A 57,671-nucleotide genomic window follows, 5' to 3' on the forward strand; every position below is an offset into this window, starting at 1 on the left:
CAACGAGAGGCCTGATACATGACCGCATCCGATCACACACTCAAACCGTTCAGAAATCTCTTGCACCAACGGGGGCATCCATACATGCACAAATCGGGCTGAGGTTGGACTTCCCTTTCCCGGATGGACTTAGCCTATAGCCACGGTACGAGGTATGCCAAGAGCTGTGAAGTCGCTTAGGATCGCGGCACGGATTTGGATCTCCGCAACTTGGTAATCGAAGTCGCGCGCCGACAGGCGTTGACCAAGCAATTTAACACAATGCATTTTCGTCTCAACGCGGCTTCGACGGTGATATCCAGTTAACTGTCGCCACAACGCTCGATCCAAATACTTTGAGGATCGCACCGCTTCGTTTCGCGCCCTGGCTCCGGGTGTGTCAGGCTTCCATAACTTCGTATTTTTGCGCGGTGGGATGACAGCATTTGCATTGCGGGCAGCAATCGCATCGTGGCAATTTTGGGTATCGTAAGCCCCGTCCATTGCTCGGCAGGGTAACACGCAGTAATGTCCCGAGAGGGGCCTGTGACGCTACCTATTTCTTGATCTGGCGGAATCTGGTTGAGCAGATCAGGTAATATGGGTGCGTCACCGATGCTGCTACTCGTGACCTCGATTGAGGTATTTCCAGTGTTTGCTCGTCTATACCAATGTGTATTGTGCGCCAGATGCGGCGCTTAGGACCGCCATGCTTGTGGGCGTTCCACTTCCCTTCGCCCTCAGCTTTAATGTCAGTACTATCAATGAGCAGATGTAACGGCCCCGGTGAGCCCCGATAGGGAATGGCGACCGGCAACGTCTTCTGCCGCCGACACAAGGTGCTAAAGTCTGGCACTGACCAGACAAGCCCGATCCGTTCCAGCAGATTTTCGACAAAGCCAGTCGTCTGCCTTAAAGCAAACCAAACAGCATTTTTATGGTCAGACAGGCTTGGATCGCCCCATAGCTATAGGATTGCTGACCTCCACGATGGCCTGACGGCTTCGCCTCCCACGCCATCACTGCGTCACCGGATCGACAGCGAACCACGCTGCTTCAGGGCTCGATTATAGTGTGGCCAGTTTTCGGTCTTGTAATTCGTAGGGGGCCAGCTGCTCATGGAGGCCAGCTATCACGCTGGATTCATGTGGTGAATCCTCGCGGCACGTTTTGTGCAAAAAAGTCGCATCGCGCCTGATCTACGATACAGAGACATCTTTGGTTTGAAGTGAGTTTCTATATGGGAACTACAAGCGAGTTTCTGGCAAGGATGCAGCGCCGTGCAGACGGGAAGCGGAATTGGCCATCGGAGTTGAAGGCCCAGATTGGGGCCGAGACGTTGATTGATGGCGAGACGGTCAATACGGTTGCCAAGCGTTATGAACTGATCCCCAGTACGGTGTCTGATTGGCGGCGGATGGCGCGACAGGGAAAGCTGATTTTACCAAATCTGGAGGGCATAAACTTTGTGCCAGTTGAGATTGAGACGCCCGCGCCTGTAGTCCAGCCTCTCACCGTCACATCCTCCAGCACGATTGATTTGATCATAGGCGATGTAACGGTCCGCCTTGGTGCAGCGACATCAGCGGCGCGGATTGCCGAGATCGCACGGGCTATGGCACCGTAATCATGCCATCCCACAAGGTGCGGGTTTTTGTGGCTAGTGATCCTGTGGGCTTCCGCAAAGGCCATGATGGGCAGGCCGCTCTGGTGCAGAGCCAGCTTCGCCAAAAGCCCCTTGATGGGTCGGTCTAAGTGTTCCGCCAAGCGCGCGGATCGGCTGAAGTTGATCTATTGGGACGGTGATAGCGTATAAGCGGCTTGAAGATAACAGCTTCAAATGGCCCGCGATCAAGAACGGGCTCATGCGCTTGGAACCAGCCCAGTTTGAGGCGTTGTTCGCAGGTCGGGATTGGCGGCGCGTGCAGCCTTTGGAAGGTGGCAGCGCCCTCTGCGGCGGCGTGACTCACGTGGCTGTTTATGCGGGTCATTATACCCTTGTTTTGCTATGGAAACGGGCAGGAGTTCCTCTGATGAATTGCCCAATGATATAACTGAGCTGAAGGCAATCATCCGTGCGCAAACTGAGGGAGGTTTCGGGGGGCAGGTCATCGGCACTGAAAATTCCTCTTGCGCAAGGGGCAGGTATACATGGAAAATGAACCGCCACGGAAACCCTCTCTTGTATGTACCTTTTTTCCTTTCTATCGTATTACCTCGATAATTCTATTGCATGAAAGGAAGCTAGCTTTGAAGATTCTCCTGCTGGGATCGACCGGAATGGCAGGGCAAGCCTTTGAAACTCACTTAGTGGCAATGGGTCATGAAGTGGTTGGTGCTGCGCGAAGTCAGGCAAACATAAACCTTGATATTTCAGTTAATGAGGCGCTGCTACTTGTTTTGGAGACCGGGAATTTCGACGCTGTTGTGAACGCAGCGGCAATAGTCGATATAGAGAGGTGCGAATTGGACCCTCTGTTGAGCTGGAAAACCAATGCTGCCCCTCTCGCGATTTTGGCGACATGGACGCGCGAATATAAAATTCCACTTTTGCACATATCAACGGATCATTACTATCCGTACGGTGATAATTTTCCGCATGGCGAGGATGCGCCTGTTTACTTTCTAAACACCTACGCGAAACACAAATATGCGGCCGAGGCTTTTGCGCTAGCATCCCCATACTCTCTTGTATTGCGAACAAGTATACTGAGCAGCCGCAAGAATGGCGGGAAGACATTGGTAGAGTGGGCGCTCGACTCTCTGTCGACTGGCAAACGTATTTCAGTATTCAGTGATGCTTGGACATCAAGTATGGATGTAGATTCTTTTGCAAGACTGGGTTGGGAGATGTTCAATGAAAAGCAGGCGAAGGGCTTGTATAACTTGGCGTGCCGGGAGGTTTATTCAAAGGAAGCTCTCATTCGGGGCCTCGCAGAGAAAATAGGCTACACTCAGGATAATTTGTTTCCTGCAAGTATCAAAGATGTTTTTCTCAATCGCCCAAACTGTTTGGGCTTGGATCCATCGAGAGCCGAAAAGATTCTTGGAAAGAAATGCCCTGATCTAAATACTGTTTTGGATAATTTGCTGTACAGTATGAAATTTTCAGAGGGTAAAAATATACTTCATTGAATACATGGTGTACGAAGAACGAGGCTACTAGCTGAAGTGGAAAACTAAAATGAAACATTTACCAAACGCGCAGTTCAAAATTGGTGAGAAGCTCGTTGGAAAAAATTGCCCTACCTACTTTGTCGCCGACATTGGCGCGAACCATGATGGTGATCTGGGTCGGGCAAAGGAGCTGATTCACAGCTGTGCCGAGGCCGGTGCGGACGCGGCAAAATTCCAGCACTTCCAAGCGAAATCGATCGTGAGTGATCAAGGCTTCAAAAAACTTGATCCGACTTTCATGTCGCATCAAAGCAAATGGAAAAAGTCCATTTTTGAAGTTTACCAAAGTGCGTCCATAGACATGGGTTGGACGACCGCTTTGAGGGAGGCATGCGACGACGCAGGTATAGAGTTTATGACCACACCTTATGCGCCAAATCTAGTGGACCACATCGATCCATTTGTTTCCGCATACAAGATTGGTTCGGGTGACATAACTTGGATTGATCAGATCGAGTATATTGCCAGCAAGGGTAAGCCCATTTTGCTAGCCTGTGGAGCGTCAACTCTTGATGAAACTGTGCGGGCGATGGCCTCTGTCCTGAAATACTCTGGCGATGTTTCACTGTTGCAGTGCAATACGAACTATACGGCAAGTCTTGAGAATTTTGACTATATCAACCTTAACGTTCTTAAAACTTTTTCCGCGATGTATCCCGATGCTATAACAGGCCTTTCCGATCATACACCTGGGCACGCCACGGCATTAGGCGCGGTAGCGCTGGGCGGACGCATTATCGAAAAACACTTCACGGATGACAACAACCGCGACGGACCGGATCACAAGTTCGCTATGAACCCGGAGAGTTGGCGGTCCATGGTCGACAGAACGCGTGAGCTTGAGCGCGCCTTGGGAACGGGCATTAAAAAGGTGGAAGACAACGAACGCGATACGGTAGTGATTCAGAGGCGTGCGCTCCGCGCGTCGTCCAAATTTTCGGCAGGGCATGTTTTGAGGCCCGAGGACATCGAAATCCTGCGACCCTGCCCTCTGGATGCCATCCCTCCCCATCTCAAATCAATGGTCGTGGGCAAGACGGTCCGGGAGCCTATGGAGCAGGGAGATCACTTTACGTCCTCGAACCTAACGTAATGCGCGGCGGAACGCTAATTCTTATACCGGCGCTCAATGAATCTGCCAAAATTGAGCAGGTGATTAGGGCGGCTGCGTCGTTCGGTGATGTCCTTGTTGTTGATGATGGCTCAACGGACGGCACCGCTGTAATTGCCAAAGCCACAAGCGCTGCCTGTATCAGTCATTCTAAACCCATGGGCTACGATGCGGCTCTTGGTGCTGGCTTTACTTGGGCAATGGAAAATGGCTACAAAATTCTTGTAACTCTTGACGCCGATGGTCAGCTTCCCGCTCACCGTTTGCAAGACTTTATTGAGGCAATTGATAAGGGCGCTGATATCGTCGTGGGAAGTCGGCCGTCTTTTCCCAGACTATCTGAGTATCTGTTTGCAGCCACATGCCAAATGCTATCGGATGTACGAGATCCATTTTGCGGTATGAAGGCATATCGTCTTAGCTACTATGGGTCGGATATTGCATTCGACACCTATAGCTCTATTGGAACAGATTTACTTTTACGCACAATTATTTCAGGTGGAAGTGTCCAGAATATCGAGATTTCTATCCTCCCTCGAGAGGGGCAGTCGCGAATTGGATCTAGGATCGGTGCTGAGAAGAAAATCCTTAGGGCGACCCTAATTGGTACATTTAGACTTCTCATAAGTGCGATAACGAAAAAAAAAGATCCTACTTAAACCCAGTTTGCGAGAAGAATAACGATGAAAATTGCGATTATACCAGCACGCGGGGGCAGCAAACGCATCCCCCGAAAAAACGTTCGGAAATTTCACGGGAAGCCAATGATTGGCTGGGCAATTGAGGCTGCACATCGGAGTGGCTGTTTCGACCACGTTATTGTATCAACGGACGATGCTGAGATTGCGGAAATCGCCCGCGACTTTGATGCACTCTGTCCCTTCGTGCGCCCCCAAAACCTTGCTGATGACTTTACTCCTTTGGTTCCAGTCGTACGCCACGCCCTGACTGAGACTATGGCAGGGTTGGGCGCAGTCGACCATGTTTGCTGCATACTTCCGACAGCACCGTTAATGAGATCGACCGATCTGAGGGATTGCTATGACGTTCTGCAAGCGGGGCGAAATACCTATGTACTGCCGGTTACCAGTTTCCCGTATCCCATCCAAAGAGCGGTCAAAAAACTTCACGATGGTCGCATTACAATGTTTGAGCCTGACCACTACCTAACACGTTCTCAAGATCTCGAAGAAGCGTTCCACGATGCAGGCCAATTCTATTGGGCCAGCACGGAGACCTGGATGTTAAAAGACCAGCTTTTCGACAAAGATGCTTTTGGGTTCGAAATCCCCCGCAGCTACGTGCAGGACATTGACACAATGGAAGACTGGCATTATGCTGAGATGCAATTTTTGCTATTAAATCAACTTAAAGCGGCAACCCTGGGCCACGACCAAGAAGGATGTTGAGCCTCCCCCTTTGAAGGGTACTGTCGCAAAGTTTTTGCGGTTGGTTGGGCTAGCTCGCGCATGGTAGGCGCTGGCTTTTGAGCTTGATAGAGAATCCACAACGGTGACGATTAACTTCAAAAGAGACCATTCCTTGAAAAGCGTGATCTTGTAAGCTGTATTCTTCTACGTGCGCTACGGCGTCTCTTATCGGGCTCTCGAATAAATCATGGCTGAACGCGGAGCTGAAATCGATCATGCCATGTTGAATCGCTGGGTTGTGAAATACTCGCCGCTGATCGCTGGAATTGCGCAGGCGAGAAAGCGGTCGACTTCCGTATCTTGGCGGATGCATGAAACTTACATCAAAGTTCGTGGAACGTGGATCTACCCGCATCCCGCGGTTAATCGTAACTGGCAAACCCTTCATTTCATGCTGCAAGAGCATCGTGATACCGCTGCGGCTTGCAGATTCTTCAAGCGTGCCGCTGGCACCAAAGGTGTCCCGGATCGTATTACCATCCATCAGAGCGGTGCCAATTTGGTTGGCCTGCACAGTTTACATTTCATCCTCAATTTCACCGGAGTTGGTCAGATTATCGGAATCTTTCAATTCAAATATCTCGACAACATCGACGAGCAAGACCGCCGTTTCACTATGCGGATCACCCGACCAATGCTCGGCTTAAAAGCGTTCCATTCGGCTGCGGCAACGCTAGACGGGATTGGAAAGGCGCACGTGATCCGTGGAGGTCAGCTTGCTCAAAAAGGCATCCCGCCATTCAAGCGGTTTGCTGATCTCGCAGCATAGATGCGTCCAGCAAAGGCCGTTCTTCAAGCCACTGGAAACTTTCCGACAGAACTACTGCTGGTATAATTAAAGGTTTTGTTGCTGAAACAGTAGCCACAAGACAAGTAAAGCTTAAACTATCGTCACATACTACCAAAAGGATTATTAACTTGAAATATCGCGCTGAAATAGACGGATTGCGAGCACTTGCAGTTGTCCCAGTAATATTTTTCCACGCTGGATTTGATCTATTTAGCGGCGGGTTTGTAGGCGTTGACGTGTTTTTTGTGATAAGTGGCTACTTGATAACCACAATCCTTATTGAAGATATAGAAGGAAATAGATTTAGCATTGTTAACTTTTACGAACGCCGTGCACGAAGAATATTGCCGGCCCTTTTTCTAGTATTGTTTGTTACATCAGCCACCTCCTACTTTACGCTGTTCCCTGCAGATTTTAAGGAGTACTCTAAAAGCCTACTTTCTGTGGTATTTTTTGTATCTAACGTATTTTTTTGGCGTGAATCAGATTATTTTGCAACAGAAGCAGAATTGACGCCATTGTTACACACGTGGAGCTTAGCTGTTGAAGAGCAGTACTATGTGCTATTTCCTATCTTCCTAATTTTCGCATGGCGCTTTGGTAAGAGCAGAGTGTTTTGGATGATTGTAGCTATGGCTACAGTTAGTTTTCTTATAAGTGAGTGGGGCTGGCGTTATGCAGCAACGGCTAATTTCTATCTGGCACCTACACGTGCATGGGAGTTGTTTGCTGGATCAATTTCAGCATTCATTGTCCAAGAACAAGGTGTAAAAAAGAATAATATATTTTCGCTGCTTGGCCTAGGAGCTATTATATTTTCAATTTTTGCTTACGATGAGAGCACTCCATTTCCTAGTGTTTATGCTTTGGTTCCAGTTCTGGGAGTAGTACTACTAATTTTGTACGCTGATAAGGAAACATTGGCTGCAAGAGTTCTGAGTACTCAAGGGTTTGTTGGAATAGGTTTGATAAGTTACTCAGCGTACTTGTGGCATCAACCCTTGCTTGCATTGTATCGGCATAAATTTGGAATAGAGTTAGAAGTTATTCCATCTCTGTTTTTGGTAATTGTCGTTTTAATTCTTTCTGCGTTTACGTGGAAATTCGTGGAAAACCCGTTCAGAAGTAGCTCTAGTTTAGATCGCAGGGCGATATTCGTTAGTAGTATTTTTTTTATTACTATTTTGTGCGGTTTGGGGATTGCAATCCTCACTACGGACGGCGCGAGTTATAGATATGAGCTTCCACCAAAGCCATCGCCTTGGGCTGACATTAAATGCCATGGTGCTAAACGTGTGGCGCAATATAAAAACCCAATCGAATATTGCCTTGGTAGCTCAACCTCATCATCAAGCGGTGACATCTATCTGGTGGGAGATAGTCACGCCGCTCAGATAACTTTTGCCCTTAAAAAGGTGGCCGCTGAGAGAAGCGTATCGTTTAACTTTATTAATACTCAAAGTGAAGATGATTTCCCTTATTCCTTTTTAAAGCGGCCAGTATCAAACGATCTAATTCTTGACCACCTTCTCAATGTTATGAGTGAAGGAGATTACTTACTTGTTTCTTTTCATCGCGGGCATTTAAATCCAAAGAGAAACTCACACTTCTCAATAGATACCCTAAAAGAAAACGTGTACAAAAGCAATATGTTCACAAAGAACATGATTAAATACTCAAAGCTATTTGAGGAAAAGAATATAAAGATTGTTTTGGTAAAAGATGGCCCCCTTCTCAATGAGTCAGATGCTTCTTTAGAGGAGTGCATGTATAATTTTATTAATAAAAACAAAACACCATGCAAAATATCATTCGAGCGCGACAATAACACTCGATATCTTCAGTCACAATCATTTGAGTACATTTCTAACGAATTCAATTTCATCACTTCGGTTGATTATCTTCCAGAATTGTATACTGACGGGTACTTTTCGCCAATCAGTAAGAATGGCGAATATTTAATGTTTGATAGAAACCACCTTACTGAGAAAGCGTCGCTCAGTTTAGTTCAATTTTTTCAGGACAATCTTAAATAATAATTATTAATCAATGAGCTGGCCTGGTAATCCCCCCTAAAATTAGTGGTGTTCAAAAGTAGAATTTTCTCGGCAAGATATCTGAGGAGATTTACGATGAAGAACGGACGATTTAGCGATGCGCAGATCATGGCTGTGTTGAAGCAGGCGGAGGGCGGTGTGCCGGTCTCTGAGCTGTGCCGGGAGCATGGGATGAGCAGTGCCAGCTTCTACAAATGGCGGGCCAAATTTGGCGGTATGGACGCGTCGCTCATCGCAGAGATGAAGGACATTGCCGAGCAGAACCGCCGCCTCAAGAAGATGTATGCGGAGATGATGACCTGAGCCCCTAAAACTCCTCCAAATTTGTGTAGAGTCCGCCCAACAAAAGGACGGACAAATGAAGGCGAGATTTACGGACGAACAGATCATAGCGATGATCAAGGAACAGGAATCTGGCGAGAAGACTGCCGATGTATGTCGGCGGCATGGGATCAGTTCAGCGACGTTCTACAAATACAAATCGAAGTACGGCGGCATGGAGCCGTCTGACGCGAAGCGGCTGCGAGCGTTGGAAGACGAGAACGGTAAGCTGAAGAAGCTACTGGCCGAACAGATGTTGGACAACGCCATGCTGCGAGACATCAATTCAAAAAAGTGGTGACGCCCGTAGCGAAGCGGAAAGCTGTGGTTCACTTGATGGAAGTTCATCAGGTCAGTCAGCGACGGGCGTGCGATGTGCTGCAAGTTGATCGGTCATCGGTGCGGTATCTGTCGCGTCGTGGTGATGATGCTGAACTGCGAGATGCTATCAAACGGGTTTCGCGAGAACGGCGACGGTTTGGTTGTCGTCGTGTCCACGTGATGATTGCGCGGGAGGGTTTTGTCGTGAACCACAAAAAGGTCAGGCGCATTTACGTCGAAGAGAAGCTTCAGGTACGCCGTAGAGGTGGCCGAAAGCGTGCTTTGGGCACAAGGAAGCCAATGGTGCTGCCGGATGGCCCGAACCAACGCTGGAGCTTGGACTTCGTGTCAGACGCGCTGACAGACGGGCGCAGGTTTCGCATCTTGGCAGTCGTCGATGACTTCAGTCGTGAGAACTTGGTTCTGGTTGCTGATACATCGCTGTCCGGACACCGGGTTGCTCGTGAACTGGACAAGGTGATCGCAGAACGAGGCATGCCGAAGACAATAGTTTCAGACAACGGAACTGAGTTCACCAGTATGGCGATCCTCAAATGGGTTCAAGACACGGGTATCGATTGGCATTACATCGCGCCTGGAAAGCCCCAGCAGAATGGCTTTATCGAAAGCTTCAACGGCAAGCTACGAGACGAATGTCTCAACGAAACGTTGTTTGGAACACTGGGTGACGCCCGCGAAACGCTTGAAGAATGGCAGGAGGATTACAACTGGCGCAGACCACATTCAGCATTGGGCGACCTGACACCGATGGAATTTTTGCAGAGAAAGACAATGGACAAGATGGCGGCTTAACGCCAAAGATTTAACTCCAAGGACTCCGCCCAAAGCTGGAGGGAACTTGGGGCTCAGGTCAATGAGCATGCAGAATGAGTTGCTCAAGGAAGCCCTCGGAAAAAAGTCTTGAGGCCGTCTCATCGACGAGAGATGGCCATGAAGGTGGTGGCAGTACATGGGGTCAGTGTCGCGCTGGCGTGCCGCACGTTCCAGATCAGTGAGACCTGCTATCGCTACAGTCCAACGCTGAGCACCGAGAACGAGGAGATCGCCGATTGGTTGGAACGTCTGACGGCAAACAAGCGCACCTGGGGCTTTGGCCTGTGCTTTCTGTATCTGCGCAACGTGCAGGGCTATTGTTGGAACCATAAACGCGTGTACCGGATTTACTGCGAACTGGAGCTGAATCTACGGATCAAACCCAAGAAACGGCTGAAGCGAGACAAGCCAGAACCGCTGGCTGTGCCTGACAAGCCAAATGAGACGTGGTCGATGGATTTTATGGCCGATCAGCTCTCTGACGGCCGGTCGATCCGGACACTGAACGTCTTGGATGACTTCAATCGCGAGGGCCTTTGCATCGAAGTCGACTTTTCACTGCCCGCTGAACGCGTGGTGCGTAGCCTGAACCAGATCATCGAATGGCGTGGAAAGCCCAAGGCTATTCGTATCGATAATGGCCCCGAATATGTCAGTGGGAAGCTCATGGAATGGGCTGAAAAGCAAGGCGTTAGGCTGGAATACATCCAACCCGGAAAGCCCCAACAGAACGCCTATATCGAACGCTACAACCGCACGGTTCGGAGAGTGTCCGATCTTCTGTGTATGAGTAATTTGGCCCATGCTTCCAAACTGAAGGAGCATGACAACGATGACGATTTCCAAGGAAGTTTTAGACGAGCTGCTGAACGGCGTTAAGAACGCGGATGATTTGTTGGGGGATCAGGGCTTGATGAAAGAGCTCAAGGTCCGCCTAATGGAACGAATGCTCGGCGCAGAATTGACCGAACATCTCGGCTATGAGCCGGACACTCAGCCGACAAATCAGCAGAGTAACCGTCGCAATGGCACGTCGCGCAAGACGTTGAAGGGCAATGATGGGGCGCTGCCGATTGATGTCCCGCGCGACCGTGAGGGCAGCTTTGAACCGGAACTGATAAAGAAGGGCCAGACCCGGATCGACGGCATGGACGACAAGATCATTGGCCTCTATGCAGCCGGATTATCGACCCGCGATATCCGCGCCCACCTCGAAGAGGTCTATGGTCTGAAGGTTTCGGCCGACCTTATCAGCCGTGTCACGGATGCGGTTTTGGAAGAAGTGTCGGATTGGCAGAACCGCGCTCTGGAACCGATGTATCCGATTGTTTTCCTTGATGCCCTACGCGTTAAAATCCGCGACGCGGAAAGCCGTCAGGTCAAGAACAAGGCTGTCTACGTGGCCCTGGGCGTCACTCCTGAGGGCGAACGTGAGGTTCTGGGGCTATGGGTTGCCAATAATGAAGGTGCAAAATTCTGGCTCTCGGTGATGAACAATTTGCGCAACCGGGGCGTCGAAGACATCCTCATCGCCGTCGTGGACGGCCTCAAGGGCTTCCCTGATGCGATCAACGCGGCATTCCCGGACACCACAGTGCAAACCTGCATCGTGCACCTTGTGCGCCATTCCCTGAACTTTTGCGGTTGGAAAGACCGCAAAAATGTCGCCAAAGATCTGAGGCGGATCTATCAGGCCACCGATGACGTCGAGGCCGAGAAGGCACTGGCTGATTTCGAGGCTGAATGGGGCACGAAATACCCCTCAATCGCCCCAAGCTGGCGGCGCGCATGGCAGGAGGTCATACCGTTCTTCGCCTTCCCGCCAGCGGTGCGCAAAATCATCTACACTACCAACGCCATCGAAAGCCTGAACCGCGTCATCCGGAAAACCACCAAAACACGCGGTAGCTTTCCGACAGATGACGCCGCGACAAAGCTAATCTACCTGGCGATCCGCAGCTTCGAGAAGACTGGCAGGGCCGTCAGAGAATGGGTTGCTGCACGGAACCAGTTCGCTATCCTATACCCAGAACGGTTCAACATATGACCCGTTTCAACTGCATGGGCTGAGCCTCATACACAGAGTTTCGGATACTCCCCACGGTTCGCGGCGAATGGCTCAGCCAGTTCATCTTTGACACCATCGAGGAGGCACAGGATCAGGCCACGGTATGGCTCTGGACTTACAACAATGAACGACCCAACATGGGCATCGGCGGCATAACACCCGCAATGAAACTGAAAACAGCCGCCTGAATTCTACGGCTGGACCCCATTAAAAATGGGGGGATTACCCACCCTTCTTGGGCTGTTTTTGTGGAACTTTAAGCCCCTCCCGTCGCCAAGTCCGTTCTACGCGCTTATGATTTACGTGCCAGCCGCTGTTATTCAGCATGCCCGTGATCATACGATAGCCGTATCGTCCGAACTCTTTCGTCAGCGCGATAATATCCTCGGTCAATCGCTCTTCATCAGGCAAGCCACATGGCACCTTGCGCTGCGTCGAACGATGTTGGCCGAGTATGCGGCAGACCCTGCGCTCAGATACGCTGAGAGTTTGCCGCACATGATCAATACACAAACGGCGACGGGAAGGGCTTAGAAGTTTCCCCGTGCGGCCTCGGTGAGGATCATCTTGTCCAAGGACAGATCTGCCACGACCCGCTTGAGACGTTGGTTTTCAGTCTCAAGCTCTTTCAGCCGTTTGAGTTGATCGCGGCTCATGCCGCCATATTCTTTGCGCCATCGATAGTAGGTCTGAATTGTTACGCCAATTTGCCGAACAGCCTCGGAAACTGACTTTCCCTGCCCTTGCAAAACTTCAACTTGCCGGAGCTTTAGCACAATATCTTCTGGCTTTTCTCGTTTTCCAGCCATCGTTTAGTCCTCCTAAAACGGGATAATCATATCCCAATTGGTGGACCACTCCAGTGGGGCCATTCCAACTCCAACCGAAAACGAGGCGTATTCAGAAAAATACATCAGTCAGGGACGCGTAGTGTCAAGCACACACCCTGCCGGTTTCAGACACGCCCCTTTTCTTGGCGGATAGTCCGGAAAATCTAAAAAATGTTTCTTTCTAGTTTGGATCAACGACGGTTTGCACACGTACCAATCCGGTCAACGGGGCGATAAGAGAACCCACTGTGTCATTCCAGCGCGTGATCGGGTCATTTGTGACAAAAATGATGTCTAGCGGGGCCATCTTGAAATCTGTCGCAAGTACTAGCGCCGTAGCCGACTTGAGATTGAACTGAAACACATCGAAGCCTTGGGGCGTGGAGGGTGTGCGACGGAAGACGAAAATCCCGCGAGAATCGGCCCTGATGCGGTCGATGCCTCCCACTTCGGCAAGTGTCTCTGTCAGGGATACCGGCACATCCGACGGTAGAGGGACCTCCGCAGTCGCGATTTCCCCAAAGGTGAATATTTTGTTATCCCGGATTGGAGGGACATTAATGATATCGCCATCTAGGACAATAGGGTTCTGACGCACTGCGCCTTGGTCTACAAAAGCCTTGAGGTTGACGTTATATGCTTTGCCCCGACGGCGGATCGTGACATTTGCCAGATCCCCTGCTTCGTCGATTCCCGCTTGGTTGAGTACATCCAGCAAACGCAGCGGCACGTTTGTAATAGTCACCGGCCCAGGGGCGTCAACAACGCCTGTTATTGTTGCTTTTCGAGAGTTAAAGCTCGAAACAGTCACCTCGACCTGAGGTGCTGCAATGAAGATGCGGAGCTGTTTTGTTAGATCCGCACGAATTTCGGTTGCACTGCGCCCTGCTCCGCGGATAGCCCCTACGAAGGGGTAGAAGAACTGGCCGTGCTCATTAACCACGATGCCTTGCTCAACATTGCCTGTCGCGCCCCCGGAAGCGCCTACAGCCTGAGTGCGCTCAGGGTTCGACCAGACCATGATCCGCAGCTCGTCACCAGCTCCAACTCGATATGTATAGGGGGCTGGATCTCCGGGTGGGTTTGCCGGCTGCGTTTGATTGCTGAAAAAAACGGGAGTACGGTACTGGGAAATATTTTCAGTCGTTATACGCACAACATTGATGTTCTGTTCAACCAATTTCTCTTGAGCATTTTCGGAAATGGGGAATCGCATTTGCCCTGCGCATCCGCTCAAAACGAGTACCATTGCTGCAAGCACCAGTTTTGCTGCCTTGCGCTGTATTCCGTCCTGCATCTTGCCCCGCCCGTTCATGTTGGTCTTCAATATCTACATGCCCTGCTAGTAGAGGACAGACATTATTGACTATTTCGCATAATTCTTGTGACAAGGTATGCGATACTGAAGCTGAAAAATCCAGAACCGACATACCCTGATCGATCGTTTTTGAAGTTTGCATTACCCTTACCGTTTATAGGTCTTATTTTATAGGGATTTTTGCCTAGGAGCGGGCTCCGATGGACCTCGCCGGGAGGGGTCAAAGCCGCAGATCTGTATCTCTTGCGGGGAAGAGGTACTTTAAGTCATAAAGTACATGCGTCTCGCGACCGTACCGACGAATGCCCTGCACTCCTTCTTCCTGAAATGTGTCATGAGAAACCGCTAAGATAATGGCGTCATAGCTTTCCGGCTCGGGTGAACCGATCAAAGACAAGCCATATTCCGACATTGCATCAGCCGCGTGAACCCAAGGGTCATGTACGTCAACGCTTACACCGTAATCCTGAAGCTCTGTAATGATATCGATTACTTTGGTGTTTCGGATATCGGGACAGTTTTCTTTGAAGGTCAGCCCCATGACCAGCACCCGAGCATCGCAGACCTGGATACGCGATCGCATCATAGCCTTGACCAGCGCAGAGGCCACATGCGCGCCCATCCGATCATTCAGGCGACGGCCCGCCAGGATGATCTCGGGGTGATAACCTATCGCCTCAGCCTTGTGGGTCAGGTAATATGGATCCACCCCGATGCAGTGTCCACCGACCAGACCGGGGCGGAACGGCAGGAAGTTCCACTTTGTGCCCGCCGCTTGCAGGACCGCCTCGGTATCGATGCCCATCTGGCCGAAGATAACCGCCAGCTCATTAATGAGGGCAATATTCAGATCCCGTTGGGTGTTCTCGATCACCTTCGCAGCCTCGGCTACGCGGATCGACGGGGCCTTGTGCGTCCCTGCTGTAATGATGCTGGCGTAAAGGTCATCGATTACATCTGCAATTTCTGGCGTCGAGCCCGAAGTGACCTTGCAGATTGTAGGCAGGCGATGCTGCTTGTCGCCTGGGTTGATGCGCTCGGGACTGTAGCCTGCGAAGAAATCAGTGTTGAAGGACAACCCCGAGACGCGCTCCAGCACTGGAATGCATTCCTCCTCGGTGGCACCAGGATAGACGGTGGATTCGTAAATCACGATATCCCCGCCTTTGAGCACCTTTCCTACGGTTTCAGACGCCTTGCGCAACGCAGTCAGGTCGGGGCGCTTATGCGCATCAATAGGGGTGGGAACTGTCACGATGAAAATCCTGGCTTCGGCCAATGCTGCAGGGTCTTCTGTTACGACCAACTGGCCTGCCTCGGCCAATTCATCGGGCGTGACTTCGCGGGTCGAATCCCGCCCGGCACGCAGCTCTGCCACCCGGTCGGGCTTGACGTCAAAGCCAAGCACTTTCCGGTGCTTCCCGAACTCAACGGCCAGTGGCAGCCCGACATAGCCAAGACCAATAATGGCGATGGGGGCGGTTTGAAAATCTGGTTGATCAAAAGTCATGCGGGTTCTCTCAAATCTGGTAATAATCCTGGTACCACTGCACGAACTGGCGTACGCCATCGCGGAACGGAGTTTGGGGTGTGTAGCCGGTCAGGTTCTGCAATAAAGATGCATTGGCCCAAGTGGCGGGTACGTCGCCCAGTTGCATTGGCATGTAGTTGCGAATTGCTTTCTCGCCCAACTCTTTCTCGATGGCATCAATGAAATCGAGCAAACGCACCTTGTCGGAGTTACCGATATTGACCACGCGGAACGGTGCGGCCGGAGACAGGCTGTCGTCCTCCACCGCCGTGTCTGGCGCACCGGGTACAGCATCTATCAACCCCCTAATGCCGCGCACGAGGTCCGTTACATAGGTGAAATCGCGCCACATCTCACCATTGTTGTAGATGTCGATTGGCGTGCCTTCCAGAATACCCTTGGTGAATTTGAACAGCGCCATATCAGGGCGCCCCCAGGGGCCATATACAGTAAAGAAGCGGAACATCGTAATGGGCACGCCGTGGATATGCGCCCAAGCATGCCCCATTGCCTCGTTTGCCTTTTTGGTGGCGGCATAAATGGTCAGCGGCGTGTCGGTTTTCTGGCGTTCGTCAAAGGGCATGTCTTCGTTTGCGCCGTAAACCGAACTAGTCGACGCCATTAACAGATGGCCCACGCCAGCGGCCTGTGCAGCTTCCATAACGTTGAGCGTGCCGACCACATTCGCGTCAATGTAGGCGCGTGGGTTCTCCAAGCTGTAACGCACCCCGGCCTGTGCGGCGAGATGCACGATGACATCGGGGCGAAAGTCTTTAACAGCTGTATGCAATGCATCCGCATCTTCCAGCATGGCTTCGGTGGTGGAAAATCCCTGATGCTGGCGCAGCATAGCATGGCGCCGCTCTTTCAGACGCACATCGTAGTAATCTGTCATGCCGTCATAGCCGGCGACAGTTATCCCCTCTTCCAGCAGCAGTCGGGAAAGGTGAAAACCTATGAAGCCGGCGGTACCGGTGATGAAAACGCGTGTCATTTGAATGTGCTTTCGTACTAAAATTATTGGGGTGTAATACTATAAGATCACTCTTCTGTAGAGTAATTGTATTTGTAAGCACCGTAATGATACCCATAACTCGTGCTATATTGGCCGTAGCGGCTCTTGTTCATGTCATACTGGTTAATAATCGCCCCCGCAGGTGTAATCCCTGCAAGCTCCAATCCCTTCAGAGCGGATTGCATCTGCGGCTTAGTCGTCACCAGATGGCGAACCAGCATCAGTGTAATATCGGTTTTTTGACCGATGATGGCAGCATCCGTTACGGCAAGGATCGGCGGCGCATCGACGATAATCAAATCATATTTTTCAGAGAGCACCGATAGTAAGTCTGAAAATGAAGTACTTTCCAACAATTCCGCAGGGTTGGGAGGGCGGCTACCAGTCCCGATAAAATCAAGCCCAGTTGTGGGATCGGTATGTGTCGCAGCCAGCAGATCGGCTTCGCCCACCAGTACTTGAGCAAGACCTGCCTGCTTGCTTGCAACCCCGAAATTTCGCCCCAGTTTGCCGCGCCGCATGTCGCCATCAATCAACAAAACCCGTGTGCCAAGAGTCGCATTAATCATAGCGAGGTTCAGAGAAACAAAGGACTTACCGTCTGCAGGTGCGCATGACGTAATCATAATCGTTTTGGCATTACGAGCCGCCAGGGTGAACCTCATACCGGTACGCAGCCCGCGAAAGGCTTCAACGGCGATATTGCTTGGTTCATGTCTGACCAGAGCATATTCTGGGATACCCTTTTTGGCTCCAGCTAGTTTGGGCACTTTATTAACAGACCCCAGCACGGAGAGGCCCAATTCTTCGACTTCACGTGCATCTTCGATGCCCCGGCGCAAGAAATTGAGCCCGAAGACAAGTAGTATACTAAAAGCAAGCCCCCCAAACAGACCCGTAAGCGCTGGCGTTCGGCGATTGGGCCCAATAAGGCGCGCCACCTCTGCTGGCTCTAGCACGCGGATATTCCCCACGGCACTGGCACGCAATACGCGTAGCTGCTCAGCGCGGGCGACCAGTTGGCGCTCTAATTCGCGCGCACTGACCACACGCTCTTGCAGTCGGGCAAACTCTTGCTCTGCTGCAGGCACATCCTGTAGGTCAGCACGCAGACTGTCACCACGGCTTTGCAATCGCGTACGCTCTGCCAGCAATGCTTGGTAATCGGGGTGGTTCGGGGTCAGACGCTGTGCCAGCTGCTGCTCCTGAAACGCCAACTCCTCCAGGCGCGTCTGAACTTGCACCAGCTGATCCAGCAGCTCCTGTGTTCCAAGGCTGAGTTCCAAATTGGCTTGGGTTTCTCGGTAGGTTGCCAGTTCTGTTGAGGCAACGGCAGCCTCCAACCGAACTTCTGGTATTTTGCTCTCGATAAAGTCGATGCTCTGGTCAATTTCAGCCGAGCGACGTTGTAGGTTTTGCAGGCGATACGATTCTACGACCGTATTGGCAGCCACGACGCTGAAATCCGGGTTGGCGCTGGTAAAGCTGAAATCAACAATCCCTGTTGATCGGCGTTCGTTGACAGACAGGCCATTTCGTAGACGCGCGACGCTGTGGCGAAAGGGCACTGCAAAAACATGATATTCGCGCCCTTCCGCCGCATTTAATGCAGTCACCTGTAACTGAATATCGTCCCCCAATGTGACAAGTGTACCAACCCGGCCTGTAACGGTGGTTGAGTTTGGAGCGGTGATCTCAAAACTATCAAACCCAGTCACGCGCAATGAGATAGGCGCGCCTATTAAGTCTTCACTAACCCGGAGCTGGTTCAGCGAAATGCTTTCGCCTGGCCTCTGATAAGCATCAGGCAACAAAGGCCCGAGTAGAGGGATGGACCTGCGCGCCAGCAAATCCCCAATGATAGGCGCGCGTATCGGTTCCACGCGGGCATTTACGCCCAGCTTCTCGACCACAGGACCAAGAATAAGCCGTGAGCGGATTACATGTATCTCTGTCTCAAAAGATGAACCCCGAGCTTGATCCCCAGAAAGCAGGTTGCCAATTAGTTCCTCCGGCAACACCACACCGCTGGAACGTGTTTCTATCTGCACCACAGATATAGCACGGAAGTTGTTCGGTCCCAACTGCCCGATGATCAGTCCAATGGTTCCTCCCAGAAAAGCCAAAGCGATAATAAGCCATTTTCGAGCTAAGAACTGCGCGAGAAGATGGCTCAAATCAAGATCACCGTCATTCCCATCGATTTCCGGCATTTTCTTTTGCGAACGTTCAGTCATGGATGGGCCTTTCATCCGCGCATCGCGGCCAGTTGTTGTACCCAATGCGGGACACTTTCTCGGATCATTTCGATCGCACGCTGGTGCATGCCCATACCCATCCGATATGGATCCGGAATGGATTTACTGTTCTCGAAATAGCCCAGCAACATCGTCTTACCGCTAAATTGCGGCCAGCGGCGGATGATCTCGTCGCGGTGATCCTGGTCCATTACCAAAATCAGTTCGGCCTGCTCGCCCAGTTGCGATGTAAACTGCCGCGCAGCATGTGGAAGTAAGAGAATTCCTTGCTCGCGCGCCGCCTCGGCGCTGTCCGTGTTGATATCCCGTCCCACGAGCGCATGCAGCCCCGCCGAGGTTACAGCCACATCCGGCAAAGCTTCCCGCAACGCCGCCTCAGCCACCGGCGAACGGCAGATATTGCCGGTACACACACATAAAATCGAAGAAACCATCAACACATATCCTGTTTGCAGTCCTGAGAAGACTGCCTTTTGGCATAACTCGGCCAGCAAGCTCTGCAAAATACCACATGGCTATATCTTTCGCACGTGTACCCATCCATATTGGCGCAAGGAAAAATAGTCAGACCCTCATGCAAAACTTGCTAACTCCTAGCGGCTTGAAGAGATTTTTCCAAGCCGCTAGATGCGATTTGTCGTGATGCATGCGCAGGCAAAGCAAGGAGGGCAAATCTGGTATGAACAGCTGGTGGTATGAGGGTAAAAAAAACATCCTTACACATATGAGCCTAAGCACGAATGCCGCCCATATTGTTTTGGGCATACTTCTATTTCTAGGCGCGGCGATCCTTGCGCGCCGGACCAAACATGCCCCCGCTTTGGCCTTGGGAAGTGTGCTTTTGGTCCAAGTCATGAACGAGATACTCGACTGCCTTGACTGGATCGCATGGACCGGGCACGTGAACTGGAGCGAAGCGTTTTCTGACACGGTATACACCCTTGCCCTGCCTGTCCTCTTGGCTCTGTCATGGAGGCACCAAAGGCAGCGCTGGGCAAGAGCAAACACAAAAGAGCAGCCTTAGACTTTAGCTATGGATGGTAATCAGCCGTACCCGACGCTTCAGCTTCCGCACAATAGGTCGCGCATAGGTGTACGAAAGAACAAACACCACGCTGAAAAATACCACCGCTGAAAATGCCGCGCGTGGCTGATCCCAGAACAGCACACTGGTTAAAGCCGGAACGATAACAAATGGGGTCAGAATGAGCGTGGTGAGCGGGTTTGCAAGCCCACGCCGTCCTCGGCCCAAGAAGTGAATTTCAAGTGTGCGCATCACCATTTGATGTGCATGAAGGCGGTCGGGGGCGGTCGTCGCTTTCTTCCGTTTTGATCTGCGATAGATTGAAAGCACCATATCAGCAATTGGCCAAAACATCGTGAGAACAATTGCCCAAGGGGAAACGTCCGGTGCATTGGCGATAATGAAGATACCTAGCCAGCTCAGGATAAAGCCAAGAACATAGGCCCCGCCATCGCCCAAGAAAATCAGGCCAAAAGGGTAGTTAAGCAAAAAGAACCCAAGCACGGTTGAGGCCAGCATGATCGCAAGGGGGACAATATCTGCATACCCAGACTTCTGTGCGATGTAAGCCAGTGTGAGTGCAGCTGTCATTGCGGAAAGCGATGACAGCCCGTTTACGCCATCAACCATATTGAAGGCATTGGCCACGCCAGCCGTGATTAGCAGTGTCACCGGAATACCGACTGCCCAATGCCACATCACCCTATCAAGCCCTGGAATTTCGACCCGTGGTAGCCACAGTTCGAAAAAGAACATCACAGCAAGGCTCGCCACAGCTGTGGCTATAAGACGATCCCGAGGAGAGACTCCGAAGCCTAAGTCTTCAAAGATGCCCGCGAGAAACAAAATCAAGCTAGCGAGGATGAGGTAGGCATAGGGTCCAGCAATCGCATCTGGCGCAAAAAAGATGCTGACAACAATCGACAGAAATATCGCAAGCCCCCCGACCCGCGCCGTTCGGCGTACATGCATGGATTGTACCGCGCATGTGTGGTCATCCTGGCCCGCAAGTCTGGGAGCGCGAGGCGCAAGAGCGATGAGGATCGTACAGATAAAAAAAGACAGAAATATCAGCACATAATTGTGCCAGAAAAACATATTTATCCCGAGGTGTTCCATGGCATGTGAACTACTTGGTCTAGAGAAATTTAAACAGGTGAAAAAATATCAGAGCTTTAAAATAAGCACCATAATATTACACCGATGTGTCTTTTATCTCAAGGCCAGTGTTTTTTGATGCGCGCCTTAGTCCCCCTTCTCCGCTCGCATCTTAACGAATCCCACAAACGCGGCATCTGCTGCGCGTAGCTTAGGCCGTCCGGAAGCCGCCCAGAAGGCACGCCAGTTAGCCTCCAGCGCATAGACATCGGCACCTGGTAAAATCTCCCGCGCAGCCTCGATCGCCTGCTCAGACAAGGGTGGCGCTTCGGGGCCATCTTCGATCAGGGTACGACGGGTGAAGCGGATCATATCGCCCGCCTCTTCCTCCATCTCGTAATCCGGTAAGTGGTTCGCCTCGATCATATCGCGTAGCATCTTGCGAAAGACACGGCGCGGGGACGCAGAGCCGGATTTTTTCAAAAGCAGCTCAACCGAGATCCGCCAGGCCGGTTGGCGCCCACAGTGCTTGCGCGCAATCTCATAGACCCGTCTCTCCAGCGGTTTGCGCAGACGAAAATAATCGCGGCTCAGCGTGAGCACCGATTTTGACAGCACCGCGCGGTAAAGCCATTCCGACAGGGTAACCTTGACACTCACCATCCGGCCGCCACGGGCACGGCGCACGATCTCCCAATTTTCGATCAGACCAAAGCCGCTGGTCACCTCCATCCCACCTGTCTCCAGATTGGTGGTGATGCGCGTCCCCGCCAACCGCTCGAAAGCTTCACGTAGCCGGCGGTAGGCATCGCCAGAGGTTTCGCGGTTCGTCGCGACCAGCATATCGTAGGCGCGTAACGTCAACGTACGCCCTACGGCGCGGCCAGCATTCAGCGCGGCCATCAGCTGACTGATACAAAAGATCAGGATGTCTTTATCATGGATGGTCGCAAGCCCGCGCATGCTTGGTACGACGGTGATATCGGTCCCGTTATGGGTGTAGTTCAAAATGCGTCGATCCGGCTTGGTCGAGAGCGAGAAGATCGGATGCTCCATCGTTGCAAGATCGTCTTTCGGGATCGCATCAAAGATATCGCAGACAAAAAAATCCGCCTGATGCCGGTCGGGCAACAGGCCCTCTGCGGGCGCGGGGTTTGACATCGTCTGTCCTCTGCCTGTCGACAGCCTCCGCCTCTTACGTGCGAATTTCTGCCGTGATCACTGCTCGATGTTCCCTTTTTGGGAATCGTGGTTTTAGTGACACCACCCTAAAAGTTATCCACATTGCTTGTCCATCACTCACCCCTGCCCTCGGGCATTTTGATCGGGGGATCAGAGTCGCTTTATCGGGGGTTCAGAGTCAGTCTTTCGGGGGTTCAGAGTCACTCCCTATGAAAGGGCTATCCGAAAGCCTTTGATAAAAGGGGATAAATGGATTTCACACAAAACCCTTAACTTGATAATAACACATCATAACACTGGGTTGGATTTGCATCACATCGAGATTTTCAAACCAAACACCCGGCTGAACCCCCAGTATTTGCTAAGAAAAACCTCAAGAAGTACGGTTTTTCTTCCATGTGACGCGTTTTCTGGTACATAGATGGAAACGCAATACATAAGCGAATTTCCGATGAGTGAGCCCCTCCCCCCGTACTTCAATATTGACCCCGATCAAGCCATGGCCGATCTGGGTCCACCTACGTCCTCGCAAGACTTTCATGCCATCGCGGAGGCCTGCTCTCGAGGGCGCCAAGATCTTGCTGGCCGGGGGATGGATGAAGCGGGTCAAAAGCGCCTGCGTCTGTTCTCGACATGGGAGATCACCAAATATCTGATCCCCGTGGCCCAAGCTCATTTCCGCCGCGTGCTGCGCAACAACCCGGACCTGCCCCAAGGCACATCCGAAACCGCTGGTGGCGCCAAATGGTTCACCCTCGACGAGGTGCTGCGCCTGCGGGCCCATTTCGGATCTGAAGGTTCCAAGTCGAAAGAATACCGCCCCTACCGTCCCAAGGGCCTGCCCGCCAAAATCGTATCAGTCGCGAATTTCAAAGGTGGCGTGGGCAAAACCTCTACCGCCGCTCACCTGGCGATGTCGGCCGCGCTGGATGGCTACAAAGTGCTCGTCATCGACCTCGACAGCCAAGGCTCCATGACATCGATTTTTGGAGGTCGGATCGAAGACGAATGGGGCACTGTTTTCCCGGTGATCGCCCGCCACTATGCCGAGGCCGCCCAAGCCGAAAACCGTGCCAAAGCCGACCGGGGTGAGGCACCGACACCGCTGGATGATACCCTGTCGGAAGCGCTCAAAATGAGTACCGGTGATTTAATCCGCCCGACCCATTGGCCCAATATTGATCTAATTGGCGCCCAACTCAATTTGTACTGGGCGGAATTCCAGATCCCTGTCTGGCGTATGGCGACCCGGGGCTGGAAGCTCTGGGATGCATTGACCGACCGGCTCGAAGCCGACGGCGTACTAGACGACTACGATGTGATTTTCGTCGATACCCCCCCTGCCCTAGGCTATCTCACCATCAACGGACTGGCCGCCGCTGACATCCTGTTGGTCCCCCTTGGCGCCTCGTTTCTTGAATTCGATAGTACCGGGCGGTTCTTCGATATGCTCCATTCCACCTTCAGCTCCATCGAAGAGGGCGAGAACATGGCCGCCCGCGCTTTGGGGCGTGAGGGGCTGCAATTCGAGTGGGACGCAGTACGTGCTGTCATCACCCGTTATGACGGCGCGCAACAGGCAGAACTTGCAGCACTGATACAGGCTTATCTGGGGCAAACCCTGTCGCCACACCGGCAGGATTTCACTGCTCTGATCGGGCAGGCCGGCGAAAGCGTGAACGGCATCTACGAGGCGGATTACCGTGACTTCAACCGCGAGACCTACGCCCGCGGGCGCCAGACATTCGATTCAACCTATGCTGCTTTCAAACGCCTGCTGATCGGTGCCTGGCATCGCGATGCGAAAGCTGCGAACGCAGAAGCAGCATCTGATTAACTCTACTGCCCTAAGCATTGTACCGCTCAAGAGAGAGGATAAGACATGGCAAAACGTAAAAGACTAACCCCGCCTCGGGGCGATTACCTCGCTGAGGAACCTGTGACAGATGCAGGCTCTATGCCACCTTTAGAGACAAAGGCGCTGTTTCCTACCTACCCTCAGGGTGTGGCCCCGAAGATGCGCTCCCCCAGCCCGCCGATCGCCCATGTCGCTGGCGATGCAGCCACCAGTGCGGCCCTGGCAGAGGTTACAGCCGAATTCCACTCCGCCCGTGCTGAAGGCCGTATGGTGCAGTCGTTGCAACTGGATCAGATCGAAAGCAGTTACCTTGTTCGAGACCGGCTCGTTGCTGACGACGAAGACATGGCAGCGCTAAGAGCCTCACTGTCAGCGCGCGGGCAGCAAACGCCAATCGAAGTGGTTGCAACAGAACAGGGCGGCTACGGCCTCATTTCCGGTTGGCGCCGTCTGACAGCCCTCACGCAGCTCTATAAAGAAACTGGCGATGCGCGTTTTAGTACCGTCCTTGCTCTCGTCCGCCGCCCCATCGACGCTGCCGATGCCTATGTCGCAATGGTCGAAGAAAACGAAATTCGCGTTGGGCTGTCGTATTTTGAACGCGCGCGTATTGTTTCGCGCGCAGTTGAAGAGGGGGTGTATGTAGATACAAAATCGGCTCTAAACGGTCTGTTCGGCAATGGTAGCCGAGCCAAACGCTCCAAGATCAAAAGCTTTCTTCCCGTAGTCGAGCAACTCGGGCCCTATCTTTCCTACCCCGCCGGGATCGGGGAGCGCTTGGGGCTAGCTTTGTCCCAGAAGCTGCAGGCAGATGAAGCGTTCAAGTCGGATGTTGTTGAGGCTTTGAATAAGCTAGGAAATGCCCCTACGCTTGAAGCAGAACAAGATATTTTGGCAGCCGCTCTCGAGACGCCAAAGGCACCTAAGATTGCAAAGCAAGCGGGAGGAAAAAGAGAGGAGCTTTCGCCCGGACTCTGGCTAGAGCGCTCTGCTAAAACCATCACGATTGGCGGAGAGGAACTTACTCCCGAAATCGAAGAGCGTATCCGCGCAGCGCTAAAACTCTAAATGTTTCGCGCGCGAAACATTTGAGATCATAAATCCGAAATAATTGACACAGCAGGCTATTTATCTCAGGTGATACACACATTGATTTAGGAAGTTTGTTTATGAAAATTGCTATGATCGGTACCGGATACGTTGGGTTGGTGTCTGGTGTTTGCTTCTCTGACTTCGGGCATGATGTTGTCTGTGTCGACAAAGATCCGAAGAAGATCGAGCAACTCAGGAGCGGTATCGCCCCGATTTATGAGCCTGGTCTTGAGGACCTCATGGCCAAGAACGTCAACGCGGACCGTCTTTCTTTTACGGGCAATTTGACCGAGGCGGTCGATGGGGCTGACGCTGTCTTTATTGCGGTAGGGACTCCGACGCGCCGCGGGGACGGTCACGCGGATTTGACCTACGTCATGGCTGCAGCAGAAGAGATTGCGACCGCGATGACAGGCTACGCTGTGGTCGTCACTAAATCGACGGTGCCAGTGGGCACCAACCGTCAGGTCAAACAGGTTGTTTCTAAAGCAAACCCGAAGGCAGACTTCGACGTCGCATCCAACCCCGAGTTTTTGCGGGAAGGCGCTGCGATTGACGATTTCATGCGTCCTGATCGTGTTGTCGTGGGTGTGCAGAATGAACGGGCGGCAGAGGTGATGAATGAAATTTATCGTCCTCTCTATCTTCGTGAGTTCCCGATCATGGCAACCGATCTGGAAAGCGCTGAGATGATCAAATATGCGGCCAATGCTTTCTTGGCGACCAAGATTACCTTCATCAATGAGATCGCTGCCTTGTGCGAAAAGACCGGTGCCGACGTTAAAATGGTGTCAAAGGGTATGGGGCTTGATGGCCGTATTGGCGATAAATTTCTTCATGCAGGTCCTGGGTATGGAGGCAGCTGTTTTCCCAAGGATACCCAAGCTTTGGCTCGCATGGGGCAAGATCATGCGACCCCAATGCAGCTGACTGAAACCGTGATCAAGGTGAATGATCAGGTGAAGCGCCGCATGATCGATAAGATCGTTGACCTGTGCGGGGGCTCGGTAAATGGCAAAGTGATCACTGTACTGGGCGTAACTTTCAAGCCGAACACAGATGACATGCGTGACTCCCCCAGCCTGACAATAGTGCCATGGCTGGTCGGGAACGGTGCCAAGGTCCGCGTCGTAGACCCTCAAGGTAAGCGTGAAGGCGAGGGGCTGTTGCCAGGGGTCGCTTGGAATGAGGATGTATATAAAGCAACCCAGAACGCTGACGCGGTAGTAATCCTGACCGAATGGAACGAATTTCGCGCTTTGGATCTAAAGCGAATGGCTAAACGCATGACGACGCCCGTCATGGCCGATCTGCGTAACATCTATACGCCAAAGGATGTGAAGCAGGCAGGGTTTACGGCCTATGTCTCGATCGGTCGTGAAGGTTTTGGGGTTTGAAGCGTCGAGAGGTGCGCGCATTTTAAAGCCTGAGGTCGTCATTTTGCCACCCTTTCCCTTGAATGTTTCGCGCGCGAAACATTCAAGGGAAATACTGCATGTAATGTATTGATTTTTGCGGGTGAGGGATTAGTCGACAGGTGATTACTGTTTCGGTAGATAAGTAATAATTTCATCACCGAAGGTTTTTACAGATGAAGATTGAACAAACACCGCTTTCGGGTGTTTTCGTCATAACTCCCGCCCGCTTTGGAGATCACCGTGGGTTCTTCTCCGAAAGCTACAGCTCAAAAGCCCTTGTCGAGCATGGGATCAGCACGCAATTCGTGCAAGACAATCACTCCCTATCCATGACCCAAGGCACCATTCGCGGGCTCCATTTTCAGGCACCACCCCATGCACAGGACAAGCTGGTGCGCTGCGGGCGAGGCGCTCTCTTTGATGTAGCGGTGGATATCCGCAACGGCTCTCCCACCTACGGACAGTGGTATGGCGCTGAACTGAGCTTCGAGAACGGAAAACAGATGCTGGTGCCAGCGGGCTTCGCGCATGGGTTTGTGACACGCGCGCCAGAGACCGAAATTATCTACAAATGTTCGGATTATTATGCGCAGGAGACCGAAGGGGCCGTCGCTTGGGATGATCCTCAAGTCGAAATTGACTGGGGTCTGGGGGTTATGACGCCGGTTTTGTCGGACAAGGACGCAAATGCGCCCTCTTTGGCTGACCTTAACAGTCCATTCACGTTTGAGGGTGTATAGATGAAGCTATTGGTGACAGGCGGCGCGGGGTTTATCGGCTCGTCAGTGGTGCGATTGGCCATTGAGCAGGGGCACAGTGTGGTGAACCTTGATGTGCTGACCTATGCGGCTTGTCTTGAGAATGTGGCGAGCGTGGCGGACAGCCCTCTGTATGCGTTTGTGCAGACGGATATTTGTGATCGGGAGGCGCTGGACAAAATTTTCGAAGCACATAAGCCCGATGCGGTGATGCATCTCGCGGCCGAGAGTCACGTGGATCGCTCCATCGACGGGCCGGGGGCGTTTATTCAAACTAATGTCACCGGCACCTATACGCTGCTGGAAGCTGCCCGCGCCTACTGGCAAGAGGCGGGCAAGCCAGACGTGTTCCGCTTTCACCATATCTCAACTGATGAGGTCTATGGCTCCCTCGGGCCCACGGGGCAATTCACCGAAGATACGCCTTATGACCCGCGCAGCCCCTACTCCGCTTCGAAAGCCGCCAGCGATCATCTGGTGCGCGCTTGGGGTGAGACCTATGGCCTGCCGATAGTGCTCACAAATTGCAGCAATAATTACGGACCGTACCACTTCCCCGAAAAACTGGTGCCTGTGGTTATCCTCAAAGCGCTCGCTGGCGAGCCGATTCCGGTCTACGGCGATGGCGCCAATGTGCGTGACTGGCTGTTTGTCGAAGACCACGCCGATGCGCTGCTGACCGTGCTGACGAAGGGTACGCTTGGCCGCAGCTACAATATCGGGGGCGAGAACGAGGTCAGCAATCTTGAGCTGGTTAAGATGATCTGCGCCTTGCTGGATGATTGCCACCCCGAAGGCGCGCCGCATGCGGATCTGATCACCTTCGTCGCCGACCGCCCGGGCCACGACCAACGCTATGCAATTGATCCGACACGCATCCGGACAGAGCTTGGCTGGCGCCCCTCGGTCACGGTGGAAGAAGGGCTGGCCCGCACCGTGGATTGGTATCTTGAGAATAAGGATTGGTGGCGCGCGCTGCAAAACCGTAAGGGTGTTGGCGAGCGATTGGGGAAGGCATGAAGATCCTCGTCTTCGGCCACAGCGGTCAGGTTGCCACAGAACTGCGCGCGCTTAACAGCGAGGCCATCAAAATCACCGCCCTCACCCGCGCCGATGCGGACTTAACCGCCCCCACCGCCTGCGCCGCAGCGATCAATGCCCATGCCCCTGACGCCGTGATCAACGCCGCCGCCTATACCGCCGTGGATAAGGCCGAAAGCGATGCCGAAACGGCGCAGGTCATCAACGCAGATGCCCCCGCCATCATGGCCCGGACCTGTGCCGCGCGCGATATTCCCTTCGTCTCGATCTCGACCGATTACGTGTTTTCCGGCGCGGGCGGCACGCCTTGGGCACCCGCCGACCCGACCGATCCACAAAGCGTCTATGGCCGCACCAAACGTGACGGAGAGGTCGCAATTGTAAAGGCGGGCGGGCGCTACGCCGTGTTGCGCACCTCTTGGGTCGTGTCATCCCATGGAAATAACTTTGTCAAAACCATGCTACGTCTTGGGGCGGAACGCGAGGCGTTAACCATCGTCGCCGACCAGATCGGCGGCCCCACGGGTGCCGCAGAGATCGCACGGGCCTGTATAACAATCGCCAAAACCCTCGTTTCAGAGCCCGAAAAATCCGGCGTTTACCATTTCTCGGGCGCGCCCGACACGAGCTGGGCGGATTTCGCCCGCGCGATTTTCGTCGCAGCCGAGATCGCCTGCGACGTTACTGATATCCCGTCGTCCGGCTACCCTACCCCCGCAAAACGCCCGCTGAACTCGCGGATGGACTGCAGCGCGACCGAGGCCGCCTTTGGCATTTCCCGCCCCGATTGGCGCGTGAGCCTTACCCATATTTTGACCCAACTTGATTTTCCCAAGGACTGATTTCCCATGACCCAGACGCCCAAACGCAAAGGCATTATCCTCGCCGGCGGCTCCGGCACGCGGCTTTATCCGATCACGATTGCCGTGTCGAAACAGCTGCTGCCGATCTATGACAAGCCAATGATTTACTATCCGTTAAGCGTCCTAATGCTGGGCGGTATCCGCGACATCCTGATCATCACTACGCCTCAGGACGCAGACCAGTTCAAACGCGCACTTGGTGACGGCAGCCAGTGGGGCATTTCACTGAGCTATGTCACGCAACCAAGCCCCGACGGATTGGCTCAGGCTTACATCTTGGCGGAAGACTTCCTCGACGGAGCGCCGTCCGCGATGGTCCTTGGGGACAACATCTTCTTCGGCCACGGCCTGCCCGAGATACTTGCCCAAGCCGACGTCCAAACCACCGGAGGCACCGTCTTTGGCTACCGCGTCTCAGATCCTGAGCGCTATGGTGTGGTTGATTTCGATGAGAACGGGCAAGCCCGTCAGATCATCGAGAAGCCGGAAGTACCTCCGTCGAACTACGCGGTAACAGGGCTGTATTTCCTTGACAATACTGCGTCCGAGCGAGCCAAGTCACTTAAGCCATCTGCACGTGGAGAGCTGGAGATAACGACGCTGCTAGAAACGTATTTGCAAGATCGTCTGCTGAATGTTCAGCACATGGGACGCGGGTATGCGTGGTTGGATACCGGCACGCATGGGAGCTTGCTGGATGCTGGGAATTTTGTGCGGACGTTGGAAACCCGCCAAGGCCTGCAAACCGGCAGTCCCGATGAAATCGCTTTCAACCAAGGCTGGATCAGCAAAGCAGCGCTCGAAGAACGGGCAAAGGTGTTTGCGAAGAATGAATATGGGCAATATCTTGAAGAATTGCTGGGGTAAAAAAATGTGTATCTTGTGCAATCTCAGAATACTAAGGGCCCATATTGATGTAATCGGTTATAGGCCCACAGCTTTTGTCAGGTTAACGCGAAACCTATCGCGTCGACGCTGGTAGCGCCGGGTCATTTCGGCGGAGGCGTGGCCAAGATGCTTCTGAACGTAGCGCTCGTCAATTTCGGCGGAGCTTGCCAAACCCGCGCGAAGGGAGTGGCCAGAAAATAGGGCAAGGCGATCTTTTTCCAGCAGGTCAGATCGGATACCTGCGTCGAGAACAGTGCGTTTAATCAGGCGGGCGACGTGTTTGTCGTTTAGCCGTGTCTCCAAGGCTCGCTTGCCATCGCGAGAGGTGCCCACAAAGACGGGACCAAAGTTAATCTTGGCAAAGTACAGCCATTGTTCAAATGCGTGAACAGGGCAGGTCTGGTCGCTGGTTCCGCGGCCAATTTCGACCTCGCGCCAGCCGGCTTTCGCGTTGAGTGTCAACAGCGCGCCGCCCTTCAGGATATCGATCCAGCCGCCGGAATCCGGGGTGTCATCCTTGCCCGCGTCAAGGCTGACAATCTCGGACCGGCGTAGGCCTCCAGCATATCCCAAAAGTAGGATCGCACGGTCCCTTAATCCGCGTAAATTAAAGGGCAGTGTGGCGACCATTGCACGGATGTCATCGACGAGGATTGCCTCTTTCTGCATCGGTGGGCGTGCGTGCTTGCGTTTGATCCCCGCCAAGACTGTCGCGATGTGGCGGTCCTTGCGATCTAGGGTGAGGCCGAGCTGCGTATAGTTCCAAGCGAGACCTGAAAGGCGGCGATCAATGGTCGAGACGGATAGGGCAGGAGAAGTGCGCGCGCCAGATGCTAGCTCGGCGATGTATAAGCCTATTATCTGGGGGACAGGACACAAGGGATCTGCCCCTTGCATCCGGCACCATCGCGTAAAATGCGCCCAGTCCTTGGTGTACGCTTTCAATGTGTTTTCGGAGGCTGCGGCTGCAGCATACTCCCGTGCGGTATCGACTAGACGGTCGAGCGCGCCGGAGCCCGCCAAATGCGGGGGAATATTAAGACTTATGGCTTTGTCATGGTCTGCTGGTGATTGGCTTGTGGGCTTGTTTCGCATACATTTATTTGAGAATGGCGCGAGTATTTCTCACAGTTGAGGAAGCACACTTTAGGCTGCGCTTAATGTTTTTTATCCAAGGGCGTGTCGTAAAGTGTTTCCTAGGATGATAAGCCGAAAGTAAGTAGATTATCCAAACCAGCTTTCGGCTTATTCAATACCTAGAAGCGCTTGACCAAGGAGAACCGAACCGCTGTGGTGTCAGGGTCGATCGATGTCCCACCTAGGAAACTGTAGGTTCTTGAGTTGAAATCATAGTACTCTAGATCACCCCTGATGCTCCAGTCGTCCGCTATATCTTGCTCTACACCAATTCCGACTGTGTAGCCGTAGTGCCGTTGACTATCGCCGGCGGCGTTTATCCCAAAAGCTCGCTGGTCCTGACGGTCGGTAGCGATGCCGAGTGTCATAAAGACCAGTGTTTGATTGAACGTGTAACCCACACGGCCGCGGATCGCGGCATACTGCTCAATCGTAGAACGACAACCCGCAGCGCCAACACCACAACCACCAGTGCTTCTTTCTTCGATGTTGCCGAAGTTCAAAACTAGTTCACCACCATAAACCAGATGGTCCTGCTGATAGTTTCGGCCAACGATCGCGGACCCCAATACACCAGTGGCGTCAGGCGGTGTAAAATTGTTTTCGGCGTCGTAGCTGCCGTCGCTGTAAGACAGGCCAATACCAATGTAGTTCCCGGACCAGTCTGTCGGTTGGTTCATCGGGTCTGCCACCGCGGTTCCGGCTGCGAGAACCAGCGATGCCATAGTCAAAATTGTGTATTTCATGGCCTGTAATCTCCTAAATAATGGTCTACATCAAATCGCAACATGCGCTGGTCGTTTAAATCTAATGTAATCTAACGTGTTCATGTTCATTAGTATACGAAAACAGGGCGGCTCGAGCCAGTGTTTGAAAAGCCGCCAAGGAATGCGGCACCAAAGCAACATAACCACATCTTCAAAAAAAATAGTTGTAACTCTATTCGGCCTAGGTTTGTGAAGCGGTGCTTAGTTAGGGCATTTGGTGGATCGGATCGAGAAACAACATTTCTGGTTCTGATGCCCATATTTTTTAGTTGTAATGGTAGGGCATAAGGCCGCTGAAGGTCTTCAACCTTCAGGCAAAGTTGTAGGTTGCCACGAAGTCCGCGCGGTGGGTCCGCGACTGGTCATGGGTGTCGGAGTTGAAGCGCTTTACGGCCTTCTCTTTAACCGTGCCGTTCATCCGTTCGACCGTAGGCGCCCGGTCTGACCACCCCTATCGGGCGGTTTTCCATGAGAGGATGTTATCGACGCGGTTGATCTCGTAGTCCGGTATGCTGGCGAGTGTTTCAGTGAGCCATGCTCGCGGGAGGATACCGTTTAGTTTGGCCGTCTCGATAAGGTGTAAGCGATGGTAGCAGCGCGAGCGCTGGTTTGTGATCCAAGGACCAGATAGTTTTTACGATCGATTGCGACGGAGCGCGCCGCCCGTTCGGTTGTTTCTCATGACCCATACAGCCTTCGTAGATTGAATTCATAATGTCCGATAATGTAAACTTATTGGACATTAAAGAGAACTATAAGGTGGGGCGGTTATGTGACTATATACTATCAACAAGCGCCGTCGTGCTATAGCTTCTGCAAATGAACCAAGCATGCATACATCCTGCACCTGACGGTGATACACTACCTCAGATGCCGTCCTGGGTCATTTCTCGAAGTGGCGACACCCTTGGAGATGTGGCGTTTTTTTCAGGTGCGGCGCTCGGACACCTGCATATTGTGATGGCGCGCGCGGATGTCCCCCAGGGCTTGTTAAGAGAGCGCCTGGCATTGCGCGCGGCAGAGGCGAGTGTTGCGTTTTCTGGGCGGCCAGAGCGGGCCGCGGACCTGCGTGATGCAGTGCATTTGCTGCGTCCTGGTGATCTGCCTGGCCCCGCGGGGCTGATTTATCAGCACTGGCGAAAGGCGATCGAACGGCCGGTGTCTATTATCGCGCTGTACCCTGCCTTACCGACCTGTTCTGAAACCGATCTCGCGGTCTGGCTCGGCAGATTTGGTTCGGGGCCGGGTGGCCCCGTGGGACGGGCGTCAGCCGTGCTTGAAGCTGTGATGTCGGAGTATCCGCGCGCGGAGCATGTGGCGCTCATTCTGGCGGATGCGGTGATGGCGCAGGCATTGGGGTGGGACTATGCGGTGCCATTACTAGGCGGCGGGCTAAGCCCGCGGGATCTGCGCAAGACCGGTGATAATCTGCGCCACGCCTGTCACCGCGCCGTTGTGGCATCTGCCGTCGAAGCAACGCGGATGGCGGCCGATCTGGCGCGCCGAGCCGCACGCCTGAACGCGGTGGCCCCCAAGCTTCGCGCGAAGGGGGCAGGGGCGGCGGTCGAGATGTTTCTAACCCGCGACGCCGTGGCCCCGTGGGCATTGCCTTTGTCGGATAGGGCGGCGCGGCGGCTGTGCGACCGGCTGGTGAGTTTGGGTGCGGTGCGCGAAGTGACGGGGCGTGACAGTTTCCGCCTCTACGGGATCTGATATGGCAAAAAACCGACCCACTGACCTCGACCTCGACCGCGGCCTTGCCGGCCTACTGCCTGAGCAACGCTGGCAGGAATGGGTGCGCCGGATCGAGGCGATACTCTTTGCGAGTTTTTCACCTGTATCGCACAAGGAATTGGCGCGGGTGGTTGGCGATGTTTCGATCGATCTGTTGGTTGAGGACCTAGCCGCCGGTCTAGAGGGTCGCGCTTTCGAGGTGGCGCGCGTCGCGGATGGGTGGATTTTGCGCACCCGCGCGGTCTACGCGCCCGCGATCCGCGCGGCAGCAGATGTGGGCAATCAGGATCTTGGCCTTGGTGATTTTGAAACCGCTGTGCTGGCTGCCATTGCCTATCATCAGCCGATTACCCGCGACGGGCTGAAAGATATCTTCGGAAAGGATATCAGCCGCGATCTGATTGGCCGCCTGAGTGGCCGCGGATTGATCGGCACCGGCCCGCGATCCCCGCAGCGCGGCGCGCCTTATACGTACGTAACGACCAAACGGTTTCTTGTGGCGTTCGGGCTGGAGAGTTTGAGAGACCTGCCGGATCGTGAAGGGCTGGAGGACGCGGGGTTGGCGGGATGATCTCATCAAGTGGGGATGGCGAGTTTGGCTTGGCAATTCGCCCAATTCGGCACGAAATATTCGCAAATTACCAAGTTTCTAGAAAGTTTATATCTATAGGTGTATTATTTCCCTTCACCAATGTCTGCCTTGTGGATGATCCTATAAAATAAGCTTATTGGGCTACCTTTGCAGCACTGGGGCGAAAAATAATTAGCGTTAGCTTCGATGGTTTCTGTTAGAAACACCTTAAAAAACCTGACATTTACACCCAAATCGACGAGATAACTTTTTCTTCAAGGTGGTTGCCTGAGGCCATGTGACAATCACCAAGTGTGCTACTTTCACGGGATCGCCCGCGAGGGAAATCTGACTTATGTAGCATCGCGCATGAACCTGCCGTAGTCGGCGCGTTTCACCCAAACCCACAATCTTAGGGACTGCCTAAACCAGGCGCTGTAAAAGCTCGATAATATCCACGGAAATATATAGGAAGCGTTAGAAACAGAGCGCTAGGCAGTTCAGTCTAACGGTATTAGGCATTCCAGAAAGGCCCCTACATGCACATTTTGATGACGGTGAATGCTGCGTGGAATATCTGGAATTTTCGGCGACCTCTGGTTGAAGCTTTGTCGTCTGATGGACATCAGATCACTGTTCTAGCCCCGCCGGATGACACCGTAGTTGAGCTTGAACGGATCGGCTGTCGTTTTCGCCCATTAGAAATGAGTGTTAAAGGACTGAACCCGGTCGAAGACTGGAAACTGCAGCGTAGGCTCAAGCGGATTTTTCGTGAGGAACAGCCGGACGCTGTTCTCAGTTTCACGATCAAGAACAACATCTTTGGGGCCAGGGCGGCGTGCGCGGCTGGTGTGCCCTTCATTCCGAATGTTACGGGACTTGGCACCGCCTTTCTATCGGGCGGTTTCTTGCAGACTGTTGCTGAACAGCTTTATCGTCGCGCTTTCGGTAAGCTGCCGACCGTCTTTTTCCAGAACGATGATGACCGTAGTCTGTTTCTCGATCGCAAGCTTGTGCGCATGGACCAGGCGCGACTGCTGCCGGGGTCCGGTATCGATCTAGCGCGCTTCGCGCCGGTAGAGATGCCTTCAGCAGACGCGCCGCCTGTATTTTTGATGATTGCGCGTCTTTTGCGGGACAAAGGTGTAATCGAATTCGTAGAGGCGGCACGGCAGATCAAGGCAGGACATCCGAATGCGCGCTTCCAGCTACTGGGTGCAACCGGTTCGGAAAACCGTACCGCGATCGACACTGCGACCGTCGAAGGTTGGGTGGCCGAAGGTGTGGTGGAGTATCTTGGCACTACCAGCGATGTGCGCTCGGCGATCGCTGCGGCATCCTGTGTCGTGCTGCCCTCGTACCGTGAAGGCGCGCCGCGCACGCTGATCGAGGCAGCTGCCATTGCCCGGCCGCTTATAGCGACAGATGTGCCTGGTTGTCGTGCTGTGGTGGATCACGAAGCGTCAGGTTTGCTTTGCGAAGTGCGAAACGCTGATAGGCTCGCTATGGCGATGGAACGGTTCCTGGCGCTCTCGCCACAAGCCCGGATCGAGATGGGACAGGCGGGGCGTCTCAAGATGGAACGCGAATTCGATCAGGCGTTGGTTGTCGCAGCCTACCGCAAGGCCCTCGCTGCACTCACCGGCGGCGGGCAAGGCTAACTGCGATGGACACCGTCTTTTTCATCGTATCGAAACTGGTTGGCGCACTCTTGCGACCGGACACCTGGATCGTCATCGCCTTGGCAAGCATCGTACTTGCATTGACCTTGCAACGCAGGCGTATGGCGCTCTGGATCAGCAGCATCTCATTGGCGCTGCTGATCGCCCTGAGTACTTTGCCGCTTGGCGATCTGCTTTTGCAGCCCATCGAGCGTCGCTATCCGGCCAATCCTGACCTTGATGCTGTCGATGGCATCATTGTGCTCGGTGGTGGTGAAAATGCCCGTGCCAGTGCCTTTTGGAGCCAAGTGCAGCTCAACGAAGGCGCAGAGCGCTACACTGCCGCACTCGCTCTCGCGCGGCGGTTTCCTAAAGCGCAGGTGTTGTTCGCGGGTGGCAGCGGCGCATTGCGAGACCTTACGGGGGGCATTGCTTCCGAAGCCTCCATCGCCGAACAGCTTTTTCTTGACCAAGGCATCGATCCCGATCGCCTACTTCTTGAGGGCCGGTCCCGCAACACTGCCGATAACGCGCGGCTTAGCCTAGCTCTCGCCAATCCAAGTACCGATGAGATGTGGGTGCTGGTCACGAGCGCTTTCCATCTACCTCGCGCCATGCTTAGTTTCGAGGCTGCTGGATGGTCTGGCCTTGTAGCTTGGCCCGTCGATTATCGGACATCGGGGTTCACGGATAACATCGGTTGGAATCTCACACGGAACCTGCAGGTTCTCAATACGGGAATTCGTGAGAAGGTTGGGCAATTAGCATATAGGGTTACAGGTCGATAAGTTTGCCCTTGACCTTGAACAGACTATGGTTCCGATCTTAATGATCTGTGGCCCGTCAAACTAGCTGTAGTTGGTCCGCCCCGACCGCTACCCGAGCTTGACTACCCATGATGTCCATCAGCACCCAGTCCCGCCGGTCTGGGGCGATATGTTCAATCATCACAACAAGATCTACAAAAGGGCCGCTATTGAAGCGTACCCGATCGCCAGAGCTCAAGATGTTTAGCGGTAGCAGCTTTCCATCATTATCGCAGCATAAGCTTGCTGACGATATCTAACGGCACCGCCGCTGGTTTCTTGCCGAAGCTGACTAGGCGGGTGATGCCATGGTCGTAGCAGGTCATCGCGTCCGCTTAAGTGTTATTAATGAGCGCCTTTTATCGCTCAAGCTTGAGCCGGTGCAAGTTACAGTTTAGGCTGTGCCCTAGCCATAGAAAAGCGGCAAATGTTTCCGGTGTGAACGCAAAGAATGAACATGACTATCAGAATAAACTCTGTCTTGAATGCAGGTGTCTGGGGCGCGCGCCACGTATCATGTTTGTCTCCTAGACAGATATTTTCCAAGTGATTTGCACCAAAATATTCAAACCTATTCAAACCTATTCAAACCTATTCAAACCTATTGCCGATGCCGTACTAGCCGAGTTTAGGCTTGTACTCTGGGTGTGGGCCGGTAAGTACTCCGCTAGAAATGGTGTTGAATTTTGACACCGAAGCTCCGCGCTTTCCAACTCTTATAGCCTTTGGAAGTGTCGCCCTATAAACTATGGAACGAAATCCTTGACGCTGCAGGCTGGATCGAATGGACTGGTTAGGTGATTTGATCGGAAGCGCTTCAGGACACGGCCTCTTTTGAAAAAGAAAGCTAACCTTGTGATCGATTCTACAGCATGGAAGAAAGCCTGGGCACTTCTGGACGCGCGCGAGCGACGCAACGCGTGGATCACATTAGCGATGATCGTCGTTTCAGCTATTTTCTCAGCTGGCATGGTTGGGTCGATATTTCCGTTTCTGTCAGTCCTTGCAGACCCGACAAAAATCGAAACAAACGAATTCTTTTCTTGGGCATATACTCGTTTTGGTTTCAATTCCGATTATGGTTTTCTTGTCGCTCTCGGCATGGCTGCTTTGACCTTCATCGTTATCGGGAATGTGATGCAAGTATTGCGGACCTATGTTGTAAGTCGGTTTACGACCCTGCGCGTGCATTCCTTTAGTTATAGGCTCTTGTCGGTTTACCTTCGGCAGCCCTATGAATTTTTTCTTCAGGAACACTCAGGTTCCATGAGCACCAAAATTCTGGCCGAGAGTGGTCAAGTCATAAGCCAGTTTTTTACGCCTGCAGCCAATCTTGTTACAGGTGCACTTACCTCGGCGGCGATTGTTTCCGTCGTCATAGCTGTCAACCCTGTGGTTGCGTTATTGGCCTTCACAGTAATCGGAGGGGTGTACGGTGCAACCTACGGGTTTAGCCGCATTGTACTGCGACGTTTGGGCCAAGCCCGGCTGGCTGCTAACAAGCAGCGCTTTCGTTTCGTCAACGAAGCGCTTATGGCTGTAAAAGAAATAAAACTTCTTGGTCGCGAAGCTTCCTATGTAGAGCGATATGAAAAACCCTCTTTGATTATGGCTAAAGTAAGCGTTAGATCTGCATTGATCAGCCAGGTTCCTCAATATGTTGTCCAGAGTATAGCCTTCGGTGGCATTATTGTGTTGTGCCTTGCTTTACTCAGCCCGGAGCAACTTTCTAGTGGTGCCGCTCTAGGTGGTATTCTTCCAACTTTGGGCGTGTTCGCTTTTGCCGGGCAAAAGTTGCTGCCAGAGTTGGGGAAGCTTTATCAAGGGCTGGCGAAAATCCAATTCGGGCGCGCGGCGGTAGATTCGGTGTATAGTGATCTGTTTGAAAAATCTTCTGCAGAGCCTTTGCCGCGACGGATGCCATTGAAAATGGGCCTACGAGACAACTTGCGCTTGGTGGACATCTCTTACCGCTATCCCAACGCAGATATAGCTGGCCTGTATGGTCTCTCTCTGGACATTCATGCAGGTGAAAAGGTCGGGATCGTCGGCAGCACCGGAGCAGGCAAGACGACTTTAGCGGACTTGATTCTGGGTCTACTGCGCCCAAGTGAAGGATATATAGCGGTGGACGGAATAGAGATTGCCCAAGAGAACCGGCGGGCTTGGCAGCAGAGTGTAGGCTACGTGCCACAGGATATATTCCTGACTGACGCCAGTATTTCCGAGAACATTGCCCTCGGTGTGCCGCCTAAGGAAATTGACCAAGCGCGCGTGTGCCGCGCCGCCGAGATTGCTCGGATCGACACCTTTATTTTGCAAGAGCTGACCAACGGGTACGACACCCATGTCGGCGAGCGCGGCGTGCGGCTGTCAGGCGGGCAGCGCCAAAGGATTGGGATTGCTCGTGCGCTCTATCAGGATGCCGACCTGATCGTCTTCGATGAGGCTACCAGCGCGCTTGACAACCTAACGGAGCACGAGGTGATGTCGGCCATTGACACACTACCGGGGGACAAGACTGTTCTTATGATCGCTCATCGCCTGAGCACGGTCAAACGCTGCGACAGGATCCTCGTGCTCGACAAGGGACGCCTAGTCGGCTGCGATACATGGGATGCGCTGATGGCAACAAACCCGATTTTTCAGAAAATTGCCCATGTCAGCGATATTGCCTGACACTTTACTCTATCAAGGACACCATATCTTATGCTTTCAAACTCTACCATCTTGATCACGGGAGGTACCGGATCTTTCGGACATGCCTTTCTGCCAATGACCTTGGAGCGGTATAAGCCGAAGAAAGTCATCATCCTGTCGCGTGACGAGATGAAGCAATGGGAAATGGCCAAGCTTTACGGCGATGACTCGCGCGTGCGCTTCTTCATAGGCGATGTGCGCGATCGCGAGCGGCTGTACCGGGCTTTTGATGGGGTCGACTATGTGGTCCATGCGGCTGCCACCAAAATTGTCCCTACCGCAGAATATAATCCATTCGAATGCATCAAGACCAACGTCACCGGTGCAATGAATGTCATCGATGCAGCGATCGACAAAGGTGTGAAAGGCGTGGTGGCGCTCTCCACCGACAAGGCATCGTCACCGATTAATCTTTATGGTGCCTCGAAGCTAGCATCTGATAAGCTATTTGTATCAGGCAATTCCTATGCAGGAGAACATGGAACGCGCTTCTCTGTCGTGCGCTATGGTAATGTCATGGGCTCGCGCGGCTCGGTGATCCCGTTCTTCATGTCGATTGCCAATAAGGGCGTATTGCCGATCACCGATCCCCGCATGACGCGTTTCATGATCTCGCTCGAGCAAGGTGTCGAGTTGGTCTGGCACGCCTTTGAGGACATGGTCGGCGGCGAGATCTATGTCAAGAAAATCCCCTCGATGAAGGTCACTAATATCGCGAACATTGTCGCCCCCGAGGCGCGACATGAAATCGTCGGAATCCGCCCTGGCGAGAAGATGCATGAGCAGATGATCGGCATCGAAGACGCGCCCTATACTTACGAATATGACCAACACTTCAAGATCTTGCCCGCGATCAATAAATGGTCGGACGACCCTTTCCGCATCAAGGATGGCCGCAAGGTAGCCGAGAATTTCGTCTATACCAGCGACCGGAACCCGGACTGGATGGATGACACAGCGCTGGTGGACTGGATCGACACCCACCGTGAAAAAATCGGAATGATTTGATCATGACACGGGCGCTTCACGCCGGTTTCCATAAAACGGGCTCATCATTTTTAAAGAGTGCGTTTTTCCCAAAACTCAAGAATGTTTTATTATTCGAAAACTTGATCTGGGTAAAGTACGGAAACTTGCCAATCAGAACGAGAGTAGCAAGAAAAATAACACGCATTTTTAATTTGATCTCCTGTGAGGGTGGTGTACGAGTAGAAAGGATTAAAATCGGTCCTATTGATCTTAAAAATAAGACATCTGACTTGGTTTTCCTAATTGGAAATCGTGGCTACCTTGGACGGGGCCTTACTAGCGAGGCGATATCGCTCAAAAACAATATTGCGTTTGACAAGTTGGACGTACGTCAACTTCATGGTGGGATGTGTGAGGGTAACGTGCCATCCATTAAAGCGTATACAAGCACAGGTTGGGTGGTCGAAGGCAGGATGAAAGGTTACTATTGGGATGGCGGATCTGGGCGAAATTACCGAGGCGGTAAAAGCTGCGCAGGATGGAGGATGCACAGAAGTGGCGCTACTTTACTGCGTTTCAGGCTGCCAAGCACCGGCAGCGGATTGCAATCTCAAGACCCTGGCCGACATGGCAACGCATTTCGGGGTTCCTGTGTGTGGGGTTGAATACGGGCGCAAATCTGACGAGGTCGCAAATGTGAAATCCCGCCGGTTTCTTTACTTTGTGAAGGACATAAAAGCGGGTGATGCGATCACCAAGGATTGTGCGCGCAGCGTTCGACCGGGCTATGGGTTGGCACCAAAACACCTTAACCAAGTGATTGGCCGAAGCCGTGCGGCGGGCGTGGAAGCAAACACGGCAGTGACCGAGGGACACTTGGCGTGAACACGGCGCTGAGGACGGTTGGACGCGCGGTAAGGCAGCGTGCATACTGGGTATATTTGCTAAGTCAGACGCGGCGAATTTTACAGATGCGCCGCAATGCGACTGCAGCGCGCGCGCAAGGTGGGCTGCAACTCATATCGCTCACACCAGCGTTTGATCGGCGGTCTAATACGCTTTTTATTCTTGGAAGTGGTGCATCCATTAACGAACTAGATCCTGCCTTTTGGGAGTATGTTGCGAAGTATGACAGCATCGGATTCAACAATTGGTTGGTACATGATTTTGTACCCGACTTCTACATGCGGGAATTCCCACTAGAGGTCTCAGCAAATCAACAGTTTGCTGAGATTTTCAGAGAAAAGCGCGAAGAATACAGATATTTACCGTTTCTATTGCGGCCAGGCTTTACGCGGCGCCGTGCAGCGATCTGGCCTAAGGCTCTAGAGTTGTTCCAAAATTTGGTGTCCGGCCCAATCTGCCTTCCTGATGTGGTGAACGTGCCGGCTGAAACAGAAGCGGAAATGCGTAGTTTCTGCCGGTTATGGAGCAAACTCAGACTACATCGGAACGTCGATATTCATATAGATTGCCGTGCTTCTGTCAGTCAGTTAATCTATTTTGGCCTAACTCAAGGTTATCGTGAAATTGTACTGTGCGGTATCGATCTCAACACCAAAACCTATTTTTGGGAGGATCCTCGTTGGACAGGGTCGCGCGTGAAGTTGCCTCCAAATAACTCGACGACTGCGCAGCATCGGACGATGGACCCGAACCTAGGGCTTCCAATCGATAGGATTGTGGCCGCCATGCATGACGAATTGCTGAAGCCAGCGGGCGTGCAGCTATATGTGGCGCGGCCAAGCTCTGCATTGGCGGCTTTTTTGCCTGTTTACCCCCTGCCGACGGCACATTGAGCGGCAATGCGTTTGTTCCTGTTCATCGGCAACCTAGGGACTGGCGGTGCCGAACGGGTGGCGGTCAATCTGGCCAATGCCTTCGTACAGAAAGGTCATCACGTGACCTTGGCAACATTGAGTGACAAGGACCGGGATGCTTATCAAGTATCGCCCGATGTCGTGCGATTGGCGTTTGGAATGGCGGGGCGCAATCGCGGCCCTGCCAAGCTTTGGGCACTAGTGGCGCGTATTCGAGCATTGCGCAATGCTATCCGGCGCGACCGGCCAGACACAGTATTAGCTATGATGACACAGGAATCCATCATGACTATAATAGCCTGTGCTGGCTTGCCCGTTCGCGTTGTAGTCTCCGAACGCAGTGCCTTCTGGATGCGCCCACGACCATGGTTGTGGGCATGGCTGTTTCGCTGGTTGTACCGCTATTCCGACACCCAAGTGGTGCAGACTAAAGAGATTGCCCGCCGCGTGGCGCGTGAGACGGGAGCGCGGTCATTGGTTGTAGTCCCCAATTCGGTTGTAGTGCCAGTGGAGGGGTATGGCGCGACGATCAGACCCGAGACCGTGGTTTCCGCAGATGCCAAGGTTATTCTCTTGATCGGTTCGAAGCCATATACTAAAGGGTTTGACGATGCGCTATTGGCATTCCAAGCGCTCGCCCGCCACCAGAACGGCTGGCAGCTGGTGTTTCTGGGGCTGCCGGATGGTCATGATTGGGCACGACAAATGTCGTCAGCGCCTGATGCTGCAGGGCGGGTCAATGTAATCCCGCCCGTTGCCAATGTGCAAGACTGGTACGACCGCGCGGCGATATTCGTCCTCAGTTCGCGCACCGAAGGGATGCCAAATGCACTGATGGAGGCCATGGCCAGCGGCTGCGCTTGCATTGCCTACGACTGCCCGACTGGCCCCGCTGACTTAATCGAAAATGGAGTAAACGGCCGTCTCGTTGAAGCTGGTAGCCTCAATCAATTGACCGACGCTCTGATATCTATGGCACATGATAAAAAATTACGGAATCGCCTTGGAAACGCGGCAAGATTTATTGCCCAAAGACATGCACCTGAAATCGTCTTGTCCGCTTGGGAGCAGGTTCTTTTTCCAAGCCAATATCGTCTCAAAGGACAAAATAAACGCACCTAAACTGAATTTTCGAACGATCACGATCAATACGTAGGGGAGCACATCACACATGGAATTATTGATCCATGCCGGGTTAAACAAGGCCGGGTCATCTTACTTGCAGGCTATTCTGCATGCAAACTCGGCAGCATTGCGCGAACAGCACATCTCCTATACCGGTGGTACCAGTAAAAACGGTAATGCAACGGCTATGGTGCTGCATTTGCGCGCAGGCAATTTGCACAAAGTTGAGTATCAACTGAAGGCCTTGATAGAGCAGGCACGGATCGACGGGGCAAAGAAGTTGTTACTTTCAAGCGAAGCGCTTTATCATGACCTTGTCGTGCCTGAGCATCGCCAACAGCTTTTTTCGATTTTTCGAGAAACAGGGTTGAGCCGACCTCATATTTTGCTGATTTTTCGAGAGCCAGTTGCACATTCAATTTCGGCTTATAGCCATCGCGCTGGGCGCAAACATGCCGAGGAATTCCTAACTTGGCTAAACAGCAGCTATGAGTTTCCTCATGAGTTGCCACGGTTCTTAGAAATGCTCACGTGTGAACAGGACGTGGACTTAATGCTAAAGCCCTATTCGAATACGGGCTTGGATAACATACTGCAAGATTGGCTAGGCCCGGTCACATTGCCGGAGAAAGCACCAAAGACAGTCAACGCCTCCCCATCGCTGACCGAGGCCGAGTTCTTGGTTCGGGTGCGTCGCGTTGATATCGCGATGGCAGAGCGACTACGCCGTAATTTTAAACGGATTGAGAAGGCAAACAAGGCCCCGGATACCGCCCTTAGAAAAAGCTATGAGCACATGGCGCGCAGCGAGCTTGTCAGACTGAACCCCCATCTCGAAAAGCTGAGCGCATTGGTCGGAACAGACCTCACCGTGTCACCGCCTGGCTCTGTTTCCGCCGTTGATGGCCTGACCGTTTTGTCACCGGCGCAAGTCGAGGCGATTGCCATGGCATGTCACAGTGAAAGCTTTCTAATCCGTCGTTTAAAGAGTGCCATCAAGCAGTTTGTCCGGCGTGTGTGACTTGGCAGGAACATACGATGCTGTACCACACCCAATTACAGGCAATTTGAATGAAATACTTGTTTTACATCGCCCCACCCTTCGCAGCCTTTGCAGGCGACATAATGCGAGAACTTGCGCGGAAAGACCCATCGGCAGAATTCTATGCGATCAGCGCCTATGGGAAACGCGAAGTGCAGGTATTGGAAAGCCGTCTGGGACGCCCATTGGATGGATGGAGCGAGGCAATGTCCAAGCAGCAAGAGTGGATTAAAACACCAGCTACTGACAATGACCATACCGCTTTTTTAGCCCGGTATGGACAAGAAGTATTTACTCGGACACTGATTGCCGACCGCTTTATTGCAAAGGGGTATGTATCAGGCGGGACTGTGAAACCTCATCCCGAGATTGACGGCGCTCTAAAGAATGAAAAATTTGGCGCTACAAATTATGTCATCGGGCTTTATCGATTTGTTGACGAAATTATGGACGAAGTCCAACCCGATCTTGTTTTTAGCTATGTAGTCGCTAACTCCATTGCATTTTCAATGGCAAAGTCTGCGGAGGCTCATGGTGTCCGCTTTGCTCAGATCAAGCCCGCCCGAATTGGTCAGCGCTATATTATTGATACTAGTGTCAAAGACAGCTTCAGTATGGTTCATTCACACATTGAAAACCTGCGTACTACTGATTTGAAGAATCAAATATTTGATCAAGCGCGCGAATGGTTGAATGACTTCCGCGAGAAGAAACTTCAACCAGAATATCACGTCGAAAACACGCGGAGGATGCTTTCACGTAAGTCTTGGAAAGTTTACGCCGAAGCTGCTTTTCAGATCGTCAATCATGGCTTCCGGTATGCCTTGGATCGTTATGAAGGCCGGCGGAAAAAGATCGCCCGCGCACTTATGCGGATTCGTATTGAGCACCGATACAAGCATGACATGAGAAAATACTTGGGTGGTACCCTCCCGGGGACACCATTCGTCTACTATCCGTTACACGTCGACCCGGAAGCCTCAACTATGGTCTTGGCTCCGTATCACACGGATCAACTGTCCGTCATTGAAGGGTTGTCGAAAGCGTTGCCTCCCGGTGAACTACTTGTCGTCAAGGAGCATCTGCCTATGGTTGGGCGTCGGCCGGCAAGGTTCTATGCCCGCATTTCTGCGATGCACAATGTTGTGTTGCTAGGGCCTTTGTACAATGGCGTTGAGGTATTGAAGTGTTCTAATAGCGTCGTGGTCATAACTGGTACAGCCGGATGGGAAGGGTTGTGTCTAGGTATACCGGTATTAGTGATTGGTGCTGCGCCATACACTCTAATTGGTGAGGGGTTGTGCGTAGAGGGAAACCTTGCTGAGTTATCGACCGCTTTGACCCGCGCACGGTGTCAGCCACCGGCATCAGACGAAGCGCTTGTGCGCTACATTCAAGCAATTTTCGACCATTCTTTCGAAATGCCTGCCAAGACTATCTTTGGTGGCTATAGTGAAGTCCCTCCAGAGGTGACCGAACAAGCATCTGCCTATATTGCCACTCATATTGAAAAACTGTTGGGCGTAGAAAGGTGAGTATCTCGCGCCCCTTAGTATCGATACTTTTGCCCAAAATGTCCGGTGGCGGCATTTCCCGGACACGGGCGGCACTGGCGAAGGGACTTCTGGAAACGGAACAGGTCAGAGTCGAGTTCGTGTTGGAAAAAGGCGGTGGTGTGCTTCAGGACTTAATTCCGGAAGGTGCCAGCGTTCACATTGTCGGTCCAATGCGCTTGCGGCAATCAGTCGGTATCTTGGCCGCATATTATCGGCAACGTCAACCGGCAGTTATTCTAACATCGAAGGAATTGCATGCCTTTGCGGCAATCCTTGCGAGGTGGGTTTCCCGAGATAAAATCGGTGTCTTTCCTACCCTGCATGGTGACTTCGCGATGCGCCTTGCCAAGAACCGCTCACGCTTCGAAGGGCTCTGGTTGCCGCGCGCAGTAGGGTTGCTTTACCGCTCTGCAGATGCCGCTATAGGAGTGTCTGACGGGGTGGCCGATGGCCTAATTTCCGCTACTGGATTGCCGCAGGACAAGGTGGTGGCAATCCATAATCCTTTCAATCTGGACGCTATCCGTGCCCAGGCGATCGAGGCGGCACCCTCACACCCATGGCTTGCACCTGACCGTGATCGCCCTTGTCTTGTTGCTGCTGGTCGGTTGGCGGTCCAGAAGGACTACGGGACCTTGTTACGCGCGATGGCAAGGGTAGTCGCACATCGTCCAGCGCGGTTAGTAATCCTTGGTGAAGGAGTAGAGCGTGGCATTCTGGAAGAGCAGGTGCGGGCGCTCGGCCTTCAAGAACATGTATCTATGGCGGGGTTCGTGTCCAATCCTTTCCCTGATATAGCTGCCGCGGACGCGTTTGTTCTGTCCTCCTTGTGGGAAGGTTTGCCCGGCGTGCTGATTCAAGCGCTGGCTCTGGGAAGTCAGATAGTTTCGACGGATTGTCCGCATGGTCCTCGCGAAATCTTGAGCAAAGGTACATTGGGTGGGTTGGTTCCAGTAGGGGATGATATCGCTCTTGCAAAGGCAATTTGCACTGCACTGGATCGGCCGGTAGGGACGGAACGCCTGAGATTGCGCGCGGAGGATTTCGCGGCGGCACGCATTACCGAGCAATACCTTGATTTATTTCGCGCGCACGGCGCGTTATGATGGGAGTTAAAACTATGCCTGATTTCTTCATTGTCGGGGCCCCAAAGTGCGGTACCTCATCCTTATTCCAGTACCTAGGCGACAATCCGTCGATCTTCATGCCCTCTAACAAGGAACCGCATTTCTACGCTAGTGACATGTATACACGTGAAACAGGTTTGAAGCGACGCGTCTCTGACAAGTCAGAGTACGAGCGCATGTTCGCTAGGGCAACCGCTGGTCAGATGAGCGGCGAGGGGTCGACCTGGTATTTGTTCTCGACAGTGGCGATCCCGCAGATACTTCGTGACCAGCCCGACGCCCGATTTATCGTCATGCTGCGTAACCCAGTTGACATGGCGCTGTCGCTACACAACCATCATGTGCGTAAGCTCTATGACGACATCGAAGACTTCTCACAAGCATGGGCATTAAATGCCATGCGTGCCAACGGTGAAAGTCTGCCTCCGTATTGCCCAGATCCCAAGATGCTGGACTATCGAGAAGTCTGCCGCTTCACGCCGATGCTTGAGCGTTTGTTCAACTTGGTGCCGCGGGAGCGTGTTCATGTGATTATTTTTGAGGAATTTATCCGCGACCCCCGCCGCGCCTATCTTGACACCCTAGCGTTTTTGGGCGCTACGGATGATGGATGCACCACATTCGAGAAGGTCAATCCCAATCGCCGTTTACGCTCGAAGCGGCTGTATGAGCTAATGACCTACAAACCCTTTCCGATCAATCTTATCTATCCAGGTCTGAAACGGGTTGCCAACACCTTGGGCCTCAGGCCTGGGCGCGCAGTGTTCAAGCGTAACGTTACCGTCGAAGCCCGCTCGAATCCGGATCCCACCATGATGCGTCGTTTGGCCGACACGTTTGAAACCGACATTCCTGCAGCCGAGGCTGTGTTAGGCCGAAACCTTGATGACTGGCGAGCTCGTATAGCAATTTTGCAGAAAGACGATTGAGATGAAGATCGCCTACGCTGCACAAGTCCCAATCCCCTCTCACCGTGCCTATGCGGTACATGTAATGCATATGTGCAAGGCTTTCGCGGAGCAGGGTCATGAAGTCACCCTTTACGCTATGCCCCCCAGTGTAGACGCTGGCGATCCGTTTTCTTATTATGGCATGTGTGCGGATTTCCGCCTTGAAAAGGTACGCCTCTTGTCCCTTCGTGGGGTCGCCGGGCCGCTTTATGGCCGTGAGATCGTGCGCCGCAGCTTGGCCGGTCAGCGTCCTGATCTGCTCTACAGCCGTCACATTTACGCGGCCTATGCGGCCTTACTGGCGGGGCTTCCGGTGATCTACGAAGTTCATATGCCATACAGCAACGGTTTTCATCGGTTGTTATTATCGCGTATGTTGCGCGACAAAGAGCGCTTCAAGTTGGTGGCTATCACACAGGCGTTAAAGGAGCAGTATCTTCGGGATTTTCCGCAAATCTCTGGTGACCGCATTCATGTTGCGCATGATGGTGCGGTCTTGCCTGTTCGGTCCGTCCCACCAGGTCTCGAGGTAAAAAAGCTCCGCGTCGGGTATGTCGGCAATCTATACCCAGGGAAAGGAATGGAACTGATCGTCGAGATCGCAGAAAGAATGCCTGAACTGACCTTTGACATTGTTGGAGGCCGCCCGGTGGACGTCGTCCACTGGGGAGATCATATCAGTACCGACAACATCGTGCTGCACGGACAAAAACCGCATGGCGCACTTCAGCCATTCTTTGACCAAATGGATGTCATGTTGCTGCCGCTTCAACGCCAGGTTTCGCCAGATGGTGGCGGAGGTGATATTTCGCGATGGACCTCGCCCATGAAGATGTTCGAGTACATGGCGCAAGGCCGTGCGATCGTCGCGTCTGATCTGCCGGTACTGGGTGAAGTTCTGAAGAATGAGCACAATGCCCTGATAGCTCCCGGCGGTGATCCCAACGCTTGGGTCCGTGCAATCCAGCGATTGCAATCTGATGCCATCCTTAGGTGCAGACTGGGCAAAACCGCGCGGCAAGAACTGGAGGAAAAATATACTTGGGCAGCACGGGCGAAGATGATCCTTGATGTGTCTCCAGTAAATGACTGAGAGCACTTCCCTCGATAGACAAAGAAACGACCTCGTAATGATGTGCACTTTTTTACGCATTGCAGTGCGGACATACCACCGCAACCCCGCTATATTTTGGCAGATTTTGAACTTTAGTTTTCCCGATGTGGTAATCCTTTGCATATCACCATACACAAAAGATTATTGCATTTGGCTTTAACAGAACAACCTGAGGTGGATAATACGAGCAGAAAAATATGGTTATTCCCACATATTATATTTTATAAATACACCGATGGCTTAAACGCCTCACGTGAATATTATTTTTACGACTAGGAGATACTTTAGTTGATTGCCGTCCCAATGAAGTCCGAATTATACTATAAAATAGTGCTCTGCCTCTGAAAACTAGATCGTTTAAATCTGAAGCTTTCCGCTAAGTTTGTATGGCTGGGGCAATGGTGGCATTGTATGATGCCAACTTGGGCTTTTCCCGGATAGAGACGAACCCCTTTACTAACTGAAACCGATTCAGTCCGAGGAGATCCAGCATGTCCACCATTGATAGCGCCCACGCACCTGGGATGCCCACCACAACCGTATCGACCTCAGACCAGCAACGTCCGATCGCGCTCATGCTGGGGTCCTTTTTTGGGCGTGGCGTCTGCCGTGTACGGCTCAATCTTTGTGCCGCACTGATCACGCGCGGCTATAAAGTCGACCTTTTAGTAGTCAGTGGCGAAGGTGAGATGCGTGACGATGTCCCTAAAGGGGTGCGCGTGATTGATCTGCAAGCTTCGCGGGCCCTGAAGGCGATACCGAAGATCGCCAAGTATATTAGACGTGAACAGCCCATTGCGATTATATCTGCCGAAGACCATCTGAATGTGGCGACTCTGATCGCCCGTAAATTATCAAGGCGCGCCCCCCCCATATCCGTGAGCAGCCACGTACTGCATCACATTGATGCTGGTAAACCGTTCTGGACAAAGCGCTACTGGACGCGCTTTGCGCTGCGACTGATTTATCCATGGGCAACTTCACGAATTGCTGTTTCGTCTGGTATGGCAGATACCATGGCAGAAGTCACAGGACTACAACGAAACAATATTGACACGGTGTTCAACGCGATTGTCACCGAGGACATTAATAAGCGAGCTCAAGAGGCGTGCCCGCATCCCTGGCTAGAGGATCAAGAGCACCCCGTGGTTCTTGGGGTAGGGCGGCTGACAGACATTAAAGATTTTCCAACCTTGATCCGTGCCTTTGCTAAGGTGCACGAGTCTCATAAGGCTCGTCTTATAATACTGGGAGACGGGCATAGAGAACGTGAATTGCGAGAGCTGGTTCACCAGATAGGTCTGGATGACGTTGTTTATTTTACTGGCTATGTCGACAATCCGTTCACATTTCTGAGTCGTGCTTCATTATTCGTTCTCTCGTCGCGAAACGAAGGCCTTCCCGGTGTTCTGATTCAAGCGATGGCCTGCGGGTGTCCAGTCGTGTCTACGGACTGTCCGCATGGGCCACGGGAAATTCTTGATGATGGCCGTTTCGGTCCACTAGTTCCGGTAGGCAATGTCGCGGCGCTGTCAAAGACAATGGCCGAGGTGCTGGATCATCCCCCAGACCCGAGCACTCTGAAAGACCGTGCCGCGCTGTTCGAGGTCAACCATATCATTGATGAATACCGTAAAAGGTTGGGCTTTTGAAATGTCGCAAGATCTAAAACCTGCTGATGTCGCGCTATTCCTGCCAGCCTTTACTATTGGCGGGGTCGAGCGCATGCGTTTGAACTTGGCCCAAGGTTTTCTGAAGGCTGGGTATTCAGTTGAAATGGTTGCGCTCGATGCAAGCGGGCCCCTTCGCAACGAGGTGCCCGAGGGGGTGCGCGTAATTGATCTAGGTGGCGGTCGCATGCTGGGTGCGTTGCCAAAGCTCGTAAGGTATTTCCAGCATCATAAGCCCAGAACTTTTTTATCAGCGTTGGATTATGCCAACCTCGTTTCGCTTTGGGCCCATGGTATCGCGCGGGTCGATACGCGCATCTATATTGGAACACACAAGGTTCTGTCGCTGGCTACAGCGGAAAGCGTGTTGCTGCGAGAAAAGGTCGTGATGCCAGCCCTGTTGCGGCGCGCATATCCACGCGCCGACGGGATTATCGCAGTATCCGATGGAATTGCCGACGACCTTGTAAAGTATTTGGGCCTACCCCAAAAACGAGTGACAGTAATTCATAACCCTGCCTTGACAGATAAGGTTCTGGCGCAGGCGCAATACCCCGTTGAACATCCTTGGCTGGCAACTCCTGAGGATGCAGCACGCACGATTATCAGTGTTGGCCGCCTTGATCGCCAGAAAGACTTCCCAACTTTGTTAAGAAGCGTTCACAAACTTCGCAAAACGCGGCCGCACCTGCGCGTGATCATCCTCGGAGAAGGCCCCGACCGCACTCGGATCGCAGCCGCCGCAACCACATTGGGGCTCGAACTCGGTCAAGGTGGGCAAGTTGACCTTCCAGGGTTTACTACAAACCCATATGCTTACATGTCACGAGCAGCTCTTTTCGTTTCTTCGTCGGAGTGGGAGGGATTCGGAAATGTGCATGTCGAGGCCTTAGGCTGCGGCTGTCCGGTGGTGTCTACGGATTCTCCGTCCGGACCTGCCGATATCCTTGAAAACGGGAAGTATGGGCCGCTTGTTCCTGTCGGGGATGCCGCCGCATTGGCAACAGCGATAGACCAGACTTTGAAAGACCCGCTACCCTCAGAGCAATTACATGCGCGGGCGATGACGTTTCATGTGGACAGGGTTCTCGAAAACTACCTCTTACTTATGCAATTATGACCCAAACACCCAAAAAATTGCGCGTAGTACATCTGATCCCATATGATGGAATCGGCGGGGTAGAGATTGCAGCTCATTCATTGCCAACCGGCTGGCATGAAAACCTGCTTTTTGAGCGGCAGTACCTTGTGCGCGAAGCCTCTGTGACCCCGCAAACCGGTGAATATCATGGCCCATCAACGCCTTTGAACGATCCCAGGGCATACTGGCACGCGCTATGGCGCTTGGTTCGCAACCCGCCGGATCTTTTGGTAGCGTCGCTATGGCGATCCGCGCTGGTTCTGATTTGCTTCAAAATTTTGCGACCAAACAAGAAAACGGTTATCTTCCTGCATCTAGCACATGACGTTCATCTTATAGATAAGCTGGCAAACAGCATTGCAATGCGCCTTTGCGACGCAATCTGGGCCGACTCTACAATGACGCTCACACAGCGCGTACCTCAGGTCTTGAGAGGCAAAGGTAGAACAATCTCGTTTCTACTGACATCGCGCCCCCTCCCTACTCCCCGCGCCCCAAGAGCAAATTTCGTCTTTTGGGGACGGCTTAATGCACAGAAGGGACTCGACCGATCCCTCAAACTCTTCGCCGCCATAGCGCGGCGGTTGCCAGAAGTACGTTTCACAATCATCGGTCCGGATGGAGGAATGGGAAAGGCATTACGCGCGCAGGTGAAGAAGATGAATCTTGAGAGCAGAGTGGTCTTCTCCGGCCCCATGTTACATGATGATATTTCTCAAGCGGCGGCACAGGCCTCCTTCTATCTTCAAACCAGCCACGACGAAGGGATGGCGATGGCGGTTGTCGAAGCCATGCAGGCTGGTCTGGTACCAGTGGTAACCCCTGTTGGCGAGATCGCCCGCTATTGTCGTGACGGTGAAAACGCGGTACTCGTCCGCAGCGATGAGACTACGGTTGATACCGTTCTGGCTTTGCTAGAAGATTCTGACCGCTACAAGCGAATATCTAGCGCTGCAGCAAAATACTGGCAATCAAAACCACTCTACCGCGATGATTTTCTTGTAGCGGCAAAAGAACTAATGGGAGGTCAGACGAATGCCGCCTGACCGTTGTGATATAATCTTTGAACAGGACGGCTAACATGTGTGGCATTTGCGGCATATTAACTCCAGTTGCGGATGACGCGCTCGTTAGCTCGGTGCACATGATGGCCGACACCCTTCATCATCGTGGTCCAGACGATGCTGGTGTCTGGGCAGATCAGGACGCGGGTGTGGCCCTTGGCCATCGGCGGCTGGCGATTCTTGATGTCTCCGAAGCCGGTGCTCAGCCGATGGAATCGGTCTGCGGACGCTATATTCTTGTCTTCAACGGCGAAATCTACAACCATTTGACCTTGCGTGCGAACTTGGAGGCGGCTAACGCAGCGCCAGCATGGCGTGGTAGTTCGGATACCGAAACCTTGCTTGCGGCCGTTACCCATTGGGGCCTTCAGAATACACTGCAGCGCGCTCATGGCATGTTCGCCTTGGCACTCTGGGATCGGAAAGCGCAGCGGATCAATCTTGCGCGTGACCGGATGGGTGAGAAGCCGCTCTACATTGCCCGCATCGGGAGCGGTTGGGCATTTGCCTCAGAACTCAAGGCGCTGCTAGACGTTCCTGGTTTCGAGGCGCGAATTTCTAATGACGCAGTGGCTGCCTATCTTGCATACGCGTATGTACCTGAAACCCTTTGCATCTTTGAGCATGTGCAAAAGGTACCCCCGGGCCTGGTGATGAGCCTGTCACCTTTTAAAGCGGATCCCGAGACCAAGGCTTATGAAACCTTTAATGATCTTCTTGATCGCGGCCTTGTCGACAGACATCCAGGCGGATCAAAACCGCTCGATCAGCTTGAAACGACACTCGAAGATGTCGTCGGCGAACAAATGCTAAGCGATGTGCCACTTGGCTGTTTTCTCTCCGGTGGAATCGACTCCTCGCTGATCGCGGCCCTGATGCAGCGTAGCAGTACCCAAAAGGTGCGTACCTTCTCCATAGGGTTCAGCGAGGCTCAGTTCAACGAGGCCCCGCATGCGGCGGCGGTCGCGCAGCATCTGAAAACAGACCACGCCGAATTTATTTTATCGGAAGAAGATGCGCTTAAGGTAATTGCTGATCTACCAGAAATCTATGATGAACCTTTTGCCGATTCCTCACAGATCCCCACTGTCTTGCTATGTCGCGAGGCGCGCAAGACTGTCACGGTAGCTTTGACCGGAGATGGTGGTGACGAGATATTTGGTGGGTATAACCGCCATATTTCCGGGCCTAGGCTTGCCTCCGCCCTGCACCGCCTGCCCCGTAGCCTGCGCCGCGCGACCGGACGAGGCATCACGGCCTGTCTCCAGGGACGCGCGGTCGAAGATGGACACCTGCGCCGCCTTGCCGCGCGGCTGAAGCTGCCGGTCACCGCCCTCGACAAGGCTGCGATGCTGGCGCCGCATCTCGGCGAGATCGACGACTTGCAGAGCCTCTATCGCTATTTCACCCGCGCCGACAAAGATCCCGCGTGGCTGTTGCGCGATGCCGTACCTGTAATCGACCCACAGCCAGAATTTCCAGTCGGAGGAAGCGAATGGCTGATGGCGATGGACAGCGTAACCTATCTCCCCGGGGATATCTTGGTAAAGGTAGATCGGGCGGCGATGGCAGCCTCTCTCGAAACCCGCGCACCCTTTTTGGATGCGCGCGTGGTCGCTGCTGCCTGGGGCCTCCCACCGGAGATGAAGATCGCCCATGGCAAGGGCAAGCAAGCGCTGCGAGCTCTGCTTGATCGACACGTACCACGAGAATTGATCGATCGCCCGAAACAGGGCTTCGCCATACCCATAGACCGATGGTTGCGCGGCGCGCTGCGCAACTGGGCTGAAAGCCTGCTGCAAGAGGGAACGCTGGTAGACTTGGTAGGCCTCGACCCCGTGGCGCTCGATGACATGTGGGCGCGCCATCAATCGAGCAGGGCGAATAATGGGGCGCGGCTCTGGACAGTCCTGATGCTTCTGGATTGGTTGAAGCGTTACCGGCATCACTTAATTATTCCGCATCTGGCCGAAAAAGAGCTTACTTGATGCTGCCCTACTGGCTATTCTTCATCTTCCCCGCCATGGCCGCGCTCACTACCGCACCGATGACGCGGGTGCGCGGCGACGGCACAAGATCCATTCGACTAGACCCGGCCTGGGTGCTGACGATCTTGCTGCTGACAGCGGTAATCGGCTTTCGGTATGATGTCGGCGGTGATTGGAACAACTATTTCCGGTATCTGTTTGGAGCCTATTCCCTAACATTCGAAGACTTAGGTAACCTGGAAGACCCGGGCTACTGGGCGCTCAACATTCTATCGGTGCGCCTTGGTTGGGGCATGACTGGCGTCAACACTTTCGGTGGCCTGATCTTCTCGGTTGGGCTCGTCGTCTTCTGCCGAAGCCTGCCACGCCCATGGTTGGCTCTCGCCTGCGCGATACCTTATCTGGTGATCGTTGTGGGTATGGGATATACAAGACAAGCTATAGCCGTCGGGCTGGCTATGATTGGCCTCATGGCCCTATCGCGCAAGCGGTTGTTGGCTTTTGCCGTCTGGGTTCTTCTGGGAGCACTGTTTCACAAATCAGCAGTACTGCTGATCCCGATTGCCGGACTCGCCACCACCACGAACCGCTGGCTCAGTTTGGGGCTTGTAACTGTCGCCACCATTCTCGCCTACACTACTCTTTTAGAAGAGAGTGCAGAGAACCTGATTAGTACCTATGTCGATGGAAATATCGAGTCAGCGGGGGCTTTCATCCGCCTGGCCATGAACGCCGTTCCGGCAGCACTTTTTTTATGGTACCGGCAGCGCTTCGCACTCACACCGAATGAAAAAAAACTCTGGACCCTAATGTCACTGATCGCCATAGGTCTGTTCCTAGCCTTTTTCCCCACCAGCATGAGCACGGCACTTGATCGTATGGCGCTCTATATAATCCCGTTACAATTGTTTGTGTTCGCTCATTTACCCGACGCGGTTGGGGCTTTTGGACGGCGCAATCAATCGATTGTCGCTTTAATCCTGCTTTACTATGCATTGGTGATGTTCGTCTGGTTGAATTTTGCCAACCACTCACACCGCTGGATTCCGTACCAGTTCGGCTTGGCTTGACCACGCTATCAACAGAGTTATGAAGGTGGGCAAAAATTGCTATTGGGTAGGTTAGTTCGATGGATTACCGCAGGGAGATTGATGGCCTCAGAGGGCTTTGTTGATGGCGTGGATGCCCCCACCTACCGGCATCGTAATGTGCCACTGTGATGTTTCAGAAAGCATCCCTCAAAGGGAGAGCATCCATGTCAGAAGTTAGCATAATCGGCATAGACCTTGCAAAGCGCGTATTTCAACTTCACGGGGCTTGCGCAAACGGAGCAGTTATTTTTCGCAAGAAACTGACGCGTGTTCAGCTTCGTGCGTTTATGAGCCAACAGCCCGAATGCATTGTTGCGATGGAGGCTTGTGCGACAGCCCATTGTTGGGGTCGCGAGATTGAGAAACTCGGCCATACGGTGCGGCTGATTGCACCGAGCTATGTGAAGCCGTTTGTAAAAAGACAAAAGAACGATGTTGCTGACGCCGAAGCCATTGTTGAGGCGGCGTCGCGGCCAACAATGCGGTTTGTTGCGCTGAAGTCCGAGGCCCAGCAGGCGCGTGCCATGCTGTTTCGGACACGGCAGATGTTCATCGGTCAGCGCACTCAGACGATCAACGCACTGCGTGGCCATCTTGCGGAGCACGGTGTCGTTGCACCAAAGGGAGCCATCCACCTCAAACGCTTGGCCGACACAGTTGCGGATGAGACCATAGGCTTGCCCGAAGACGTCCGAGAACTTGCCCAAGTATACCTCGCCCAGATCGTAGGTCTCAATGTTCAGGTTGCAGCGCTGGATCAGAGGATGAGGGGTGCTGCTAAAGAAGCTGAAGCGGCACGGCGGGCCCAGACCATGCCGGGTGTGGGGCCAATCACAGCATTGGCAATTGAGACCTTCGCGCCTGATCTGAACTGCTTTCGCCGAGGTCGGGATTTTGCGGCATGGCTGGGCTTGGTCCCCAAGCAGAGCTCGACGGGTGGCAAACCTCGCCTTGGTAAGACCTCGGACCCTCTCGGGACCATGCTTCGCATGACCCTGACGGGCAATGGATGGGCCAACGCGACATTCGCCGGCTGCTGATCTCTGGCGCAATGTCTGTTCTACAAGCTGTTGAGCGATTTGGAATGCCGCATAACACTTGGCTGATAGCCATGCTGGAACGCAAACCACGTATGCTTGTTGCCGTGGCACTGGCGAATAAGATGGCCCGCGGTCTGTGGGCCATGGTGACGAAGCAAGTGGACTACCGAACCCCGGCAACGATGGCATGAGCGCAATGCGACAGACATCAAAACCCGGGACTTGAGCGTGTGACGAGATCGATGAACAGTAAGGGAAAATGATCGGAAAGATCCGGACCAGACAAAGCAGTCTTTGTGCAGGAGCCCATGAGCTCGATTTGTTGATCTGCCTTTG

46 protein-coding genes and 7 pseudogenes (1 of these 53 running past the window's edge) are annotated in these 57,671 nt (G+C 53.1%); 40 read left to right on the plus strand and 13 right to left on the minus strand.

Features of this window, described 5'->3' with window-relative positions:
- Positions 1-129 precede the first annotated feature (129 nt).
- Positions 130-1,099 (minus strand): annotated as a pseudogene (locus BLQ98_RS15170) (IS5 family transposase).
- Positions 1,100-1,219: 120 nt separating this feature from the next.
- On the opposite strand from BLQ98_RS15170, the gene BLQ98_RS15175 reads away from it, so the two are divergent.
- The 13 genes and pseudogenes from BLQ98_RS15175 to BLQ98_RS15235 all read left to right on the plus strand — a co-directional run.
- Positions 1,220-1,606, plus strand: coding sequence for a transposase (locus BLQ98_RS15175; RefSeq protein WP_244148451.1), 387 nt, complete (start codon positions 1,220-1,222; stop codon positions 1,604-1,606).
- A 175-nt stretch (positions 1,607-1,781) separates the two neighbouring features.
- Positions 1,782-2,033 carry an IS66 family insertion sequence element accessory protein TnpB gene (gene tnpB, locus BLQ98_RS18670; RefSeq protein WP_167354557.1) on the plus strand — a complete coding sequence of 84 codons (252 nt, stop codon included), beginning with the start codon at positions 1,782-1,784 and terminating at the stop codon, positions 2,031-2,033.
- Positions 2,034-2,229: 196 nt separating this feature from the next.
- A complete protein-coding gene (locus BLQ98_RS15185) occupies positions 2,230-3,114 on the plus strand; it encodes an SDR family oxidoreductase (RefSeq protein WP_167354558.1) in 885 nt (294 codons plus the stop codon).
- 49 nt (positions 3,115-3,163) lie between these two features.
- A complete protein-coding gene (locus tag BLQ98_RS15190) occupies positions 3,164-4,249 on the plus strand; it encodes an N-acetylneuraminate synthase family protein (RefSeq protein WP_093734109.1) in 1,086 nt (361 codons plus the stop codon).
- A complete protein-coding gene (locus tag BLQ98_RS15195) occupies positions 4,249-4,926 on the plus strand; it encodes a glycosyltransferase family 2 protein (RefSeq protein WP_093734110.1) in 678 nt (225 codons plus the stop codon). Before BLQ98_RS15190 ends, BLQ98_RS15195 begins: the two co-directional genes overlap by 1 nt.
- Positions 4,927-4,950: 24 nt before the next feature.
- The gene (gene pseF, locus BLQ98_RS15200) at positions 4,951-5,676 is read left to right on the plus strand and encodes a pseudaminic acid cytidylyltransferase (RefSeq protein ID WP_093734111.1); all 726 of its coding nucleotides are present in this window, start codon (positions 4,951-4,953) and stop codon (positions 5,674-5,676) included.
- A gap of 103 nt (positions 5,677-5,779) precedes the next feature.
- Positions 5,780-6,466, plus strand: a pseudogene (locus BLQ98_RS15205) (IS6 family transposase).
- Positions 6,467-6,615: 149 nt separating this feature from the next.
- Entirely contained in the window at positions 6,616-8,523 is a 1,908-nt protein-coding gene (locus tag BLQ98_RS15210) for an acyltransferase family protein (protein WP_167354559.1), read from the plus strand.
- A gap of 96 nt (positions 8,524-8,619) precedes the next feature.
- A pseudogene (locus BLQ98_RS15215) lies at positions 8,620-8,835 on the plus strand (transposase); the annotation flags it as partial.
- Positions 8,836-8,902: 67 nt separating this feature from the next.
- Positions 8,903-9,999, plus strand: a protein-coding gene (locus BLQ98_RS15220; protein ID WP_425263963.1) for an IS3 family transposase whose coding sequence is annotated in 2 segments (ribosomal slippage) — positions 8,903-9,149 and positions 9,149-9,999 — 1,098 coding nt in all. Because the reading frame shifts where the segments join, the coding sequence is not laid out codon by codon here.
- A 67-nt stretch (positions 10,000-10,066) separates the two neighbouring features.
- Positions 10,067-10,785 (plus strand): annotated as a pseudogene (locus BLQ98_RS18305) (IS3 family transposase); the annotation flags it as partial.
- A gap of 67 nt (positions 10,786-10,852) precedes the next feature.
- A complete protein-coding gene (locus tag BLQ98_RS15230) occupies positions 10,853-12,067 on the plus strand; it encodes an IS256 family transposase (protein WP_093734113.1) in 1,215 nt (404 codons plus the stop codon).
- 53 nt (positions 12,068-12,120) lie between these two features.
- A pseudogene (locus tag BLQ98_RS15235) lies at positions 12,121-12,276 on the plus strand (integrase core domain-containing protein); the annotation flags it as partial.
- Between the two features lie 40 nt (positions 12,277-12,316).
- Here the strand turns inward: BLQ98_RS15235 and BLQ98_RS18510 are convergent.
- The 8 genes and pseudogenes from BLQ98_RS18510 to BLQ98_RS15285 form a co-directional block, all read right to left on the minus strand.
- Positions 12,317-12,897, minus strand: a pseudogene (locus BLQ98_RS18510) (IS3 family transposase); the annotation flags it as partial.
- Positions 12,898-13,099: 202 nt separating this feature from the next.
- The gene (locus tag BLQ98_RS15250; RefSeq protein WP_141135348.1) at positions 13,100-14,245 is read right to left on the minus strand and encodes a polysaccharide biosynthesis/export family protein; all 1,146 of its coding nucleotides are present in this window, start codon (positions 14,243-14,245) and stop codon (positions 13,100-13,102) included.
- Positions 14,246-14,456: 211 nt separating this feature from the next.
- The gene (gene tviB / locus BLQ98_RS15255) at positions 14,457-15,746 is read right to left on the minus strand and encodes a Vi polysaccharide biosynthesis UDP-N-acetylglucosamine C-6 dehydrogenase TviB (RefSeq protein WP_093734117.1); all 1,290 of its coding nucleotides are present in this window, start codon (positions 15,744-15,746) and stop codon (positions 14,457-14,459) included.
- 10 nt (positions 15,747-15,756) lie between these two features.
- Positions 15,757-16,761, minus strand: a complete 1,005-nt coding sequence (locus BLQ98_RS15260) for an NAD-dependent epimerase/dehydratase family protein (protein WP_208596076.1) — start codon at positions 16,759-16,761, stop codon at positions 15,757-15,759.
- Between the two features lie 47 nt (positions 16,762-16,808).
- On the minus strand, positions 16,809-19,019 hold the full coding sequence (locus tag BLQ98_RS15265; protein ID WP_167354561.1) for a polysaccharide biosynthesis tyrosine autokinase: 2,211 nt from the start codon (positions 19,017-19,019) through the stop codon (positions 16,809-16,811).
- Between the two features lie 11 nt (positions 19,020-19,030).
- Positions 19,031-19,474: a low molecular weight protein-tyrosine-phosphatase gene (locus tag BLQ98_RS15270; protein ID WP_093734120.1), complete on the minus strand. Its 444-nt coding sequence runs from the start codon at positions 19,472-19,474 to the stop codon at positions 19,031-19,033.
- Between the two features lie 593 nt (positions 19,475-20,067).
- Complete coding sequence (locus BLQ98_RS15280; RefSeq protein WP_093734122.1) at positions 20,068-21,183, minus strand: MraY family glycosyltransferase; 1,116 nt, start codon at positions 21,181-21,183, stop codon at positions 20,068-20,070.
- Positions 21,184-21,309: 126 nt separating this feature from the next.
- The gene (locus BLQ98_RS15285; RefSeq protein ID WP_093734123.1) at positions 21,310-22,323 is read right to left on the minus strand and encodes a replication initiator protein A; all 1,014 of its coding nucleotides are present in this window, start codon (positions 22,321-22,323) and stop codon (positions 21,310-21,312) included.
- Positions 22,324-22,795: 472 nt separating this feature from the next.
- Here BLQ98_RS15285 and BLQ98_RS15290 point away from each other — a divergent pair, with 472 nt between their 5' ends.
- The 7 genes from BLQ98_RS15290 (at position 22,796) to rfbA (ending at position 30,241) form a co-directional block, all read left to right on the plus strand.
- Positions 22,796-24,181 carry an AAA family ATPase gene (locus tag BLQ98_RS15290; protein ID WP_167354563.1) on the plus strand — a complete coding sequence of 462 codons (1,386 nt, stop codon included), beginning with the start codon at positions 22,796-22,798 and terminating at the stop codon, positions 24,179-24,181.
- A 45-nt stretch (positions 24,182-24,226) separates the two neighbouring features.
- A complete protein-coding gene (locus BLQ98_RS15295) occupies positions 24,227-25,270 on the plus strand; it encodes a ParB/RepB/Spo0J family partition protein (protein WP_093734125.1) in 1,044 nt (347 codons plus the stop codon).
- 101 nt (positions 25,271-25,371) lie between these two features.
- Positions 25,372-26,691 (plus strand): UDP-glucose dehydrogenase family protein, encoded by a 1,320-nt coding sequence (locus BLQ98_RS15300; RefSeq protein ID WP_093734126.1) that lies wholly within the window; start codon positions 25,372-25,374, stop codon positions 26,689-26,691.
- Between the two features lie 194 nt (positions 26,692-26,885).
- On the plus strand, positions 26,886-27,452 hold the full coding sequence (rfbC, locus tag BLQ98_RS15305; RefSeq protein WP_093734127.1) for a dTDP-4-dehydrorhamnose 3,5-epimerase: 567 nt from the start codon (positions 26,886-26,888) through the stop codon (positions 27,450-27,452).
- Positions 27,453-28,490 carry a dTDP-glucose 4,6-dehydratase gene (rfbB, locus tag BLQ98_RS15310; RefSeq protein WP_093734128.1) on the plus strand — a complete coding sequence of 346 codons (1,038 nt, stop codon included), beginning with the start codon at positions 27,453-27,455 and terminating at the stop codon, positions 28,488-28,490.
- The gene (gene rfbD, locus BLQ98_RS15315) at positions 28,487-29,353 is read left to right on the plus strand and encodes a dTDP-4-dehydrorhamnose reductase (protein ID WP_093734129.1); all 867 of its coding nucleotides are present in this window, start codon (positions 28,487-28,489) and stop codon (positions 29,351-29,353) included. The genes rfbB and rfbD overlap by 4 nt, the downstream gene beginning before the upstream one ends.
- Positions 29,354-29,359: 6 nt before the next feature.
- Positions 29,360-30,241: a glucose-1-phosphate thymidylyltransferase RfbA gene (gene rfbA / locus BLQ98_RS15320; RefSeq protein ID WP_093734130.1), complete on the plus strand. Its 882-nt coding sequence runs from the start codon at positions 29,360-29,362 to the stop codon at positions 30,239-30,241.
- A gap of 57 nt (positions 30,242-30,298) precedes the next feature.
- Here the strand turns inward: rfbA and BLQ98_RS15325 are convergent, their stop codons facing one another.
- The 3 genes from BLQ98_RS15325 to BLQ98_RS18675 form a co-directional block, all read right to left on the minus strand.
- Complete coding sequence (locus tag BLQ98_RS15325; RefSeq protein WP_093734131.1) at positions 30,299-31,357, minus strand: tyrosine-type recombinase/integrase; 1,059 nt, start codon at positions 31,355-31,357, stop codon at positions 30,299-30,301.
- 161 nt (positions 31,358-31,518) lie between these two features.
- Positions 31,519-32,145: an outer membrane protein gene (locus tag BLQ98_RS15330; protein ID WP_093734132.1), complete on the minus strand. Its 627-nt coding sequence runs from the start codon at positions 32,143-32,145 to the stop codon at positions 31,519-31,521.
- 472 nt (positions 32,146-32,617) lie between these two features.
- On the minus strand, positions 32,618-32,782 hold the full coding sequence (locus BLQ98_RS18675; RefSeq protein WP_093734152.1) for a transposase domain-containing protein: 165 nt from the start codon (positions 32,780-32,782) through the stop codon (positions 32,618-32,620).
- 203 nt (positions 32,783-32,985) lie between these two features.
- Between BLQ98_RS18675 and BLQ98_RS15340 the strand changes: the two genes are divergently transcribed.
- The 20 genes and pseudogenes from BLQ98_RS15340 (at position 32,986) to BLQ98_RS15435 (ending at position 57,526) form a co-directional block, all read left to right on the plus strand.
- Complete coding sequence (locus BLQ98_RS15340) at positions 32,986-33,879, plus strand: DUF1403 family protein (RefSeq protein WP_093734133.1); 894 nt, start codon at positions 32,986-32,988, stop codon at positions 33,877-33,879.
- Between the two features lies 1 nt (position 33,880).
- Positions 33,881-34,471, plus strand: coding sequence for an SMC-Scp complex subunit ScpB (scpB, locus tag BLQ98_RS15345; RefSeq protein ID WP_093734134.1), 591 nt, complete (start codon positions 33,881-33,883; stop codon positions 34,469-34,471).
- 551 nt (positions 34,472-35,022) lie between these two features.
- Complete coding sequence (locus tag BLQ98_RS15350) at positions 35,023-36,132, plus strand: glycosyltransferase family 4 protein (RefSeq protein ID WP_244148453.1); 1,110 nt, start codon at positions 35,023-35,025, stop codon at positions 36,130-36,132.
- A 5-nt stretch (positions 36,133-36,137) separates the two neighbouring features.
- Positions 36,138-36,920 (plus strand): YdcF family protein, encoded by a 783-nt coding sequence (locus BLQ98_RS15355; protein WP_093734136.1) that lies wholly within the window; start codon positions 36,138-36,140, stop codon positions 36,918-36,920.
- An 873-nt stretch (positions 36,921-37,793) separates the two neighbouring features.
- Positions 37,794-39,617, plus strand: a complete 1,824-nt coding sequence (locus tag BLQ98_RS15360) for an ABC transporter ATP-binding protein (RefSeq protein ID WP_208596077.1) — start codon at positions 37,794-37,796, stop codon at positions 39,615-39,617.
- Positions 39,618-39,647: 30 nt separating this feature from the next.
- Positions 39,648-40,646 (plus strand): UDP-N-acetylglucosamine 4,6-dehydratase (inverting), encoded by a 999-nt coding sequence (pseB, locus tag BLQ98_RS15365; protein WP_093734137.1) that lies wholly within the window; start codon positions 39,648-39,650, stop codon positions 40,644-40,646.
- A gap of 453 nt (positions 40,647-41,099) precedes the next feature.
- Positions 41,100-41,492 (plus strand): N-acetylneuraminate synthase family protein, encoded by a 393-nt coding sequence (locus BLQ98_RS15370; protein ID WP_093734138.1) that lies wholly within the window; start codon positions 41,100-41,102, stop codon positions 41,490-41,492.
- Positions 41,489-42,406, plus strand: coding sequence for a hypothetical protein (locus BLQ98_RS15375; protein WP_093734139.1), 918 nt, complete (start codon positions 41,489-41,491; stop codon positions 42,404-42,406). Before BLQ98_RS15370 ends, BLQ98_RS15375 begins: the two co-directional genes overlap by 4 nt.
- Before the next feature lie 6 nt (positions 42,407-42,412).
- Complete coding sequence (locus BLQ98_RS15380) at positions 42,413-43,549, plus strand: glycosyltransferase (RefSeq protein ID WP_093734140.1); 1,137 nt, start codon at positions 42,413-42,415, stop codon at positions 43,547-43,549.
- Positions 43,550-43,598: 49 nt separating this feature from the next.
- A complete protein-coding gene (locus BLQ98_RS15385) occupies positions 43,599-44,573 on the plus strand; it encodes a hypothetical protein (protein WP_093734141.1) in 975 nt (324 codons plus the stop codon).
- 50 nt (positions 44,574-44,623) lie between these two features.
- The gene (locus BLQ98_RS15390; RefSeq protein ID WP_093734142.1) at positions 44,624-46,129 is read left to right on the plus strand and encodes a capsular polysaccharide export protein, LipB/KpsS family; all 1,506 of its coding nucleotides are present in this window, start codon (positions 44,624-44,626) and stop codon (positions 46,127-46,129) included.
- The gene (locus tag BLQ98_RS15395; RefSeq protein WP_141135350.1) at positions 46,126-47,256 is read left to right on the plus strand and encodes a glycosyltransferase; all 1,131 of its coding nucleotides are present in this window, start codon (positions 46,126-46,128) and stop codon (positions 47,254-47,256) included. Before BLQ98_RS15390 ends, BLQ98_RS15395 begins: the two co-directional genes overlap by 4 nt.
- 14 nt (positions 47,257-47,270) lie before the next feature.
- A complete protein-coding gene (locus BLQ98_RS15400; protein WP_167354564.1) occupies positions 47,271-48,206 on the plus strand; it encodes a sulfotransferase family protein in 936 nt (311 codons plus the stop codon).
- Between the two features lies 1 nt (position 48,207).
- On the plus strand, positions 48,208-49,320 hold the full coding sequence (locus BLQ98_RS15405; protein ID WP_093734145.1) for a glycosyltransferase family 4 protein: 1,113 nt from the start codon (positions 48,208-48,210) through the stop codon (positions 49,318-49,320).
- Between the two features lie 512 nt (positions 49,321-49,832).
- Positions 49,833-50,993, plus strand: coding sequence for a glycosyltransferase (locus BLQ98_RS15410; RefSeq protein WP_093734146.1), 1,161 nt, complete (start codon positions 49,833-49,835; stop codon positions 50,991-50,993).
- Entirely contained in the window at positions 50,965-52,131 is a 1,167-nt protein-coding gene (locus BLQ98_RS15415) for a glycosyltransferase (RefSeq protein WP_244148454.1), read from the plus strand. The genes BLQ98_RS15410 and BLQ98_RS15415 overlap by 29 nt, the downstream gene beginning before the upstream one ends.
- A complete protein-coding gene (locus BLQ98_RS15420) occupies positions 52,128-53,198 on the plus strand; it encodes a glycosyltransferase family 4 protein (RefSeq protein ID WP_093734148.1) in 1,071 nt (356 codons plus the stop codon). The genes BLQ98_RS15415 and BLQ98_RS15420 overlap by 4 nt, the downstream gene beginning before the upstream one ends.
- Before the next feature lie 35 nt (positions 53,199-53,233).
- On the plus strand, positions 53,234-55,204 hold the full coding sequence (gene asnB, locus BLQ98_RS15425) for an asparagine synthase (glutamine-hydrolyzing) (protein ID WP_093734149.1): 1,971 nt from the start codon (positions 53,234-53,236) through the stop codon (positions 55,202-55,204).
- Positions 55,204-56,274 carry an EpsG family protein gene (locus tag BLQ98_RS15430; RefSeq protein ID WP_093734150.1) on the plus strand — a complete coding sequence of 357 codons (1,071 nt, stop codon included), beginning with the start codon at positions 55,204-55,206 and terminating at the stop codon, positions 56,272-56,274. The genes asnB and BLQ98_RS15430 overlap by 1 nt, the downstream gene beginning before the upstream one ends.
- A 185-nt stretch (positions 56,275-56,459) precedes the next feature.
- Positions 56,460-57,526, plus strand: a pseudogene (locus BLQ98_RS15435) (IS110 family RNA-guided transposase).
- Positions 57,527-57,543: 17 nt separating this feature from the next.
- Here BLQ98_RS15435 and BLQ98_RS18385 read toward each other — a convergent pair.
- The coding region annotated (locus tag BLQ98_RS18385; RefSeq protein ID WP_208596078.1) for a hypothetical protein crosses the window boundary (this coding region is incomplete at its 5' end): on the minus strand, positions 57,544-57,671 show 128 of its 231 nt. Its footprint extends 103 nt past the window's final position.

It is taken from the genome of Sulfitobacter litoralis, assembly GCF_900103185.1.
Lineage (GTDB): Bacteria > Pseudomonadota > Alphaproteobacteria > Rhodobacterales > Rhodobacteraceae > Sulfitobacter > Sulfitobacter litoralis.

Coding starts and splice junctions, on each gene's coding strand:
- BLQ98_RS15175 (WP_244148451.1), top strand. CDS start 1,220: ATGGGAACTACAAGCGAGTTTCTGGCAAGGATGCAGCGCCGTGCAGAC.
- BLQ98_RS15190 (WP_093734109.1), top strand. CDS start 3,164: ATGAAACATTTACCAAACGCGCAGTTCAAAATTGGTGAGAAGCTCGTT.
- BLQ98_RS15195 (WP_093734110.1), top strand. CDS start 4,249: ATGCGCGGCGGAACGCTAATTCTTATACCGGCGCTCAATGAATCTGCC.
- pseF (WP_093734111.1), top strand. CDS start 4,951: ATGAAAATTGCGATTATACCAGCACGCGGGGGCAGCAAACGCATCCCC.
- BLQ98_RS15230 (WP_093734113.1), top strand. CDS start 10,853: ATGACGATTTCCAAGGAAGTTTTAGACGAGCTGCTGAACGGCGTTAAG.
- tviB (WP_093734117.1), bottom strand. CDS start 15,746: ATGACTTTTGATCAACCAGATTTTCAAACCGCCCCCATCGCCATTATT.
- BLQ98_RS15260 (WP_208596076.1), bottom strand. CDS start 16,761: ATGACACGCGTTTTCATCACCGGTACCGCCGGCTTCATAGGTTTTCAC.
- BLQ98_RS15265 (WP_167354561.1), bottom strand. CDS start 19,019: ATGACTGAACGTTCGCAAAAGAAAATGCCGGAAATCGATGGGAATGAC.
- BLQ98_RS15270 (WP_093734120.1), bottom strand. CDS start 19,474: ATGGTTTCTTCGATTTTATGTGTGTGTACCGGCAATATCTGCCGTTCG.
- BLQ98_RS15280 (WP_093734122.1), bottom strand. CDS start 21,183: ATGGAACACCTCGGGATAAATATGTTTTTCTGGCACAATTATGTGCTG.
- BLQ98_RS15285 (WP_093734123.1), bottom strand. CDS start 22,323: ATGTCAAACCCCGCGCCCGCAGAGGGCCTGTTGCCCGACCGGCATCAG.
- BLQ98_RS15290 (WP_167354563.1), top strand. CDS start 22,796: ATGAGTGAGCCCCTCCCCCCGTACTTCAATATTGACCCCGATCAAGCC.
- BLQ98_RS15295 (WP_093734125.1), top strand. CDS start 24,227: ATGGCAAAACGTAAAAGACTAACCCCGCCTCGGGGCGATTACCTCGCT.
- BLQ98_RS15300 (WP_093734126.1), top strand. CDS start 25,372: ATGAAAATTGCTATGATCGGTACCGGATACGTTGGGTTGGTGTCTGGT.
- rfbC (WP_093734127.1), top strand. CDS start 26,886: ATGAAGATTGAACAAACACCGCTTTCGGGTGTTTTCGTCATAACTCCC.
- rfbB (WP_093734128.1), top strand. CDS start 27,453: ATGAAGCTATTGGTGACAGGCGGCGCGGGGTTTATCGGCTCGTCAGTG.
- rfbD (WP_093734129.1), top strand. CDS start 28,487: ATGAAGATCCTCGTCTTCGGCCACAGCGGTCAGGTTGCCACAGAACTG.
- rfbA (WP_093734130.1), top strand. CDS start 29,360: ATGACCCAGACGCCCAAACGCAAAGGCATTATCCTCGCCGGCGGCTCC.
- BLQ98_RS15325 (WP_093734131.1), bottom strand. CDS start 31,357: ATGCGAAACAAGCCCACAAGCCAATCACCAGCAGACCATGACAAAGCC.
- BLQ98_RS15330 (WP_093734132.1), bottom strand. CDS start 32,145: ATGAAATACACAATTTTGACTATGGCATCGCTGGTTCTCGCAGCCGGA.
- BLQ98_RS15340 (WP_093734133.1), top strand. CDS start 32,986: ATGAACCAAGCATGCATACATCCTGCACCTGACGGTGATACACTACCT.
- scpB (WP_093734134.1), top strand. CDS start 33,881: ATGGCAAAAAACCGACCCACTGACCTCGACCTCGACCGCGGCCTTGCC.
- BLQ98_RS15350 (WP_244148453.1), top strand. CDS start 35,023: ATGACGGTGAATGCTGCGTGGAATATCTGGAATTTTCGGCGACCTCTG.
- BLQ98_RS15355 (WP_093734136.1), top strand. CDS start 36,138: ATGGACACCGTCTTTTTCATCGTATCGAAACTGGTTGGCGCACTCTTG.
- pseB (WP_093734137.1), top strand. CDS start 39,648: ATGCTTTCAAACTCTACCATCTTGATCACGGGAGGTACCGGATCTTTC.
- BLQ98_RS15370 (WP_093734138.1), top strand. CDS start 41,100: ATGGCGGATCTGGGCGAAATTACCGAGGCGGTAAAAGCTGCGCAGGAT.
- BLQ98_RS15380 (WP_093734140.1), top strand. CDS start 42,413: ATGCGTTTGTTCCTGTTCATCGGCAACCTAGGGACTGGCGGTGCCGAA.
- BLQ98_RS15385 (WP_093734141.1), top strand. CDS start 43,599: ATGGAATTATTGATCCATGCCGGGTTAAACAAGGCCGGGTCATCTTAC.
- BLQ98_RS15390 (WP_093734142.1), top strand. CDS start 44,624: ATGAAATACTTGTTTTACATCGCCCCACCCTTCGCAGCCTTTGCAGGC.
- BLQ98_RS15400 (WP_167354564.1), top strand. CDS start 47,271: ATGCCTGATTTCTTCATTGTCGGGGCCCCAAAGTGCGGTACCTCATCC.
- BLQ98_RS15405 (WP_093734145.1), top strand. CDS start 48,208: ATGAAGATCGCCTACGCTGCACAAGTCCCAATCCCCTCTCACCGTGCC.
- BLQ98_RS15410 (WP_093734146.1), top strand. CDS start 49,833: ATGTCCACCATTGATAGCGCCCACGCACCTGGGATGCCCACCACAACC.
- BLQ98_RS15415 (WP_244148454.1), top strand. CDS start 50,965: ATGAATACCGTAAAAGGTTGGGCTTTTGAAATGTCGCAAGATCTAAAA.
- BLQ98_RS15420 (WP_093734148.1), top strand. CDS start 52,128: ATGACCCAAACACCCAAAAAATTGCGCGTAGTACATCTGATCCCATAT.
- asnB (WP_093734149.1), top strand. CDS start 53,234: ATGTGTGGCATTTGCGGCATATTAACTCCAGTTGCGGATGACGCGCTC.
- BLQ98_RS15430 (WP_093734150.1), top strand. CDS start 55,204: ATGCTGCCCTACTGGCTATTCTTCATCTTCCCCGCCATGGCCGCGCTC.